The sequence below is a fragment of the Pseudomonas sp. MYb327 genome, from assembly GCF_040438925.1.
Taxonomy (GTDB): Bacteria; Pseudomonadota; Gammaproteobacteria; order Pseudomonadales; family Pseudomonadaceae; genus Aquipseudomonas.
Genome location: NZ_CP159258.1, coordinates 566,613 through 624,283 on the forward strand (window position 1 = coordinate 566,613; position 57,671 = coordinate 624,283).

General features: G+C 58.7%; 47 protein-coding genes (2 of these 47 cut by a window edge). 23 read left to right on the plus strand and 24 right to left on the minus strand.

Features of this window, described 5'->3' with window-relative positions; all coding sequences use genetic code 11:
* The 5 genes from ABVN21_RS02535 to ABVN21_RS02555 all read left to right on the plus strand — a co-directional run.
* On the plus strand, positions 1-986 hold the 3' portion of the coding sequence (locus tag ABVN21_RS02535; RefSeq protein WP_339554053.1) for an NAD(P)H-dependent glycerol-3-phosphate dehydrogenase. Its footprint begins 40 nt before the window's first position; 986 of the gene's 1,026 nt are visible here — the last part of the coding sequence; its start codon lies beyond the left edge, outside the window; its stop codon occupies positions 984-986.
* Positions 987-1,016: 30 nt separating this feature from the next.
* Positions 1,017-1,364, plus strand: a complete 348-nt coding sequence (locus tag ABVN21_RS02540) for a DUF4389 domain-containing protein (RefSeq protein ID WP_339554052.1) — start codon at positions 1,017-1,019, stop codon at positions 1,362-1,364.
* A complete protein-coding gene (gene sixA, locus ABVN21_RS02545) occupies positions 1,361-1,816 on the plus strand; it encodes a phosphohistidine phosphatase SixA (RefSeq protein ID WP_339554051.1) in 456 nt (151 codons plus the stop codon). The genes ABVN21_RS02540 and sixA overlap by 4 nt, the downstream gene beginning before the upstream one ends.
* Positions 1,817-1,924: 108 nt before the next feature.
* Positions 1,925-3,592 carry an AMP-binding protein gene (locus ABVN21_RS02550; RefSeq protein WP_339554050.1) on the plus strand — a complete coding sequence of 556 codons (1,668 nt, stop codon included), beginning with the start codon at positions 1,925-1,927 and terminating at the stop codon, positions 3,590-3,592.
* 32 nt (positions 3,593-3,624) lie between these two features.
* Positions 3,625-4,068: a hotdog fold thioesterase gene (locus tag ABVN21_RS02555; RefSeq protein WP_339554049.1), complete on the plus strand. Its 444-nt coding sequence runs from the start codon at positions 3,625-3,627 to the stop codon at positions 4,066-4,068.
* A 19-nt stretch (positions 4,069-4,087) separates the two neighbouring features.
* Here ABVN21_RS02555 and ABVN21_RS02560 read toward each other — a convergent pair whose 3' ends face one another.
* On the minus strand, positions 4,088-7,057 hold the full coding sequence (locus tag ABVN21_RS02560; RefSeq protein WP_339554061.1) for an RHS repeat-associated core domain-containing protein: 2,970 nt from the start codon (positions 7,055-7,057) through the stop codon (positions 4,088-4,090).
* A gap of 249 nt (positions 7,058-7,306) precedes the next feature.
* On the opposite strand from ABVN21_RS02560, the gene ABVN21_RS02565 reads away from it, so the two are divergent.
* The 4 genes from ABVN21_RS02565 to ABVN21_RS02580 all read left to right on the plus strand — a co-directional run bounded on the left by ABVN21_RS02565 (position 7,307) and on the right by ABVN21_RS02580 (position 11,090).
* Entirely contained in the window at positions 7,307-8,113 is an 807-nt protein-coding gene (locus ABVN21_RS02565; RefSeq protein ID WP_339554048.1) for an alpha/beta hydrolase, read from the plus strand.
* Positions 8,110-8,964, plus strand: a complete 855-nt coding sequence (locus ABVN21_RS02570; RefSeq protein ID WP_339554047.1) for an alpha/beta hydrolase — start codon at positions 8,110-8,112, stop codon at positions 8,962-8,964. The genes ABVN21_RS02565 and ABVN21_RS02570 overlap by 4 nt, the downstream gene beginning before the upstream one ends.
* Before the next feature lie 196 nt (positions 8,965-9,160).
* The gene (locus tag ABVN21_RS02575; RefSeq protein ID WP_339554046.1) at positions 9,161-9,967 is read left to right on the plus strand and encodes a DUF4892 domain-containing protein; all 807 of its coding nucleotides are present in this window, start codon (positions 9,161-9,163) and stop codon (positions 9,965-9,967) included.
* 70 nt (positions 9,968-10,037) lie between these two features.
* Positions 10,038-11,090: an AI-2E family transporter gene (locus ABVN21_RS02580; RefSeq protein WP_339554045.1), complete on the plus strand. Its 1,053-nt coding sequence runs from the start codon at positions 10,038-10,040 to the stop codon at positions 11,088-11,090.
* Positions 11,091-11,222: 132 nt separating this feature from the next.
* Here the strand turns inward: ABVN21_RS02580 and ABVN21_RS02585 are convergent, their stop codons facing one another.
* Entirely contained in the window at positions 11,223-12,539 is a 1,317-nt protein-coding gene (locus tag ABVN21_RS02585; RefSeq protein WP_339554044.1) for a putative porin, read from the minus strand.
* A gap of 283 nt (positions 12,540-12,822) precedes the next feature.
* Between ABVN21_RS02585 and ABVN21_RS02590 the strand changes: the two genes are divergently transcribed.
* Entirely contained in the window at positions 12,823-13,947 is a 1,125-nt protein-coding gene (locus ABVN21_RS02590; protein WP_339554043.1) for a GNAT family N-acetyltransferase, read from the plus strand.
* Between the two features lie 16 nt (positions 13,948-13,963).
* On the opposite strand, the gene aqpZ is transcribed toward ABVN21_RS02590, so the two are convergent.
* The 5 genes from aqpZ to ABVN21_RS02615 form a co-directional block, all read right to left on the minus strand.
* Positions 13,964-14,662, minus strand: a complete 699-nt coding sequence (aqpZ, locus tag ABVN21_RS02595) for an aquaporin Z (RefSeq protein WP_339554042.1) — start codon at positions 14,660-14,662, stop codon at positions 13,964-13,966.
* Positions 14,663-14,833: 171 nt separating this feature from the next.
* Entirely contained in the window at positions 14,834-16,666 is a 1,833-nt protein-coding gene (locus ABVN21_RS02600) for an ABC transporter ATP-binding protein (protein WP_339554041.1), read from the minus strand.
* 92 nt (positions 16,667-16,758) lie between these two features.
* Positions 16,759-17,316 (minus strand): peptidylprolyl isomerase, encoded by a 558-nt coding sequence (locus ABVN21_RS02605; protein WP_339554040.1) that lies wholly within the window; start codon positions 17,314-17,316, stop codon positions 16,759-16,761.
* A complete protein-coding gene (locus ABVN21_RS02610) occupies positions 17,310-18,125 on the minus strand; it encodes an alpha/beta hydrolase (protein ID WP_339554039.1) in 816 nt (271 codons plus the stop codon). Before ABVN21_RS02610 ends, ABVN21_RS02605 begins: the two co-directional genes overlap by 7 nt.
* Positions 18,126-18,139: 14 nt before the next feature.
* Positions 18,140-19,063: a LysR family transcriptional regulator gene (locus ABVN21_RS02615; protein WP_034146184.1), complete on the minus strand. Its 924-nt coding sequence runs from the start codon at positions 19,061-19,063 to the stop codon at positions 18,140-18,142.
* Between the two features lie 50 nt (positions 19,064-19,113).
* Here ABVN21_RS02615 and ABVN21_RS02620 point away from each other — a divergent pair, with 50 nt between their 5' ends.
* The 3 genes from ABVN21_RS02620 to ABVN21_RS02630 all read left to right on the plus strand — a co-directional run bounded on the left by ABVN21_RS02620 (position 19,114) and on the right by ABVN21_RS02630 (position 21,376).
* Positions 19,114-19,428, plus strand: a complete 315-nt coding sequence (locus ABVN21_RS02620; protein ID WP_339554038.1) for a 3-phosphoglycerate kinase — start codon at positions 19,114-19,116, stop codon at positions 19,426-19,428.
* A 150-nt stretch (positions 19,429-19,578) separates the two neighbouring features.
* On the plus strand, positions 19,579-20,178 hold the full coding sequence (locus tag ABVN21_RS02625; RefSeq protein ID WP_339554037.1) for an FMN-dependent NADH-azoreductase: 600 nt from the start codon (positions 19,579-19,581) through the stop codon (positions 20,176-20,178).
* Between the two features lie 340 nt (positions 20,179-20,518).
* Positions 20,519-21,376, plus strand: coding sequence for a carboxylate/amino acid/amine transporter (locus ABVN21_RS02630; protein ID WP_339554035.1), 858 nt, complete (start codon positions 20,519-20,521; stop codon positions 21,374-21,376).
* A gap of 53 nt (positions 21,377-21,429) precedes the next feature.
* Here the strand turns inward: ABVN21_RS02630 and ABVN21_RS02635 are convergent, their stop codons facing one another.
* Positions 21,430-22,728 carry a mechanosensitive ion channel family protein gene (locus ABVN21_RS02635; RefSeq protein WP_339554033.1) on the minus strand — a complete coding sequence of 433 codons (1,299 nt, stop codon included), beginning with the start codon at positions 22,726-22,728 and terminating at the stop codon, positions 21,430-21,432.
* A 192-nt stretch (positions 22,729-22,920) separates the two neighbouring features.
* Here ABVN21_RS02635 and ABVN21_RS02640 point away from each other — a divergent pair, with 192 nt between their 5' ends.
* Positions 22,921-24,261, plus strand: a complete 1,341-nt coding sequence (locus tag ABVN21_RS02640; RefSeq protein ID WP_034146190.1) for a DEAD/DEAH box helicase — start codon at positions 22,921-22,923, stop codon at positions 24,259-24,261.
* A gap of 67 nt (positions 24,262-24,328) precedes the next feature.
* Here ABVN21_RS02640 and ABVN21_RS02645 read toward each other — a convergent pair whose 3' ends face one another.
* Together ABVN21_RS02645 and ABVN21_RS02650 are read right to left on the minus strand one after the other, a co-directional pair.
* Entirely contained in the window at positions 24,329-24,604 is a 276-nt protein-coding gene (locus ABVN21_RS02645; RefSeq protein WP_339554032.1) for a hypothetical protein, read from the minus strand.
* 135 nt (positions 24,605-24,739) lie between these two features.
* Positions 24,740-25,474: a thioredoxin family protein gene (locus ABVN21_RS02650; protein ID WP_339554031.1), complete on the minus strand. Its 735-nt coding sequence runs from the start codon at positions 25,472-25,474 to the stop codon at positions 24,740-24,742.
* Positions 25,475-25,651: 177 nt separating this feature from the next.
* On the opposite strand from ABVN21_RS02650, the gene ABVN21_RS02655 reads away from it, so the two are divergent.
* On the plus strand, positions 25,652-26,041 hold the full coding sequence (locus tag ABVN21_RS02655) for a transcriptional regulator (protein ID WP_339554030.1): 390 nt from the start codon (positions 25,652-25,654) through the stop codon (positions 26,039-26,041).
* Between the two features lie 86 nt (positions 26,042-26,127).
* Here the strand turns inward: ABVN21_RS02655 and ABVN21_RS02660 are convergent, their stop codons facing one another.
* From ABVN21_RS02660 to ABVN21_RS02670, 3 genes are all read right to left on the minus strand, one after another.
* A complete protein-coding gene (locus ABVN21_RS02660; RefSeq protein ID WP_339554028.1) occupies positions 26,128-26,997 on the minus strand; it encodes a DUF6279 family lipoprotein in 870 nt (289 codons plus the stop codon).
* Positions 26,998-27,074: 77 nt separating this feature from the next.
* Positions 27,075-27,797, minus strand: a complete 723-nt coding sequence (locus tag ABVN21_RS02665; RefSeq protein ID WP_339554026.1) for a TorF family putative porin — start codon at positions 27,795-27,797, stop codon at positions 27,075-27,077.
* A gap of 205 nt (positions 27,798-28,002) precedes the next feature.
* The gene (locus ABVN21_RS02670) at positions 28,003-28,191 is read right to left on the minus strand and encodes a hypothetical protein (RefSeq protein WP_172668627.1); all 189 of its coding nucleotides are present in this window, start codon (positions 28,189-28,191) and stop codon (positions 28,003-28,005) included.
* 348 nt (positions 28,192-28,539) lie between these two features.
* Here ABVN21_RS02670 and ABVN21_RS02675 point away from each other — a divergent pair, with 348 nt between their 5' ends.
* The 3 genes from ABVN21_RS02675 to ABVN21_RS02685 all read left to right on the plus strand — a co-directional run bounded on the left by ABVN21_RS02675 (position 28,540) and on the right by ABVN21_RS02685 (position 30,822).
* Positions 28,540-29,376 (plus strand): S1-like domain-containing RNA-binding protein, encoded by an 837-nt coding sequence (locus ABVN21_RS02675; RefSeq protein WP_339554023.1) that lies wholly within the window; start codon positions 28,540-28,542, stop codon positions 29,374-29,376.
* A gap of 186 nt (positions 29,377-29,562) precedes the next feature.
* Complete coding sequence (locus tag ABVN21_RS02680; protein ID WP_339554022.1) at positions 29,563-30,495, plus strand: DMT family transporter; 933 nt, start codon at positions 29,563-29,565, stop codon at positions 30,493-30,495.
* Between the two features lie 198 nt (positions 30,496-30,693).
* Positions 30,694-30,822 (plus strand): PA1414 family protein, encoded by a 129-nt coding sequence (locus ABVN21_RS02685; protein ID WP_339554021.1) that lies wholly within the window; start codon positions 30,694-30,696, stop codon positions 30,820-30,822.
* Between the two features lie 213 nt (positions 30,823-31,035).
* Here ABVN21_RS02685 and ABVN21_RS02690 read toward each other — a convergent pair whose 3' ends face one another.
* The 6 genes from ABVN21_RS02690 to speB all read right to left on the minus strand — a co-directional run bounded on the left by ABVN21_RS02690 (position 31,036) and on the right by speB (position 36,660).
* Positions 31,036-31,287 (minus strand): acyl carrier protein, encoded by a 252-nt coding sequence (locus tag ABVN21_RS02690; protein WP_339554020.1) that lies wholly within the window; start codon positions 31,285-31,287, stop codon positions 31,036-31,038.
* 68 nt (positions 31,288-31,355) lie between these two features.
* Entirely contained in the window at positions 31,356-32,081 is a 726-nt protein-coding gene (locus tag ABVN21_RS02695) for an MBL fold metallo-hydrolase (protein WP_339554019.1), read from the minus strand.
* 86 nt (positions 32,082-32,167) lie between these two features.
* On the minus strand, positions 32,168-33,547 hold the full coding sequence (locus tag ABVN21_RS02700) for a sodium:solute symporter (RefSeq protein WP_339554018.1): 1,380 nt from the start codon (positions 33,545-33,547) through the stop codon (positions 32,168-32,170).
* Positions 33,548-33,711: 164 nt separating this feature from the next.
* The gene (locus tag ABVN21_RS02705) at positions 33,712-35,223 is read right to left on the minus strand and encodes a cytosine permease (protein ID WP_339554016.1); all 1,512 of its coding nucleotides are present in this window, start codon (positions 35,221-35,223) and stop codon (positions 33,712-33,714) included.
* A 54-nt stretch (positions 35,224-35,277) separates the two neighbouring features.
* A complete protein-coding gene (locus ABVN21_RS02710; RefSeq protein ID WP_339554014.1) occupies positions 35,278-35,700 on the minus strand; it encodes a nuclear transport factor 2 family protein in 423 nt (140 codons plus the stop codon).
* A 9-nt stretch (positions 35,701-35,709) separates the two neighbouring features.
* Positions 35,710-36,660 carry an agmatinase gene (speB, locus tag ABVN21_RS02715; RefSeq protein ID WP_339554013.1) on the minus strand — a complete coding sequence of 317 codons (951 nt, stop codon included), beginning with the start codon at positions 36,658-36,660 and terminating at the stop codon, positions 35,710-35,712.
* A gap of 347 nt (positions 36,661-37,007) precedes the next feature.
* Between speB and ABVN21_RS02720 the strand changes: the two genes are divergently transcribed.
* Positions 37,008-37,904: a LysR family transcriptional regulator gene (locus tag ABVN21_RS02720; protein ID WP_339554011.1), complete on the plus strand. Its 897-nt coding sequence runs from the start codon at positions 37,008-37,010 to the stop codon at positions 37,902-37,904.
* 11 nt (positions 37,905-37,915) lie between these two features.
* Entirely contained in the window at positions 37,916-38,509 is a 594-nt protein-coding gene (locus ABVN21_RS02725; RefSeq protein WP_339554010.1) for a DTW domain-containing protein, read from the plus strand.
* A gap of 50 nt (positions 38,510-38,559) precedes the next feature.
* Here the strand turns inward: ABVN21_RS02725 and ABVN21_RS02730 are convergent, their stop codons facing one another.
* The 4 genes from ABVN21_RS02730 to ABVN21_RS02745 all read right to left on the minus strand — a co-directional run bounded on the left by ABVN21_RS02730 (position 38,560) and on the right by ABVN21_RS02745 (position 43,997).
* Positions 38,560-39,915 carry an HlyD family type I secretion periplasmic adaptor subunit gene (locus ABVN21_RS02730; RefSeq protein ID WP_339554009.1) on the minus strand — a complete coding sequence of 452 codons (1,356 nt, stop codon included), beginning with the start codon at positions 39,913-39,915 and terminating at the stop codon, positions 38,560-38,562.
* A 9-nt stretch (positions 39,916-39,924) separates the two neighbouring features.
* Positions 39,925-42,084 carry a type I secretion system permease/ATPase gene (locus ABVN21_RS02735; protein WP_339554008.1) on the minus strand — a complete coding sequence of 720 codons (2,160 nt, stop codon included), beginning with the start codon at positions 42,082-42,084 and terminating at the stop codon, positions 39,925-39,927.
* A gap of 17 nt (positions 42,085-42,101) precedes the next feature.
* Complete coding sequence (locus ABVN21_RS02740) at positions 42,102-43,460, minus strand: TolC family outer membrane protein (protein ID WP_339554007.1); 1,359 nt, start codon at positions 43,458-43,460, stop codon at positions 42,102-42,104.
* Positions 43,461-43,583: 123 nt separating this feature from the next.
* On the minus strand, positions 43,584-43,997 hold the full coding sequence (locus ABVN21_RS02745) for a hypothetical protein (RefSeq protein WP_339554006.1): 414 nt from the start codon (positions 43,995-43,997) through the stop codon (positions 43,584-43,586).
* A gap of 59 nt (positions 43,998-44,056) precedes the next feature.
* Between ABVN21_RS02745 and ABVN21_RS02750 the strand changes: the two genes are divergently transcribed.
* The 3 genes from ABVN21_RS02750 to ABVN21_RS02760 all read left to right on the plus strand — a co-directional run bounded on the left by ABVN21_RS02750 (position 44,057) and on the right by ABVN21_RS02760 (position 56,676).
* Entirely contained in the window at positions 44,057-51,985 is a 7,929-nt protein-coding gene (locus ABVN21_RS02750; RefSeq protein ID WP_339554004.1) for a retention module-containing protein, read from the plus strand.
* Positions 51,986-52,306: 321 nt separating this feature from the next.
* On the plus strand, positions 52,307-54,244 hold the full coding sequence (locus ABVN21_RS02755) for a hypothetical protein (RefSeq protein WP_339554003.1): 1,938 nt from the start codon (positions 52,307-52,309) through the stop codon (positions 54,242-54,244).
* Between the two features lie 155 nt (positions 54,245-54,399).
* Complete coding sequence (locus ABVN21_RS02760; RefSeq protein WP_339554002.1) at positions 54,400-56,676, plus strand: autotransporter outer membrane beta-barrel domain-containing protein; 2,277 nt, start codon at positions 54,400-54,402, stop codon at positions 56,674-56,676.
* A gap of 90 nt (positions 56,677-56,766) precedes the next feature.
* On the opposite strand, the gene ABVN21_RS02765 is transcribed toward ABVN21_RS02760, so the two are convergent.
* Positions 56,767-57,671: the end of a hypothetical protein gene (locus ABVN21_RS02765; protein WP_339554001.1), read on the minus strand. The gene runs 1,081 nt beyond the window's last position; the window shows 905 of its 1,986 coding nt (coding positions 1,082-1,986); its start codon lies off the right edge, out of view; it ends in the stop codon at positions 56,767-56,769.

Sequence of the window (57,671 nt, forward strand, 5' to 3'; positions counted from 1 at the left end):
GTTTTGGTACCGCCGTGGCTAACCTGCTGGCCGAAAACGGGCATCAGGTCTTGCAGTGGATGCGTGACCCGGAACAGGCCGAGGCCATTCGGGTCAATCGCGAGAACCCGCGCTACCTCAAAGGCATCAAGATTTTGCCGGGCGTGGTGCCGGTTACCGATCTGCAAGCGACCCTGGAAGCCTGCGACCTGAGTTTCGTCGCGCTGCCTTCCAGCGCGTTGCGTTCGGTGTTGGCCCCGCATGCCGACCGGCTAAGCGGCAAAATGCTGGTCAGCCTGACCAAAGGCATTGAAGCCGACACCTTCAAACTGATGAGCCAGATCCTCGAAGAGATCGCCCCGCAAGCGCGCATCGGCGTGTTGTCCGGGCCCAACCTGGCTCGCGAGATCGCCGAACACGCGCTGACGGCGACGGTGGTCGCCAGTGAAGACGAAGCGCTCTGTGAACAGGTCCAGGCTGTGCTGCACGGCCGTACCTTCCGTGTGTACGCCAGCGCCGACCGTTTTGGCGTGGAGTTGGGCGGTGCGTTGAAAAACGTCTATGCAATCATCGCCGGCATGGCCGTGGCACTGGAGATGGGTGAGAACACCAAGAGCATGTTGATCACCCGGGCACTGGCGGAAATGACCCGGTTCGCGGTCAATCAGGGCGCCAACCCGATGACTTTTCTCGGCCTGGCGGGCGTCGGCGATTTGATCGTCACCTGCTCTTCGCCGAAAAGCCGCAACTATCAGGTCGGTTTCGCCCTCGGCCAGGGCTTGAGCCTGGACGAAGCGGTCAATCGCCTGGGCGAAGTCGCCGAAGGCGTGAACACCCTCAAGGTGCTCAAGGCCAAGTCTCAGGAAGTCGGCGTATACATGCCGCTGGTCGCCGGGCTGCACGCGATTTTGTTCGAAGGGCGCACGCTTGAGCAGGTGATCGGTCTGTTGATGCGTGGCGAGCCGAAAACCGACGTCGATTTCATTTCCACCAGCGGTTTCAACTGAGCCCTCTACTTATCTGGAACGGAGCGAAACATGAGCGATCAAAAGGTAGAAGCCAAGTACGAATCCATCCTGCTGCGCGTGCTGTGGATGATCGTGTTCGTGCTGGTCTGGCAAGTGGCGCAGTTCATCCTTGGCGCCGTGGTGCTGGTGCAGTTGATCTATCGTTTGATATATGGCGCCCCGAGCGCCAGCCTGATGAACTTCGGCGATAGCCTGAGCCAGTTCCTGGCGCAGATCGGTCGTTTCGGCAGTTTTCACAGTGACCAGAAGCCTTGGCCGTTCGCCGATTGGCCAACGCCGCGTACGCCGGAAGGTGAAGCGCCGCACACCGTGCCGCCAGCCCCGCATCCGGCCCGAGATGAGGAACCCAAGCTATGAAACTCTGGGTATTGCGTCATGGTGAGGCTGTGCCACACGGCTCCCGTCCCCACGATTCGGAGCGAGAGCTGACGGAGCACGGTCGAAAAGAAGTGCTGAGCAGCGCCGCAAAGTTGATCGGACAACCGCTGACGGCTATTTATGCCAGCCCGTACCTGCGAGCACAGCAAACGGCGCAGTTGGTGCGCGAAGCGTTGGGTTTCGAACCGGAAATCCGTACCGTCGAATGGCTGACGCCGGACACCGAACCGGACAAGGTGGCCGAGCAGATGGTCGCGGTGAGCGACGTGCTGCTGGTCAGTCACAACCCGCTGGTAGGGAATCTGTTGAGTTACCTGCAACACGGTGCCGGGCATCCGCCTGAGCGGGTCGACACTGCCGGGCTGGCGGAACTCAAAGCTGATGAACTGCTGGTCGGGTCAATGAAGCTCGAAAGCATCAAGCATCCATAACCTGAATACGGCCCCGATGGCGTTTGAAAAATTTTGTATGAAATAGCTAACCAAGCACTTGCTTGGTTAGCTACGCTTGCTCCAGAACAAAAACAAGGAGCGAGTCGCATGTCTGCTGCTTTTCGTTTGCCGCTGGACGTTTTCTACGAACGTGAAGCCCGTCACCCCCGCCAGCGCTTTCTGGTTCAGCCTATCGGTGGCGGGCAGGTCGAGACCCTGACCTGGGCCGACGTCGGCCATCAGGCCCGCTGCGCTGCGCACTGGCTGCGAGCGCGGGAATTGCCCCAAGGCAGCCACATCGCCCTCATCTCCAAAAACTGCGCCCACTGGATCATTGCCGACCTGGCGATCTGGATGGCCGGGCATGTCTCCGTGCCGCTCTATCCCAATCTCACCGCCGAGTCCGTGGCCCAAGTGCTGGAACATTCGGAAGCGGCACTGGCGTTCATCGGCAAACTCGACGATTGGCCTGGCATGTCCCGAGGGGTTAACGCGGATCTACCGACGATCAGCCTGCCACTGCATCCGCCAGGCACTTTCGATTTCAGCTGGGCCGATCTGCAAGCGAGTTCGCCGATCCAGGACGACCCGAAACCCGGCGCCGATCAACTGGCGACCATCATTTACACCTCCGGCACCACCGGCATGCCTAAAGGCGTGATGCACAGTTTCGGTAATCTGGGCTTTGCCACGACTCGCGGCACGCAATTGTTTGGCCTCAATGAGTCGGACCGACTGCTGTCGTACCTGCCGCTGTGTCACGTTGCCGAGCGGATGTTCGTCGAGATGGCGTCGATCTACACCGGGCAAACCGTATTCTTTGCCGATAGCCTCGATACTTTTTTGATCGACTTGAAACGCGCGCGACCGACCGCGTTGTTTGGCGTACCGCGGATCTGGACCAAATTCCAGATGGGCGTCTACAGCAAGATCCCGGCAAAACGCCTCGACTTCCTGCTCGGCCTGCCGATCATCGGCAAGCGGGTAGGGCACAAAGTCCTTGCCGGGCTGGGGCTCGACGCCTTGCGCGTGGCGCTGTCCGGCGCCGCACCGGTGCCGCAGGCACTACTGCTGTGGTATCGCAAGCTCGGGCTGGACGTGCTGGAGGTCTACGGCATGACCGAAAGCTGTGGCTACTCGCACATTTGCCTGCCAGGCCAGAACAAGCCGGGCTGGATCGGCAAGCCCTGCCCGGAAGTCGAGGTACGAATCGCCGAGTCGGGTGAGGTGCTGGTGCGCAGTGGCGCGACCATGCTCGGGTATTTCAAGGAACCGGAAAAAACCGCCGACACCATCACCGAAGACGGCTTTTTGCGCACCGGCGACAAAGGTGAAGAAGATGCCGAAGGTAATCTGCGCCTGACCGGCCGGCTGAAGGAAATCTTCAAAACCAGCAAGGGAAAATACGTTGCCCCGGCGCCCATCGAAAACCGCCTCGCCGTGCATTCGCGCATCGAACAAGTATGCGTGGTTGGCGATGGCTTGATTGCGCCGCTGGGCCTTTGCGTGCTTTCTGCGGTGGGGCAACAGGACGCGGGCGGTTCGGCACGGGCCGGCTTGCACTCCAGCCTGGAAAAACTGCTGGAAGAGGTCAACGGCGCCCTCGATAAGCACGAACGTTTGCACCGACTGGTGGTGGTCAAGGACAGCTGGGCGGTGGAAAACGGTTTTCTCACGCCAACCCTGAAGATCAAGCGCAACGTGATCGAAGCCGCCTACGGCGCCCGCTTCGAAGAATGGAGCGAGCGCAGCGAGGCGGTGCTGTGGCAGGATTAAGTCACGAACAAAACCAACAAGGAATTTTTGCGATGAGTCTTTGGCGCACCACTCCCAACATCGAACAGTTGAATGCCATCCAGAAAAACACCATCGGTGAAGTGCTGGATATCCGCTTCGAATCGTTTGATGAAGAGTCCCTGACCGCGAGCATGGTCATCGACCATCGCACCCATCAGCCGTACGGCTTGCTGCACGGCGGCGCCTCGGTGGTGCTGGCCGAATCCGTCGGTTCGATGGCCAGTTATCTGTGCATCGACGCCAGCAAATTTTATTGCGTGGGCCTGGAAATCAACGCCAACCATCTGCGTGGCTTGCGCAGCGGGCGGGTGACGGCGGTGGCCAGACCGATTCACATCGGGCGCACCACTCACGTCTGGGACATCCGCCTGACCAGCGATGAGGGCAAGGCCAGTTGCGTATCGCGGTTGACCATGGCGGTCGTGCCGTTGGGCGAACAACCACCTTCGCGCTGATGGTGTCCGATCGTGCGGTTTACATGGGTGTCATCTGAAAAGGCAGATCGGATTGTGAATATCTGTGTTGTCCGGGGAGGATTTCACTCGTTGTATAGAAAACTTCGCTGATCGTTGTGTCTACAGCCGTGCTGCTCGAAATCGGTACGCCTCCTCCCTCAACGCCCAGCCCGATGGCCTGGTTTTCCACGTCCCAGGTTGTTTCCCCGAACTCTGCGTACCACCCCGGGTTGAGGGCATTCAAGTAGGTCAAACGCATTTCGCCGATAGCGTTGCCAACAGCCCGGGTTACACCGGCTCTGGTTTCCGGAGACAAGGAGCTGTATCCCGGAATCTGTTCCACAGCCTGATTGGCCAGTTGGCCTAAAGACGCGAGGAAGTGCCGGCTGGTGAGGCCTATTGCACCCTTGACCGGATTGAATGCGGGATCTCCTGGTTTTGCCTGAACATTTGCGGCTCCCCGTGCCGCTCTGACAACCGATGACCCTGCGGCTCCAGCCATTGTGGCCATGGGAGCAATCAGCGTTGATTGAAGCCCGAGCCCGACATTGCTGCTGCCAAACAGTGTGGCCCCCGCGAATCCTGCTGCGCCCCCAGTCAGGCCGACAACGGCCGATCCAATTAATCCCGTATTGAGATCTGGGCCACCAGGCATCGTGTTGTTTGATCCAGCGTTTGACAGTTTTTGAAACGACAGTTCGCGAAGCACGTTTCCGAAAAAACTGCCGATTTGGGTGGCCGCAGCAGTATTACCCCTGGGATTGAAATGACCGATGAGCGAAGGCGCCGCCCCTAGCGCGGCACCCAGTGCCACGCCAGAAGCTTTCGCTAGCAGCGGCGTCCAGCTCTGTGGGTCACCGACCGTAACTCTGTTTTGTGCCCAATTCGCTGTGGCATAGCCGCTCATCGCGCCGGTAGCTCCACCCAATATCGCTCCTGTAACGGTGGTCACCGGACTAAAGGGGCTCCACACCGCTGCTACCGCGTATTGGGCGGCCGAAGCGATGAAGGCACTGGTGAACTCCCTGGCCGCTGTCGCTGTAACGGCCTGCACGGTGTCAGCGCCCACCAGCCCTTGCCTGTCGACAAACCTGAGTGGATTGCCGTGCACCATGGCAAACAGGTTCAATCCATCGGCGACTCCTGCAGGATCCGCACTCAGCCAGCGCTGATTCCAGGGCATGTAGTAGCGCAACCCGTAGTAGTACAAACCGGTGGCATCCCGTTCCTGTCCGGAGTAACGATGCGTTTTGTAGTTCGCTTCAACCTTGTTCCGCCCCGCCCACCAACAGGTTCCGCCATAGGGGTAATGGCTCTCCCGTGAAATGAGCAAGGCCGCTTCGTCCAATTCAAGGGTGCTGGAACCCAAATGATCGGTGAAGTTGTAGCGTTGTTGGTCGTGAGGGATATGGGACGGTTGCCCTGCTTGCCAGTGCAGTACCTGCACTGTGCCACGCCCTGCCTTGATCGTGATGACATGGAGAATTTCATTTTCCGATGTGCGAATTTCCACACCTGGCAAGTAGCGGGTTTCGTGAGTTCGGGTAAGCGTGCCGGTGTAAGACTGTCGGATTTTTCGTTGACGCTGGCCACTGCCGTCGTAGACGTAAAATTCGCAATCGTTCGGTTCGTCCTCGCGTACCACCTGATCGACCTGGCGCAGCTGATTGCGCCGATCCCACAACAGGTCTTGCCCTGCTTGAAGTTGCAAACGGTTGCCGTTCAAGTCAAAGCCAGCGGCAATTTCCTGCTCATCGGGCAACTCGCCATTGTTTTTTTCCCGCAGGCTGCGGTTGTTGACGCCGGCGATGGCTGTACGTTCGGTGCGGCTTGCACTGTCGGCATGGTGTTGCATCACTTTCAGGTTGCCGGCTTGATCGTAGTGGTAGATCCGGGAGTAGTTTTCAAGTTGCGCCGGATCTGGAACTGACTGGAAAGGAGGCAGTTGGGGCCCGCCCGGGACGTTGCGAATCTGGCGACCGCTGGCTGCTATCAGTCGATACAGACTGTCGTAACGGTAGTGATTGTTCGGTTCGATGCGCTGATTGCGGTGAAAGTGAATGGCTTCGGCAGCGTCGGCGACGCACGTGATATTGCCCACCGGATCGTAGTGGTAAGTCAAATCTTGCAACGCGGGTTGATCCGGTAAACAAGCATTCAAGTGTTCCAGGCGGCCATCTTCAGGCCGAAATGTCGCACATGAAACAACGCCGTTTCCCGCACGTTGTCGTTCAATCTGGCCAAAGGCGTTGTATTGAGTTTCACTGAGCAGGGTTTTTTCCAATGGCGATCCGGCAAGTTTCAGACGGACTTCGCGCAATTCTGCGGCCTGGGTCTGAATGAATATTTGCTGGTTGCCCAGTGCATCGGTCTGGCTGATGGGTTCGCCTGCTGCGTTGCATAGAAGGCGTGTAATGGCGGGCTGTTTTTCCAGTAGTGCATCGCGCTCGAACTCAGGTTCCGGCCAGTCCACCGCCCACTGTGGATCAGCGATGAACGTCCTGCTGTGTTGCAACGCCGTGCCATTGAGAGCGAATTGCGTGAAATGCACAGTGCCCGCGGTGTCGTCATGGCGAAGCAACTGACCGCACCTGTTATGTCTCGCATCGGCAGTGGCATCGGCGTAGGTAAAGCGTGCAGTGCAGTGTTCCGGTTCGCCGCGAGCGAGCTCGAACGTGGCCGTCGGCCGGCCTTGATTGTCATAGTCCACGCGGCTGTGGCTGAGCTTCTGATCCCAGCCTTCCAATCCCTGGCCCTGTGCGCCGATCAAGCCCAGGCGCCATCCGGCGTCACTGTTTTCCGACAGCAATATCGAGCCTGACAGGCTGTGCTTGTTCAGTTGATTGGCGGCTGGCGGGCTGAGCAGGAACAGGCGTGGATCGCGGCTAAGGACGGCACGTCCGGCGAGGTCGTACACGTGCTGGGAAACGTAAGGTTCAGGCGATGAAACGCTGTCGCGACGGTGATAGACGATATGACGCACACGCATCCCGCGAGGGTCGAACGCCGTGATGGCGGGGGTGTTGGCGTGGGTCATGACGAACGTACCCGTGACTTGGCGTAAGTGTTCTTATCCGCGTCGGCTCGTCTGGCGTCAACTGTCAGAAATAACAGGTATAGCCGAGTGCCGCATTATCACCACGGCAGCTCTGTCACCATTCCTGGCCGATACGGTCATTGCTGTAGGACGCGCTCTTGCGGACAATCAGTGCCTGTTCTCGCTCATGGATTTGCCGGTATGTCGCAACAGATATTTTTCGCTCACGCCAACGGGTTCCCTTCGGGCACCTACGGCAAATTGTTCGCGGCGCTGGCGCCCGAGTATCAGGTGACGCATCTGCAGCAGCACGCCCATGACCCGCGTTTCCCGGCGGACGATAATTGGTACAACCTGGTGGATGAACTGATCCATCACCTCCGGCAACAGCCGGAACCGGTGTGGGGCGTCGGCCATTCGTTCGGCGGCGTACTGCACCTGCACGCGGCATTGCGATGCCCCGAGCTGTATCGCGGGGTGGTAATGCTCGATTCTCCAGTGCTGACCCGGACCGATCAGTGGGTCATCCGTGCGGCCAAGCGTTTTGGTTTCATTGATCGCCTGACCCCGGCCGGCCGCACATTGGGGCGACGGGAAGAATTTGCCGACCTCGACAGCGCCCGCCGCTATTTCGCGGGCAAAACCCTGTTTCGCAGCTTCGATCCCGAATGTTTCGATGCCTACCTGCAACATGGTTTGCACAAGGTGGGTGACAAATTGCGCCTGCGTTTCGATCCGGCCACGGAAATCAGCATTTACCGTGGCGTACCGCACACCAGTCCGGGTCGTACGCGGCAACTGAAAGTGCCGCTGGCGGTGGTTCGTGGGCACAAAAGCAAGGTAGTGATGCGCCATCACGCCAGTTCGGTCGGGCGCATGCCGCAAGGCGAATCCCTGAGCATGCCGGGTGGTCATATGTTTCCCCTCGAACGTCCGCAGGACACTGCCGCGCTGCTGAAGAACCTGTTCAGCCGTTGGGAAAGTCGCGGCCAACAGGACTGCGCATGAGCAACGTCGTCGAAGAAGTCCGCCTGAGCCTCCCGCACATCGAACTGGCGGCGCACTTGTTCGGCCCGGAAGACGGTTTACCGGTAATTGCCTTACATGGCTGGCTGGACAACGCCAACAGCTTTGCCCGCCTGGCGCCGAAGCTCAAGGGTCTGCGCATCATCGCGCTGGACATGGCCGGGCACGGCCACTCCGGGCATCGCCCGACCGGTGCCGGTTACGCCATGTGGGACTACTCCCACGATGTGTTGCAAGTGGCCGAACAACTTGGACTGAAGAAGTTTGGGTTACTGGGACACTCCATGGGCGCGATCGCTTCGTTGATCATCGCCGGTTCGTTGCCGGAGCGTGTGACGCATCTGGCATTGATCGATGGTGTCATTCCTCCTACAGACAAAGGCGAAAATGCTGCCGAGCGCATGGGCATGGCCCTACAAGCGCAACTGGATCTGCGGGAAAAGCGCAAACCGGTCTACCAGACCCTCGACCGCGCCATCGAAGCGCGCATGAAAGGTCTGGTGGCGGTCAGTCGCGAGGCTGCCGAGTTACTGGCCCAGCGTGGCTTGATGCCGGTGCCGGGCGGCTACACCTGGCGCACCGACAGCCGACTCACGCTGCCGTCGCCGCTACGTCTGACCACCGAACAGGCCATGGCCTTCGTCCAGCGTGTCAGTTGCCCTGCAAAACTGGTGGTGGCTGCCGACGGCATGCTCGCCAGGCATCCCGAGTTGCTGGAGCGTCTACCCTTTAGCCGTGAACAGCTGCCAGGCGGCCATCATTTGCATCTGAATGATGAGGCCGGTGCCGATCTTGTCGCAGACTGTTTCAATCGGTTCTTCGCCGTTCCTTGACTTGCGCCGGGCAACTGTCGAGGCTGGGCGGGTTGAAATGGGAGACAACCATGATAGATCTCTACACCGCTGCAAGTTTCGACCGAAAGGAACACAGGTCCGCGGACTTCCTCAAAATCTACCCCGGGTTGCTATTTTTCAATCGCACCGATGTCCTCAAGGGTGCCCAGGCCATGCTGATCCGATGAGTGTATCGATGCGTTCCCTCACTCTGCTGGCGCTGTGCTCGTTCAGTCCTCTGTTGTTTGCCGCCGATGTTCCGGGCAGTCAGGACCTGTCGATCGTGCCGCGCATGGCCGATGCGCAGATCGTCGACTATCGCCCGGCGGTGGAGCTTGAGCGGATCTATCCGCTTGGCTCGATACGTAAGATCAGCGGCCAATTACGCTTCGACGGTCAGGTCAGCGCCCGTGGCAACGCCACCTCGGTGACCTACGAATTGCCCCCGGAGCATTCTGCGACCGATGCGTTCACCGCCGCCCGTGAAGCCTTGCAGAAGCAGGACGCGCAGTTGCTGTTCTGGTGCCAGGCCCGTGATTGCGGTGAAAGCAGCCTGTGGGCCAACGAGGTGTTCGGCAACGCCAAGCTGTATGGCTCCGATAATGAACAGGCGTACCTGCTGTTGCGCCTCGCCGCGCCTCGGGACCACACGCTGGTGGCGCTTTACAGCATCACCCGCGGTAATCGCAAAGCCTATCTGCATGTCGAACAGTTCGAAGCCAGCGCGCCGTTGGGCGATTTGCTGCCGACTTCCGCGACCTTGCTGCGCGAGCTCAAAAGCACCGGCGAACTCGATTTCCCCAAACTCACCGAAGCACCGGACGACACCTGGTTGCGCTTGATCTCCCGTGGCCTGAACCTGGACGCGACCTTGCGGGTCAGTATCTCCGGGGCGAATGCCGAAGCCTGGCGCCAGGCGTTGATCGGGCAGGGCGTGCGTGCCGCGCGCATGGAAGCCGGCAACGCCGAAGGCTCTGGCCTGCATTTCCAGCTGCTGCGATAAGCTGTATCAGGTGAACGCGTTCCGCGCGTTCGCCTACTCTTTTGCGAACTGACTATTTTTTGAGACTGGGATGATCAATAACGATCGGCTGTTGGTGCAGATCCTGCTCCTGGTGCTGTTTGGCGCGAGCGTCTGGGTGATGGCGCCGTTCTGGTCGGCACTGTTCTGGGGCGCGGTGCTGGCGTTTGCCAGTTGGCCGCTGATGCGTCTTTTGACCCGATGGCTCAATGGCCGCGAGTCGCTGGCGGCAGCGTTGTTGACCGTGGGCTGGATCTTGCTGGTGGCGGTGCCGTTGCTGTGGCTGGGGTTCAACCTGGCGGATCATGTGCGAGATGCCGTGGCGTTCATCAAGGATGTGCAGGTCGATGGACTGCCGGAAGCACCGATCTGGTTGGGCAATATCCCCTTCGTCGGCGAGCGTCTGGTGGGCATCTGGAACAGCATCGACCAGCAAGGCGCGGCGATGATGGTATCGCTCAAACCTTACCTGGGACAGGTTGGTAACTGGTTGCTGGCCCGCAGTGCGCAAATCGGCGGCGGCATTCTCGATCTGACTCTGAGCATTGTCTTCGTGTTCTTTTTCTACCGCGACGGGCCACGCCTGGCGGCATTTGTCCATGGTTTGCTGGAACGCCTGATCGGCAAGCGGGCCGGGTATTACATCGAACTGGTGGCGGGCACGGTGCAGCGGGTGGTGAACGGCGTGATCGGCACGGCGGCGGCCCAGGCAGTGCTGGCGCTAATCGGTTTTCTGATTGCCGGGGTTCCGGGAGCCTTGGTACTCGGCATCGTGACCTTCCTGCTCAGCCTGATTCCTATGGGGCCGCCGCTGGTATGGGTTCCTGCAACAGCCTGGCTGGCGTGGAAAGGTGATTACGGAATGGCCGTGTTCCTCGGGATCTGGGGCACCTTCATCATCAGTGGCGTGGACAACGTGCTCAAGCCATACCTGATCAGTCGCGGTGGGAACCTGCCATTGGTGATCGTGTTGCTGGGTGTGTTTGGCGGATTGATCGCGTTCGGCTTCATCGGCCTCTTCATCGGCCCGACGTTACTGGCGGTGGCGTACAGCTTGTTGACTGACTGGAGCAAGAGTCATGCGCGGGCAGATGATCGCCGCTGATTTCAGAAGAGATCACACGGGGGAGATAACACAGACTCGCGTTGATCCAGCGGACGGATGATGGGGACCGTCAGACCAACGCCAGACTGTAAAGGCGGCTCGGGCTTCCTTGCCCGAGTCGTGTAGCGGGAATCAGAACTTGGCTTCGGCATCCAGTTGCAGGGTGTTGATGTCCGAATCCTTGAGAGTGGCGTTGGTGTAGTCCGAGTTAGCCATGAAGTACGTCGCGCCGAGGTTGAAGTTTTTGTCCAGCTCGTAGCTCACTTTCAGCTTGCTGCCACGCGAACCGGTGAAACCGTTGGCGAAGTCGGAGTCGGTGAAGGCACCCACCACGGCGTTACGCTGAACATCGCGGTAGTTGTAGTCCACTGCGAAACCGTAGACTTTGGTCTTGATGCCGGCCAGCCAGGCAGTGTCCTGATCGGTGCTGGCATCTTTGTTGTTGACGTACTGGCCGTAAAACGAGAGCGGCAATGGCAGGCCGGCAATGTCGAGTTGACCGAAGCCTTCGTACAGCTTGAACTGTTCGTTCGGGCTGTTGCCGTTGATGGCCAACTGGCCAGGGATGACGCCGGCGACCGGGGTAATGTCGTCATCGTTGTCGTAGCCGTAAACGCTGCCACCCAAGGTCAATTTCAGGTTGTCGGTGATGGCAAAGCGCGCCCCCAACTGACCAGCGTACAGACGCAGGTCGTGCTTGAACTGCACACCGTCGCCGTCGACGTTGTCCTTGAGGGTGTAGTGACCGGCGCTACCGAACAGTTCGGTGCTGGCGCCCAGCGGGTATTTGTAAGACAACGACAGGCCTTCGGGGCTGATGTCGCTATCCCAGATGACGTCGCCCATGCTCACCCATTGCTGTGGCATCTTGCCGCCAACAATGTGCAAATTCTTGATGGCGTCGGGGTGGTAGTCGACGTAACCCTGGTCCAGCCAGATCTGCTTCTTGTCGAAGTAGTTGTCCAGACTCTGGTTGGTTGAACGCGGGTCATCGTTGTTGCCGGTGGCGATACGGATACCGGTGTCCACTTGCGGGTTGATCTCGCTGTAGGCACCCAGGCGGGCACGAATGCGCTGGCGATCCTGGTCTTTGTTGTTAGAAACGCCATCGTTGTGGACGTTTTCCTGACGGAAACGCACGTCACCCTTGAATTGGGTCTTGGCAGCCCACGCCAGTTTCTGGTCGAAGGTGCTTAGTTCATTGGTTTTCTTCGCAGTGGCTGCGATCTGCTCGTTGGTCTCTTGCTGAGCCTGACGGGCGATTTGCTGGTCTTTCTGATCCCTGGCCAGCTCGGCTTGCAGTTCGGCGTACTGCGCAGTGGTAATCGAGCCGTTAGCTTTAAGCATGTCGAGCAGTTTGGCGTCGACTGCGGCGCTGGCAGGAACACTCATGGCCAGCAGCAAGCCACCGCAAAGGGCTGCCGCAGTTTTCGTGGAAGCAAGACGCATATCAATCTCCGAAGATGAGAGTGGATGACTGAGCCATCCAGGACACAACCGACCGTTGATGGACGGAAAACAGTGGCCGGCCTTATAGCCCGGCGCTCTAAAAACAGGCGCCAGTATCGCGATGGTTTATGACAGGGCGGTGGCAATGTGATGGCATCTCGATGACGATACGAAATGGTCGCGAACTATTGATCTAGAGCGCTGTGATCGGATTTTTCATGTGCAATGCATGGCGATAGGTGATACTCGCGGGGCTTTCATGCACGAATGAGTGAGGATGGAGATGCCGCTGCAACGTCTGCAAAGTCTGTCGGAAATCGCCGCGCAAACGTGGGATGCGCTGGTACCTGAGACTCAGCCTTTTCTGAGTCACGCGTTTCTCGGTGCCCTGGAAGACAGCGGCAGCGTCGGCCCTCATTCCGGCTGGCAACCTGAGCATTTATTGCACGTCGAGGATGATCGACTAATCGCCGCGTTGCCCAGTTACCGCAAATGGCATTCCTACGGCGAATACGTGTTCGATCACGCCTGGGCCGATGCCTGCGAGCGAGCCGGTATCGATTACTACCCCAAGTTGTTGACCGCTGTGCCGTTCAGTCCGGTCAGCGGCCCGCGTTTGTTGGCGGCGAACATCGAGGATGGTTTCGAGTTGTTGAAGAGTCTGCCGGGCTACCTGGAGATCGAACAACTCTCCAGCGCCCACATCAATTTCACTGATCCGTTCACCGACGCGGCGTTGGCCGAACAGCCTGGCTGGTTGCAGCGCATTGGCTGTCAGTATCACTGGCAGAACCGTGGCTATCGCGACTTCCAGGACTTTCTCGATGCCTTGAGCTCGCGCAAACGCAAGCAGATGCGCAAGGAACGTGAGCAAGTAGCGGGGCAGGGGATCGATTTTGAATGGCTTGAAGGTCGAGAATTGACCGAGTCGCTGTGGGATTTCGTCTACGCCTGCTATGCCAATACCTACGCAGTGCGTCGGCAGCGGCCCTACCTGACGCGAGAATTTTTCAGCCTGCTAGCTGAGCGAATGCCGCAGTCCATTCGCGTGGTGCTGGCCAGGCAAGCCTCACGGCCGGTGGCTATGGCGTTCAGTCTGGTAGGAGGCGACAGTTTTTACGGGCGTTATTGGGGTTGTCTGGCGGAGTTCGATCGCCTGCACTTTGAGACTTGTTTCTATCAAGGCATGGACTACGCGATTGCCCAGGGCTTCCAGCGTTTCGATGCCGGCGCCCAAGGTGAGCACAAGTTGATTCGCGGGTTCGAGCCGGTCATCACGCACTCTTGGCATTACTTGCGTCATCCGGGTTTGAAAGCGGCCGTGAAGGATTTTTTGCAGCAAGAGCGCGTCGGAGTGTTGGCGTACGCGGACGAGGCGAGGACTGCCTTGCCTTACCGGCAAGGCTGATCCTCGCAATTCAGGGTCAAATCTCTTCCTTGCCCAGCCAGCGATACAGCACGCCGCCGACAACCGCACCGAGTAGCGGCGCGACCCAGAACATCCACAATTGCTGGATCGCCCATCCACCCACGATCAGCGCCGGGCCGGTGCTGCGTGCAGGGTTGACCGAGGTATTGGTGACCGGAATCGAGATCAGGTGGATCAGGGTCAATGCCAGGCCGATGGCGATTGGCGCAAGCCCCGCTGGCGCACGTTTGTCGGTGGCACCGAGGATGATCAGGATGAACATGGCGGTCATCACCAATTCACAGACGAAACCCGCCACCATCGAGTAGCCGCCAGGCGAGTGTTCGCCGTAGCCGTTTGACGCCAGTCCCGACGCCAGTTCGAAACCAGGCTTGCCGCTGGCGATGAAATACAGCAGAGCCGCTGCAATCACCCCGCCAATCACTTGGGCGATGATGTAGGCCGGCAGTTCGCTGGCCGGAAACCTCCCGCCGACCACCAGCCCCAACGACACCGCCGGATTGAGGTGGCAACCGGAAATGTGGCCGATGGCGAATGCCATGGTCAGCACGGTCAAGCCAAACGCCAGGGATACCCCGAGCAAACCGATACCGACATCCGGAAAAGCAGCGGCCAGCACCGCACTGCCGCAACCACCCAACACCAGCCAGAAGGTACCTACCAACTCAGTAGCCGAACGTTTGAACAGAGACATGAGGAGTGTCCTTTCGAGATTTGCTGCCTTGTGCATCCAGCAGATGGACTGCAGAACCACCTCCAGAACCTTGGGTGAGTACAGCACTGTTTTTGCAAAGTTCCAGTGGACATAAAAAAACCGCCTGCGCCCGTGATAGTGGGCGTGGCGGTTTTTTACCGGGTAGAACGCTTAATCGATTCCGACAAACCCACCCGTCTGGTGCGCCCACAACCGCGCGTACAAACCGCCGTGGGCCAGCAGTTCCGCGTGGCTGCCGGTCTCGGCGATCTTGCCGTTCTCCAGCACCACCAACCGGTCCATCCGGGCGATGGTCGAGAGCCGGTGTGCGATCGCTATAACAGTTTTGCCTTGCATCAGGGTTTCGAGGCTTTCCTGGATTGCCGCTTCGACTTCCGAATCCAGTGCCGAGGTGGCCTCGTCCATGATCAGGATCGGCGCGTCCTTGAGCAGTACTCGGGCGATGGCGATGCGTTGGCGCTGTCCACCGGACAATTTCACCCCGCGTTCGCCGACATGGGCGTCGAAACCGGTGCGGCCTTCGGCGTCTGACAGCGAGGGAATGAAGCCGTCGGCCCTGGCCTTGTGGACCGCCTCCCAGAGTTCGGTGTCAGTGGCATCGGGTTTGCCGTAAAGCAGATTGTCGCGGATCGAACGATGCAGCAGGGACGTGTCCTGAGTGATCATGCCGATGCGTTCGCGCAGGCTTTCCTGACTGACGTCGGCGATGTTCTGGCCATCGATCAGTATCTTCCCGCCTTCCACGTCGTAAAGGCGCAGCAGCAGATTGACCAGGGTTGACTTGCCGGCACCGGACGGACCGATCAGGCCAATCTTTTCACCGGGTTTGATGGTCAGGTTAAGGCCGCCGATAATCCCGCTCTGCTTGCCGTAGTGAAAGTCGATGTTCTCGAAACACACTTCGCCACGGGCCACGGCCAAGGGTTTGGCCTGGTCGCGGTCGGTCACGCTCACCGGCTGCGAGATGCTTTGCAAACCGTCCTGAACCATGCCGATGTTTTCGAAGATGCCGGTGACCACCCACATGATCCAGCCGGACATATTGACGATACGAATCACCAGCCCGGTGGCCAGGGCGATGGCGCCCACGCTGATCAGCGACTGCGTCCACAGCCACAGGGCCAGGCCCGTAGTACCGACAATCAGCAAGCCGTTCATGCTGGTGATGACCACGTCCATGCTGGTGACCACGCGGCCGGCCAGTTGGGCTTTTTCGGTTTGTTCCTTTATCGCTTCGCGGGCGTATTGCTGCTCGAAATTGGTGTGGGCGAACAGCTTCAGGGTGGTGATGTTGGTGTAACCGTCGACGATCCGTCCCATGAGTTTGGAGCGCGCATCGGAGGACACCACCGAGCGCTCCTTCACCCTGGGCACAAAGAAATACAAGGCACTGATGAACGCCACTATCCAGGTCAACAACGGGATCATCAGCCGCCAGTCAGCTTCGGCGAACAGTACCAGTGAGCTGATCGCGTAGATCAGCACGTGCCACAACGCGTCGACCGCTTGTACCGCCGAATCGCGCAACGAGTTGCCGGTTTGCATGATGCGTTGGGCGATGCGCCCGGCGAAATCGTTCTGGAAAAAATTCACGCTTTGCTTGAGGACGTAACTGTGGTTTTGCCAGCGGATCAGGCTGGTCATGCTCGGGCTCAAGGTCTGGTGCACCAGCAGGTCGTGCAGGCCGACAAACACGGGGCGCAGGACCAGCGCAACCACGACCATCCAGGTCAACTCGAGGGCGTGGTCCTTGAACAAGTCTACGTTCGGCGTGCCCTGGGCCAGGTCGATGATGCGACTCAGGTAGCTGAACAACGCCACTTCGATCAACGCGCCAAACAGGCCGACGATCAACAGGGCGGCGAAACTCGGCCAGACCTGCTTGAGGTAGTAGGTATAGAAGGGCAGGACCCGATCCGGCGGAGCGGCCGTCGGGGCATCGCGAAATATGTCGATCAGTTTTTCAAAACGGCGATAAAGCATCGGTTTTTCGCCCGCGTACGGGCTCTCCTTTTAACGGTTGAGCGTCGCCGGCTGTACCGGCAAACGCTCGGACGTCCTTGTCCAGCTTAGTCTCAGTCGATGCGCTTGGCCGACTTGATGAACACCGGATCGGCCGGCACGTCTTTCATCCCGCCACGCACGGTGGTTGGCGAATTGACGATAATGTCGACCACGTCCATGCCTTTGACCACTTTGCCGAATACGGCATAACCGTCGCCCTGGTCGAGGAAATCGTTGTCCTTGACGTTGATGAAGAACTGGCTGGTGGCCGAATCCGGCACGGAGGTGCGGGCCATGGACAAGGTGCCACGAACGTTGGCCAGTTTATTGGCGTGCTCGTTCTTGATCGGCGCCTTGGTTTCCTTTTGCTGCATTTGCTGGGTAAAGCCACCGCCCTGGACCATGAAGCCCGGGATCACGCGGTGGAAAATCGTGTTGTTGTAGAAACCACTGTCCACGTACTCAAGGAAATTCTTGGTACTGATCGGTGCCTTGACCGGGTCCAGTTCGATTTCGATCTGACCGTTGGTGGTGTCCAGCAGAACATGCGGCGCCTTGGCAGGCGTTGCCGCCATCAGGTTGGCGGCAAACAGAACGGAGCCAGCAGCGAGGGCGATTTTTTTCAGCATGGGTCAGTGATCCTGAGTGTGGTGGTGTCGACTGCGGTGAGAAATTCGAGCAGCGTCTGGTTGAAGTGTTCGGGCTGATCCAGCGGGGTGGCGTGACGCGAATCGGCGATCACTACCAGCCGCGCATCGGGCAGCAGTTTTACGTAGTTTTCCTTCAGCGCGACCGGCGTGTAGTCACGGTCGGCGCTGACGATGAGGGTTGGACAGGACACCTTCGACAGTCGTTCCTGAACACCCCAACCCACAATGGCATCGAAGCTGGCGAGATAAGCATGTTTGTCGTTTTTTGCCCAGCGTTCGGCCATCTTTTGTCGCAAATCAGCCTGCTCGGGCTTGGGAAACAACTTGCCGCCCAGGGCTTTGCCAATGGTATGCAGGCTGAGTATGCGCATCAGGCTCCAGCGTTTGAACCACTGCCAATAGTCGTCGCGGCTGCGCAGTTTGACCTCGGGCGCGCTGTTGACGATGCACAGGCTTTTGAGCAGTTGCGGCTGATCCACGGCCAGTTGGAAGCCGATCATGCCGCCCATGGAAAGCCCGACATAATGTGTCGGTCCGAGGTTCAAATGCTCGATTAACGCAACCAGGTCGGCGCTGAATCCCGCGATGCTGTAACGCTCGCGGGGTTTGTCGGAGCGCCCGTGACCGCGCACATCCGGGACGATCACCCGGTAGCGAGAGGCCAGCGCGGGGATCTGTTTTTCCCAGTCCAGGGTACTTGATCCCAGCCCATGGACCAGCAGCAACGGCGTGCCGTGGCCGTATTCCTCATAGTGCAGGTTGCAACCTTCGTGTTCGAAATAGGCCATGGGTACACTCCGTGTCAGGCTTGTTCAGGGGCGGCGAAAGGTGCGTCCAGCGGTGCGGTGTCGAAGGTGCGCAGGAGCTCGATCAGAATCTGCGTCGCCGGGCCGAGCGGCTTGTCCTTGTTCGAATACAGGTAAAAACTCGGGTTACGACTGCCGCCCTGGTCCAACGGTAGCAGCTTGAGCGTGCCTTCCTTGAGTTCTCGTTCGATCATGTGCCTTGGCAACCAGGCAAACCCCAGTCCGCTGCTGACGAAGGTCGCGGCGGTGGCCAGGCTACCGACGGTCCAGCGTTGTTCGGCGCCGAGCCAACCGACGTCCCGTGGTTGCTGGCGACCGGAGTCGCGGATCACCACTTGCATCTGGCTTTCCAGATCCTGGAAGTTAAGTTCGCGATTCAGTCGATGCAACGGATGGTCGGGGTGGGCGACCGCAACGAATTCGACGTCGCTCAATTCCGCGCCGAGGTAACCGGGAATGCTGAATCCGGTGATCGCCAGGTCGGCGACGCCTTCAAGCAACACCTCTTCGACCCCGGACAATACTTCTTCGCGCAACCGCACCCGACAGCCACGACTTTGCGGCATGAACGCGGTCAGGGCGCGGACGAGGCGGGCGCTCGGATAAGCGGCATCGACCACCAATCGCACTTCGGCCTCCCAGCCTTGCTCCATGTGGTGGGCCAGGTCTTCAAGCTGACTGGCCTGTTTCACCAGTTGCCGGGAGCGGCGCAACAGTACGCCACCGGCTTCGGTGAGCACGGCTTTTCGGCCATCAATGCGCAGCAACGGGACGCCCAGTTGGTCCTGCATGCGCGCCACGGTATAGCTGACGGACGATTGCGAGCGGTGCAGCGCTTCGGCGGCCTGGGCGAAACCACCGTGGTCGACCACGGCCTGCAACGTTCGCCATTGATCAAGGGTCACGCGGGGCGCTTTCATGTTGAGCTCCTCTTGTCCTAAGCTGGGCAGTTCTTTTTGGAGACTGCTGAATGAAAAAATTCTGTTTTGTGCTATTGGCGCTGCTGCCTCTGACGGCGATGGCGTACCCGATCGATGTAAAAAAAGACCTCAACGGCCTGAAGATCGATTACGAAACCTTCGACACCGATAGCGATATCGGCTCCATTCGAGTGGCCAACTACGGCGATGTCGATGCGAGCTGCAAAGCGATCTTCAGCAACGGCCCGGAAGCACCCCGCACGCGCAAGATCGATGTCCCGGCCGGCAAGCACAAAACCACTACCGCCAAATTCACCCGCAACATCATCAAACTGCGTATCGAGCTGATCTGCACCCCGAAATAAAATCAAACGGAGCAAAGCTGTTGGCCAAGCTCCGCTTATAAACGAATTTATTGATCGGTTATAGCAGTTATTTGCGCTTTTTCATCGATATAACTCTGTTTAACCTTCACTCCATCGACTTACAGCATTCTCAGATGGAGGCTACATCCCATGTCCCGCGTTCTGATCATCGAAAGCAGTGCCCGTCAGCAAGGCTCGGTTTCCCGTCAACTGACCCAGACCTTTATCAGCCAGTGGCAAGCCGCACATCCGAATGACCAGATCACCGTTCGTGACCTGGCCGTCAACCCGGTGCCGCATCTGGACATCAACCTGTTGGGCGGATGGATGAAACCTGCCGAACAGCGCAGCGACATCGAACAGGGTTCCCTGGAACGCTCTAACCTGCTGACCGACGAATTGCTCGCCGCTGACGTGCTGGTCATGGCCGCTCCGATGTACAACTTTGCCATCCCGAGCACCCTCAAAGCCTGGCTCGACCACGTGCTGCGTGCCGGCGTGACCTTCAAGTACACCGAAACCGGTCCGCAAGGTTTGCTCAGCGGCAAGCGTGCTTACGTGTTGACGGCTCGCGGCGGGATCTACGCGGGCAGCACCGCGGATCACCAGGAACCTTACCTGCGTCAGGTGATGGGCTTCATCGGCATCCACGACGTGACATTTATCCACGCCGAAGGCATGAACCTGGGCGGAGACTTCCAGGAGAAAGGCCTGAACCAGGCAAATGCCAAGCTCGCCCAAGTGGCCTGACACGTTAATCGCCAGATAATCGCTGGATGGTCTAGTGACCTGGCGCAACCCTTCAAGCCTGTACGCGCATCGACCTCCCTTTGCACTTGTTGCTCCTGAGTGCTGCCGCCCGATTGAACGCTTAGCGAGATCGGGCTTTTTTTTGCCCGTAATTTGTGTGTAAACGCCTAACTCTGTAGGAGCCGGCTTGCTGGCGATAGCGGTATATCAGCAGACATGAATGTTGAATGTGACAGCGCCATCACCAGCAAGCCGGCTCCTACAGGGATTGGCGTGTTTTCTGATATCGCGATTCAGGGCAAAACCGGCTATCTTCGCCGCCATTCAAAATGAGGCGAGCATGGGCTATCTACTTTTTGTCACGCTGATCCAGGCGTTTTCCTTCAGTCTGATCGGCGAATACCTAGCCGGTCATGTCGACAGTTATTTCGCTGTGCTGGTACGGGTGCTGCTGGCGGGGCTGGTGTTCATCCCGCTGACCCGCTGGCGTTCGGTGGAGCCGGCGTTCATGCGCGTCATGTTGCTGATCGGTGCGTTGCAGTTCGGCGTGACCTACGTCTGTCTGTATCTGAGTTTCCGCGTACTGACGGTGCCGGAAGTCCTGCTGTTCACCATCCTTACGCCGCTGCACGTGACCCTGATCGAAGACGCACTGAACCGTCGCTTCAACCCCTGGGCATTGATCGCGGCACTGGTGGCGGTAGCGGGCGCGGCGGTGATTCGCTTCGACCGGATCAACCCGGATTTCTTCATGGGCTTCCTGCTGCTGCAACTGGCCAACTTCACCTACGCCGCCGGGCAAGTGCTCTACAAACACCTGGTGGCTCGCCATCCGAGCGACCTGCCGCATTACCGGCGTTTCGGCTATTTCTACCTGGGCGCATTAGCGGTGGCGTTGCCTGCGTTCCTGTTGTTCGGCAAACAGGACTTTTTACCCGAAGCACCGCTGCAATGGGGCGTGCTGCTGTTCCTCGGCCTGGTCTCGACCGCGCTTGGTCTGTATTGGTGGAACAAGGGCGCATGCCTGGTTAACGGCGGGACGCTGGCGGTGATGAACAACCTGCATGTGCCGGTCGGATTGCTGATCAATCTGCTGATCTGGAATCAGCATGAAGAGCTGGGGCGGTTGTTGCTGGGAGGTTCGGTGATTTTGATGGCGGTGTGGATCAGTCGGTTGGGTATCCGGAAACACGCTTAACCACTGTAGGAGCTGCCGCCGGCTGAGGCAGCTCCTACAGAGGAATCGTGGTGTTACATGACGTGTTTTTCAGCTTCGGGAATGTGGCTCGCACCCAACACCGCCGGTAGAAGCCCGGCACGCAAATCCGTCCCGCTCGGTTGCTGATACAGGTTCAATCCAAACTCCGGCAACACCGCCAGTAGATAGTCGAAAATATCCCCCTGAATCCGCTCGTAATCGGCCCACGCGGTGGTGCGGGTGAAGCAGTAGATCTCCAGCGGAATGCCCTGAGACGTGGTTTGCATCTGCCGGACCATGCACGTCATGTTTGGCTGGATGTCCGGGTGACTTTTCAAATAACCCAATGCATAGGCGCGGAAAGTCCCGATATTGGTCATCCGTCGACGGTTGGCCGACATCGCCGCGACGTTGCCCTGGGCTTCGTTCCAAGCCTTTAGTTCAGCCTGTTTGCGGCTGATGTAGTCAGTCAACAGGTGAACCTGGGCCAGTTTCGACTCTTCGTCATCGCGCACGAAACGCACGCCGCTGGCGTCGATGAACAGGCTGCGCTTGATCCGCCGTCCACCGGACTGCTGCATGCCGCGCCAGTTCTTGAATGACTCGGACATCAGGCGCCAGGTCGGGATCGAAACAATCGTCTTGTCGAAGTTCTGCACCTTGACCGTGTGCAGCGTGATGTCCACCACATCGCCATCAGCGCCCACTTGCGGCATCTCGATCCAGTCGCCGACCCGCAGCATGTCGTTGCTGGTCAGTTGCACGCTGGCGACGAACGACAACAGGGTGTCTTTGTAGACCAACAGAATGACCGCCGACATCGCGCCCAGACCCGACAGCAGCAACAGCGGCGAGCGGTCGATCAGCGTGGCGACGATAATGATCGCGCCAAACACGTACAAGACCATTTTCGCCAGTTGCACATAGCCTTTGATGGAGCGGGTGCGGGCGTGTTCGGTACGGGCGTAGATGTCCAGCAGGGCGTTGAGCAACGCGGTGACAGACAGCAGCAGGAACAGAATGGTGAACGCCAGCGCCACGTTGCCGAGGAACACCATTGCAGTTTTACTCAGCTCCGGCACCAGGTGCAGGCCGAACTGAATCACCAGTGACGGAATTATCTGTGCCAGGCGCTGGAACACCTTGTTGTGACGCAAGTCATTGACCCAGTGCAGCGCCGGCTGACGGCCGAGTATTTTGCTGGCGTGCAGGATCAGGTAGCGCGCCACTCGTCCGAGGGCCAGCGCAATGACCAACAACATAATCAGTGCCAGGCTGGCATGCACGAGCGGATGCTGGTCAAGGGCACCCCAAAGGTCTTGGGTATTGAGCCAGAGCTGTTTGATATCCATAAGCAAAAACGATTCTTCTGTAAGGCGCGAGGGGCGATTAGAGCATTTAAGACGCTTTGTATTACCTTTGGAGATAAATCAGGCAACAAAAAAACCACTGTTTAAGGTCGATTGCATAAAGAAACTCGGCCTACGCGCTCGAAACCGGTAACCTATGCAGCTGTTTTTTTGCATTTCTTCGAGGTAGCACCCGTGTTTTCCGAATTCGCCTTGCACGAACGCCTGCTCAAAGCCGTGGCCGAGCTTAAATTTGTCGAGCCAACGCCTGTGCAAGCAGCGGCCATTCCGCTGGCGCTCCAAGGGCGTGACTTGCGGGTGACAGCGCAAACCGGCAGCGGCAAAACCGCTGCGTTCGTTTTGCCGATCCTCAACCGCCTGATCGGCCCGGCCAAGATTCGCGTCAGCATCAAGACCCTGATCCTGCTGCCGACCCGCGAGTTGGCCCAGCAAACCTTGAAAGAAGTTGAACGCTTCTCGCAGTTCACCTTCATCAAGTCTGGCCTGATCACAGGCGGCGAAGACTTCAAGGTCCAGGCTGCCATGCTGCGCAAGGTGCCGGACATCCTGATCGGCACGCCCGGCCGGATGATTGAGCAACTGAACGCAGGTAACCTCGATTTGAAAGAAGTCGAGGTGCTGGTGCTCGACGAAGCCGACCGCATGCTCGACATGGGCTTTGCCGACGACGTGCAGCGTCTGGTCGACGAGTGCACCAATCGCCAGCAGACCATGCTGTTCTCCGCCACTACCGGTGGTTCCGGCCTGCGCGAGATGATCGCCAAGGTCCTGAACAACCCTGAGCACTTGCAGCTCAATGCGGTCAGCCAACTGAACGAAACCACCCGTCAGCAAATCATCACCGCTGACCATAACCAGCATAAAGAGCAGATCGTTAACTGGCTGTTGGCGAACGAGACCTATCAGAAGGCCATCGTCTTCACCAACACCCGGGCCATGGCCGACCGTATCTACGGCCGCCTGGTGGCGCAGGAATACAAGGCGTTCGTGCTGCACGGCGAGAAAGACCAGAAAGATCGCAAACTGGCGATCGATCGTCTCAAGCAGGGCGGTGTGAAGATTCTGGTTGCCACCGACGTCGCCGCTCGCGGCCTGGACGTGGACGGGCTGGATCTGGTGATCAACTTCGACATGCCACGCAGCGGCGACGAATACGTGCATCGCATCGGTCGTACCGGTCGTGCCGGTAACGATGGCCTGGCGATCTCGCTGATCTGCCACGGCGACTGGAACCTGATGTCGAGCATCGAGCGCTACCTCAAGCAAAGCTTCGAGCGCCGCACCATCAAGGAAGTCAAAGGCACCTACGGCGGACCGAAAAAGGTCAAGGCCTCGGGTAAAGCCGTCGGCGTGAAGAAGAAAAAGACTGACGCCAAAGGTGACAAGAAAAAAGTCGCCGCCAAGACCCCGACCAAGCGCAAGAGTGCAAACCGGCCGAAGAGCGACTCCTTGGTCAGCAAGGACGGCATGGCGCCGCTGAAGCGTCGCAAGCCGGAAGCGCCGGCGGCTGAGTAAGCGCCTTAGCTAGCCATGAAAAACCCGGACAATGTCCGGGTTTTTTTACACCACAAGATCGCAGCCTTCAGCTCTCGGCTTTTTTCTCTGCCGTCCCCAACTCTTTCAGCCGCTGATCAATCAACTGGCACTTGTCCGGCAAATCCTTGGCCGCTGTCCCCAGATCCATCTTCTGCAACTCGTCGTTGATTTCCTTGGCCTTGGCCGGGTTCTGTTCAGTGAGCCGGGTGACTTCCTTCGCCAACTGCTCGCGCTTGAGGGTGGCCTCTTCCGGCGTGCAGGCCCAGACGGGCAAGGCGCAGGCGAGGGTGGCGGCGACGGTGAGTTTGAGCAGGATTTTCATAAGTCGGGCCTCTGTTCCGGTAAAGGCGGGTTAACCGGTTGAGGGTTTTCGGATAGAAAAAGTTCACTCACCAAACAGCACAAAACACTGCAGGAGCCGGCTTGCTGGCGATGGCCGCGACTCGTTCCAGAAGACTCACCCCCCATGACAGCAGCTTTTGGTGGATTTTTCTTCATACCGATCATGATGCCGAACCCAGTCCATGATTTCGTCTTCGTTGCGGCCCTTGGGCGTCAGGTCGAGGTAGTTATAGGTCCCCACCAACAGATCCAGCCCGCGGGCATACGTCGAATAGGTGTGGAAAATCTCGCCCGCCTCATTGCGATAAAACACGCTGAGGCCGGGGAGTTCTTCTTCCGATCCATCCGTTTTTTCATAGTTGTAGGTGGCCTTGCCTGCTGCAACGTCCTCGGCCCGGGCCGACACACCGAAGTCATAGTTGAATTCGCAGCCTTCAGACGACACCCAGTCGAATTCCCAGCCCATGCGTCGCTTGAACGCCTGGAATTCGGCAAACGGTGCGTGGGAAACCGCTACCACGGCTACGTCATGGTGCGCCAAATGCTGATTGGCTCCGTCGATATGGTCGGAGAGAAACGAGCAACCCGGACAGCCTTCGTCCCAGCCGTCGGCGAACATGAAGTGATAAATGACCAACTGACTGCGGCCGCCGAACAGGTCGGTGAGCTTCAATTCACCATTGGGGCCCTGAAAATGGTAGTCCTTGTCGATTTTCACCCAGGGTAGGGTGCGGCGTTCGGCACTGAGTTTGTCCCGTTCCTTGGTGAAGGCTTTTTCGTGAGCCAAGTGTTGCTTGCGGGCAGCGAGCCATTCTTCTCGCGACACGACGGGATGATTCTGGATGTTCATGAGATTTCTCCTGCGGGAGGCTGGGAGGTGGCTTACACAGCCTAGTCGTTTGACCTGCCCGCAATTCGACAGACCGCCGGTCGGTCGCGGTAAAAATCTCTGCTGAACGGCTATCGACTGCGTCGGTCACAACCTATGAAGGCCCTCTCACTCACGGGTACCGGAGGTTGAATCAGGATGACGACTTATAACTGGGATTTGATTGAACGCTTGCTGCACGAAGTACAGAACGGTGCGAGCAGCTTCACGCCACGGCCCTATGCCGAACAGTACGCTGCGGAGAAAGCATCGGAAGGTGAGCAGACGGAAAACCTGGACCACTTGAAAGCGGTGGCCGGCGAGTATGAAAAGTTATTGCTGCAGCGAGGATATATAGAGCCTCGGCCCGAGGAGCAGGGTGGGACCGGTTCGAATTACATTTTGACGATGCGGGGTTCGAGGTTGTTGAGCCTGATCGACAGCAGTATTCCGGGCAATGACCATCCACGGGAGGTGCTGGACGAGCAGGAAGATGCGCTGGATGAACTGACGTTTGATGAAGTGGCTTCGAAGGCGCAGATTGCTTGAATCAATAGATCGCAGCCTTCGGCAGCTCCTACAGGATGAACACCGTGCCAATGTAGGAACTGCCGAAGGCTATAATTTTTTGATCTTTACCCTTGTTTTACCGCTTTAAGGCATTTCAAATCACTGAAATCCTTCCTGACGCCCTCAATTTTCTTGAGTAGCCGCTCACGCTGATCCGGCGTACTTTCCGCCATCAAGTCCACAAACAACCCCCGTGCCTGGGCTTCGGTCTTGGCGAAAGCCTGGCGGTATTCCGCTGTCCATAAACTCTCTCGATTGACCAGAAGCGTCTCGATTCGCTGTGGGAATTGTGGCGACTGGCGCTGCGCGACCGCGGCACTGAACTGTTTCTGCCAGTGCACGCGGTTGGCGATCCATTGCGTGTTCTGGTCGCCCAAGGCAATCGACCATGCCATGACTCGCTGTTGCTGAGAGGCGCTGAGCGGGCCGAGCCATTCATTCAGGCGTTTCTCCATGCGCTCGGCGCGTTGCTTGATCTGCTGGTCCAGGGAGGGTTTCAGGTATTGTTCCTGGCGCTTGCGCTGGTCTTTGGCGAAAGCCTCGTTCATTTCAGCGACCTGTTTGTCATCCAGGCCTTGCAGCAGTTCCACCGCTGACGGCGTGATTTCCCGGGCGGTGTCGGCAATCGCCTTTTCGGCTTCTGCCGTGCGGGCTTGTAAGGCGGCGTCAGTCACCTGGTTATTCTCGACCATGTTCTGCAAGCGGTTTAGCCAGTCGAGATAGCCCGGCAGCTGTGTCGTGCAATGCCAACTCAGGTGTTCCTTCAGGCGTTCGTCGAGCCAGCTCTTCTGCTCGCCGTTCATGTCCAGGTAGTCGCTGAGCGTCCAGGGAATGATCACGTCGAGGTTGCGGTAGGCAAGCCCCATACGGCTGCATGCACTCAGGGCGAGAGAAATGGCGAGTACAAAGACGATGTGTGTTAACCAGCGAGACATGGGCGAATCCTTGCGAAAGCCTGGCTTCGGGAGCTGATGACTATCTGATCGCAGGATGGACCTGGCAGTTCAGCCGATCAATAGAACGAGCGTTCGGCCTTGAGGGTGACGAGCCCGTCGCACTGGCTGTTGTGCCCGGAATAGGCCGAGCAATAACTGCCGCTGAGGCTGGAATCGCTGTAGATCAGATCAAGATCGATGCCCATGAACGGACGGGACAATTTCACCGACCAATCGGTAAAACTGCCTACATAGCCGCCGTTCACCGCGACCGGTGCGTTCAACTGATGTGTGGTGTATTTCATGCTGATCCCGATGCCGAACGGTTGATTGCCGCCCAGGTCGGCGAACAGCGTGCTGTTCTGTTTGTCCGGATCGTTGCTGAAGGCTGCGCCGAAACGGCTGCCCAGCAAGGTCAGGCCTCCGAATAACTCCTGGCTGTCGAGGGTTTCTACTTCGGGATAGCTGTAATGAATCATGCCCACTTCGTAGCCGAGGGTTTGGTCGAAGGGTTGTTTAAAACCCACGTAGGAATCGATCTCGAGATTCTTCCCCGGCGTAATGCCCATGCTCGGCGACCATTGGCCAAAGTAGAAGCCGCTGTCGTGAGTCAGGTCCAGGCCACCATGAAACGAGCCGACGGCGGAAGGCTTGACCAGGCCTTGGGCCATGCTGCGACTGGGGCTGGTGCCGAGCTTGAGATCGAAATCGCCCAGCTCACGCTGGAAAGCTTGAGCCTGCGCCAGCGAACCCACCAGCAGGCCGCTGAAAATGAGAAAAAAAACGGAAGGTTTGAGCATGCGTCACTCCTTGACAGCGAGGGCAGGCTGAATGACCTGGAATGCTTGATCTAGACGCGTGCAAGGATACCGGCGAATGATCGGCAGCGAGGTCCGTTCGTCGATTTGTAGAAGATTGATTGATTTGCGAAGAGGGGGTTTGCAGGTTCCAGTCCAAGCGCTTCGATGCTCAAAGCGCTTGTGGACCAGATGACGCGAAGGGGTCTTACTTTTTGCCGAGCGTGATCTGCTTGGACGGACCGAACGTCTGGCCGCTGACGCCTTTGGCAATTTGCTGGATTTCACCGCCGGATTTGAGGAACGCAGCGATCTGGCTGTTGATCGATTCGCTGGTTTCGACGGCTGGAGCTGGCTTTGCTTTGCTGTTGGATGCTTTTACGCGCATGGCGGCCATTAACCTGTAGAAAATTAACTTGGCCAGGCATCGTACAGGATCTACCTGATATTTGCTTGGTAAATATCCCTTGAGTGGCGGGTGTCAGGCACGCGGTAAGTCACAAGTTATTATTTGAAATTTGTCGCTAAGTATCTGTTTTAACTAAGGACATGGCGGTTAAATTAGCCCGTTGCGTGCACCCGGCGACGTAGAAAATTGCCCGGTCGGTCAGACGAGCGGGCCAATTGAGCGGCAAACCCCAGGAAATTAAAGGGTTCAGAGGATTTTCTTGCGCCATCGGGCCAAGCGCCGAACGCGGCGGGCAAAACCGGGTAGAATGCCGCCCACGCAATGAGGGTATTGGACATGGCTTTAGTCGGGCGTTACAACAGTTTGCAAGTGGTTAAACACACTAACTTCGGTTTATATCTGGACGGTGGCGCGGATGGCGAAATACTTCTGCCTAATCGTTATATTCCAAAAGATATACCAAGCGAAGATGAAGACTGGCTCAATGTTTTTGTATATCTGGACAGCGATGACAAACTTATCGCGACGACGGAAAAGCCGAAAGTTCAAGTAGGTGAATTCGCCAGTTTGAAAGTTGTTGAAGTCAACAGTATCGGCGTATTCCTCGATTGGGGATTGCCCAAGGATTTGTTGCTGCCGTATTCCGAAGAAAAACGTCAGATGACGGCCGGCGAATACGTCGTGGTGCATGTCTATCTCGACAAGCACACCCGCCGCATCACCGCGACAGCGCGCCTGGATCGCTATCTGGACAAAACCCCGGCCAGCTACACCCCTGGCCAGGAAGTTGACTTGCTGGTCGCCGAAGCCACCGAGATGGGTTTCAAGGCGATTATCAACAACAAGCATTGGGGTTTGATTCACAAGAACGAAATTTTCAAGTTCATGCGCGCCGGTAAAGAGGAGAAGGGCTTCATCAAGGAAGTTCGCGCCGACGGCAAAATCAGCTTGAGCTTGCAACCGGTAGGCGTAGAAGCGGCCAGCAGCCTGAACTCGAAGATCCTCGCCAAGTTGCGCGAAAACAATGGCAGCCTGCCGGTCAGCGACAAGAGCGATCCAACGCTGATCAGCAGCATGTTCGGCGTAAGCAAAGGTAACTTCAAGAAGGCTATCGGTGCGCTGTACAAGAATGGCCAGATTGTCATTCATGCCGACCGCATTGAACTGAGCTGACCGCACCCTCTACAAAATGACGTGCGCAGAGAAGTAAACGTCTCTGACAGACGGCAATTTCTGTCCATCTGGTTAATAATCGACAGCATGATTTTTCGCCCCGGCGCCATTTGATCTGCAAACAGGCCGGGGCTTTGCTTTTTACTGTCGAGACACTGCCATGTTCTATGTTGTCGAGGTATCACGGTGAGCGCCACCCGGCGTAGCGCCGACGGATTCGCCCTGCAAGTGATGCTGGGTTTATGCCTCGTCTGGGGCGTTCAGCAAGTGATGATCAAATGGGCTGCGCCCGACATTGCGCCGGTCATGCAGGCCGCCGGACGGTCAGGCATGTCCGCGTTGCTTGTAGGATTGTTGATCTGCTGGAAGGGTGGTTGGGATCAGGTCGGCAGCACCTGGCGCGGCGGTTTGTTGGCCGGCGCCTTGTTTGGACTGGAATTCTTCTTCATATCCGAAGGCCTGCAACTGACCACCGCGGCGCATATGTCAGTGTTCCTCTATACCGCGCCTATTTTCACCGCCCTGGGCGTGCATTGGATGTTGCCAAGCGAGCGTTTGCGCCCACTGCAATGGCTGGGGATTTTTCTTGCCTTCGTCGGGATTGCTATCGCGTTCGCCGGTGGAATGTCCTGGGACAACCTCGATCACCGCATGTTGATTGGAGATGCGCTGGGCGTACTCGCCGGTGCCTGCTGGGGCGCGACCACGGTGGTGGTGCGGGCTTCGCGCCTGTCGGAAGCGCCGGTGACCCTGACCTTGTTCTATCAATTGATCGTCGGCTTCGTCGGCCTGCTGCTGATCGCGTTGCTCAGTGGTCAGATCACCCACGTCAGCCTGACCACCGTGGCAGTCGCCAGTGTGTTGTTTCAAGGTGTGGTGGTGTCGTTCTTCAGCTACCTAATCTGGTTCTGGCTGTTACGTCGTTATCTGGCGGCGAACCTGGCGGTATTTTCGTTTATGACGCCGTTATTTGGTGTGACCTTCGGCGTGGTCCTGCTGGACGAGGAATTGAGCCTCAACTTTGTTATCGGCGCCGTGCTAGTGCTGCTGGGCATCACATTTGTCAGTGCCGAGCAGTGGTTGCGCCGGAGGTTGCGCAGGGCGCTTGGTCAGCGATGATCAGGTACGACCGAAGGGGTTATCCGTCGGCGCAGACGTTGGCTTGAGCGACTGCATGATTTGACGCCGGTCAATTGTGATCGATTCAGTAACAGATCATTGCCACTTTGGGCGAGCATTGCTCATGACTTCAGACTATTATCAGTGCGAAGGGGCTACAGAATTCCGGCCGCTCGGCACTACCCTGAAGGGGGCACCATGAAAGAGAAAATTCAAAACTGGCTGCATGACCTCGGTATCGCACTCGGTTTGATCGAACCGCCTCTGCAACCTGTGCCAATCCGTACTGACGACGAACAACGCCGACGCCAGCAGCGTCGCCGGTAGCGGCTGATGTAGGGAGTTGGCAAGCGAGCTTGCTCTGGCGAGTGAGCTTGCTCCCGCTGGGCTGCGCAGCAGCCCCAAATCACCATTGAAGTGTGTCAGACCTAACTCGATCGCAGTTTTAGCGACTGCCTCGTAGTGGAGCGGGAGCAATCTCCCTCGCCACAGGTGCTCATTGCTACCGAGCTGTTAACGAAGCGCATTTGACAACCTGTCTCAATGCCGCCCGATCTCCAGCAAAAACCGGCTCAAGTCATGTGCCGTCCTGGCCGTCTTGAGCATCCGGTCTTCCTCGGCGGTGAACGCCGTCACGCCGAATTCGTCTTCCAGGTGGAAGATCAGATCCTCAATATCCGCTTTATCCAATCCTAACTGCGCCAGGCTGGCGTTGTCGTCGAAGTCATCCTGACCCTCCAGCAGGCGGCTGATGTAGTGATGCACGGCGGCACGAACGGCAGCTTTTTTCATGATCGTTCTTCGAGGGCGTTACTGTTTTTGTCCCTGCTGTGTTTTCCTGAAGTAGAGTACAGCAGGCTTCAGCCGTGGGAACGCTGCCACTCATCAATCATGTCGCGCAGATGCTCCCCTGAAAAACTGCCGAAATGCCCGCCATGCACCGTTCGAATCGGCAAGCTGCGCAAGCGTTGCAGGCTGCGCGCGTAGTCGTCGAGGTTGGAGTGGTAGGCGTCTTCGATCAACGGCCCGTCGTAGATAATGTCGCCGCTGAACAGCGTCTCGGTCGCCGCCTCGAACAGGCTGATACCGCCCGGCGAATGTCCAGGTGTGTGCAGCACTTGCAGCACCCGATTGCCCAGATCCAGCACGTCGCCTTCTTCGATAAAACCTGTGGCAGGTGCGGCCTTGACCCGGTATTCGGCATAGCACAGCGGACAATCGGGGTGCGCTTCGAACATATCGTCACCGACAAACGCCCGACTCAAATCATTCTCGCCGTCCGGAGCGGCAAGTATCTGCGCCTCGGCCGGGTGCACCAGGCGCTCGGGAAATTCATGATGCCCGGCGATATGGTCGAAATGGCAATGACTGGCTATTGCCACTAGCGGCCGCTCGGTGATCCATGGCAGTTGCTCGCGCAGGCTGACCAGCCCCGAACCGCTGTCCACCAGCAGATCTTTGTCGCGACCCTGAATGTGCCAGAGATTACAGCGATAAAAGGGTCGGATGTACGGCTCGTGAATCAGGCGGATGCCATCACTGAATCGCTTGACCTCGAACCACTGATCGCGGCTGACGATCTTCATAAGCAGTTTTCTCCAGACGAAAAAAAACGAGTGTGGCAACCGACGCCACACTCGTCGAAGAAAGCATCAAGTCGTTATGTTTCAGCTTAGGCGGCGCTGGCCAGAGTCGCCGGGCGACGGGACATCAGGCTCACCAGCACGAAGCTCACCAGGCCAACACCGAGGCTGTAGTAGATCGGGGTGTTGGCATCCAGACCGTCCTTGACCATGAACAGCAGGGCAGTGGCGAAACCAAGGCCCATGCTGGCGATGGCGCCCGCGGTGGTGGCGCGCTTCCAGAAGATTGCGCCGATCAGCGGGATCAACATGCCGCCTACCAGCAGGTTGTAAGCCAGGGTCAGGGCGCTGATCACGTCGTTCACCACCAGGGCGATACCCAGCACCACGATACCGGTCAGCATGGTCACCAGACGGTTGAGGCCCAAGCTCGACTGTTTACCGCCGCGCAGTTTCGGCAACAAGTCTTCGGTCAGAGTGGTCGCAGCGGCGAGCAGGCCGGCGCTGGCGGTGGACATCATGGCGGCCAGTGCAGCAGCGATTACCAGACCACGAATACCGTCCGGCAGGGACAATTTGACGATGGCGGCGAAGGCGTTGTTGACGTTGTCCAGGTCCGGGATCAGTACGTGTGCAGCCATGCCGATCAGGGCGCAGGCCAGACCGTAGATGATGCAGTAGATGCCTGCGGCGGTGCCGGCGACCTGAGCCACTTTGGCGGTCTTGACGGTGAACACCCGTTGCCAGATGTCCTGACCGATCAGGATGCCGAAAAAGTAGATCATGAAGTAGGTGATGATGGTGTCCCAGCCGATGGTGGTGAAGCTGAAGCTTGCCGCCGGCAGTTTCAACACCAGTTCATCCCAGCCGCCAACGCGGTACAGGCAGATTGGCAAGAGGATGAACATCAGGCCCACGGTCTTGATCACGAACTGGACGATGTCGGTCAGGGTCAGCGACCACATGCCACCGATCGCCGAGTAAACCACCACGACGCCACCGCCGAGCAGTACCGAAATCCAGAATGGCAGGCCGAACAGCACTTGCAGGACAGTGCCGATGGCCAGGATCGAGGTCACGCCGATCATCAGCGCGTACGCCAGCATGATGATCGCGCTCGCCGAGCGGGCCATCGGGTTGTAGCGTTTTTCCAGCACCTGGGTAACGGTGTAGATCTTCAGTTTGAGCAGCGGTTTGGCGAGGAACAGGTTCAGCGCCACGATCCCGCAACCCAGTGCGGCGCACAGCCAGAAACCGGAAATGCCATGTACATAACCCAGACGCACGGTGCCCACGGTGGACGCGCCGCCGAGGACGGTGGCAGCCATGGTGCCCATGTACAGGCTCGGGCCGAGGTTACGACCGGCGACCAAAAAGTCTTCGTTGGTCTTGGCCTTGCGCATGCCGTAATAGCCGAGTATCAGCATCGCGGCGGCGTAGATGAGTACGACGAATAAATCCAAAGCCATGATGGCGTGTCTCCGATTGTCTTTTTTATGGTGAAACTAAAGCGTTTCTGTGGTGCTGCTTTTTGTGGGAGCGAGCCTGCTCGCGAATGCGGTCAGACAGTCACATCAATGTTGGATGTGCCGCCGTCTTCGCGAGCAGGCTCGCTCCCACAGGTGGAACTGTGTCAGGCAGGCTGACGTAGCTCGGGTTTTACCGCGACGCTTGTGCTCTTGCTGCGTGAATCATTCGGGCCGAACACCGCGCTCGATTCCGGGAACAGGCTCAGCAACGCGAGGTACACCAGCGAGGCCAGGCCCAGGGTCACCGGCAGGCTGACGTCTATGCCGCCGGCCAGTTCGCCCAAAGGTCCGACAAACTGCCCCGGCAGGTTCACGAAGCACAGGCCGACGGCCGCGCTCGGGATCCAGGCACCCAGGCCACGCCAGTTCCAGCCGTGGGTGAACCAGTAGCGGCCACCTTTCTCGCCGCGGGTGAACACCTGCAGGTCATCCGGGCAGTAGAAGCCGCGACGCACCAGCAGGCCGATGATCATGATCACCATCCACGGGGTGGTGCAGGTGATGATCAGCACGGCGAAGGTCGAAACGCTCTGCACCAGGTTCGCCGCGAAGCGCCCGATGAAGATGAAGGCAATCGACATCACACCGATCAGCAACGTGGCCTTGACCCGCGACAGCACGCGAGGGAACACGCTGGACATGTCCAGACCAGTGCCGTACAGCGACGTGGTGCCGGTGGACATGCCGCCGATCACTGCAATCAGGCACACCGGCAGGAAGAACCAGTTCGGCGAAACGGCCAGCAGGCCACCGACATAGTTGTTGGCCGCGATGTAGTCTGGAGCCTTGATCGCGACGATGGTGGCGGTGGTCAGGCCGAACAGGAACGGGATGAAGGTTGCGATCTGCGAGATCACCACGGCGGCCATGATCCGGCGCTTGGAGGTATCACGCGGAATGTAGCGCGACCAGTCGCCGAGGAACGCGCCGAAAGAAATGGGGTTGCTCATGGCCACCAGCGCAGCACCAATGAACGCAGCCCAGAAACCCGGTTGTCCCATGTTCACGGTGCCGGCGTAGTTCACATCAAACGGACCGGCGAAGGCGAAGATGCCTAGCAGGAACAGCAGGCTGGCGCTCCACACCGCGATCTTGTTGACCCACAGCAAGAAGCGGAAGCCGTAGATGCACACGGTGAGTACCAGAATCGCGAACAAACCGTAGGCCAGGCCCAGGGTCAGGTCGGTTTCCGGCAGGCCGATCAGGCGTTTGGCACCACCGATCAGGGCATCACCCGAACTCCACACCGAGAGCGAGAAGAAGGCGATGGCGGTCAGCAGCGACAAGAACGAACCGACGATCCGCCCGTGCACGCCGAAGTGCGCACCGGAAGATACGGCGTTGTTGGTGCCATTGATCGGGCCGAACAAGCCCATTGGCGCGAGGATCAACGAGCCCAGCAGCACGCCCAGCACAATCGCCAGCACGCCCGCCTGAAAAGACAGGCCGAACAGCACCGGGAAACTGCCGAGCACGGCGGTGGCAAAGGTGTTGGAACCACCGAAGATCATCCGGAACAAGTCCGTCGGGCCTGCAGTTCGTTCGTTGTCCGGGATCTGTTCGACCCCGTGGGTTTCAATTTGCGTAAGGCTTTGGTCGTTGTTGTTGTTATTCATGATCTGCTCCGATCATAAAGGCGCGCTCATCGTGTGTGAGCGTCACCTGTTTGGCTAAGGGGGTGGCAGCCCTTCCGGCATTGCGGACAAATGTTCGTGACAGGCCAGCCATAGGCCTTGTTGTTCTTGGCCAGACGCTTGTTTCTTGAAAACAATCGTCTCGCGCTCCTGGCTGAAGTGTTGCTCCCCTTGCATGCGCAGCTCGGTGGCCACGTCATGAATGAAAATCGCCACGTCACCCTGCAGGCTGACGAAAGCGTTGCTCGAGGTGCACGAGAGCACCTCGAAGCCATCCTCGGCACGCCAGCTATCCCACAACGCCTGATAGGCATGGCGCGACAGCAGCGGCTGTTCGAGGGTGTAGAAGACGAAGCTGGCATCGGCGCTGAAAGCCCCGAAGTAGGCTTCGCGATCGTTACGGGCGAAGGCAGACACCAGATCGGCGGCGGCTTTCAATACCTGATCACGTTCGTTCATGACCGATCCTCAGCGGTGGACCACGCCGGGCAGTACGCAGAGCATTTCGTACAGCAGGTTGGCGGCCAGCAGCGAGGTGTTGCCGGTGGTGTCATAAGCGGGCGAGACTTCTACCAGATCGCAACCGATCAGGTCGAGGCCTTGGCAGCCACGAACGATCTCAATTGCCTGAATGGTCGTCAGACCACCGATTTCCGGAGTGCCGGTACCCGGTGCCCAGGCCGGATCGATGCCGTCGATGTCGAAGCTCAGATACACCGGACCGCCGCCGACTTTTTCGCGAACTTCGGCCATCAACGGTGCCAGGGATTTGTGCCAGCACTCTTCGGCCTGAACGACGCGGAACCCCTGATTACGGCTCCAGTTGAAGTCGTCAGCGGTGTAGCCCTGGGCGCGCAGACCAATTTGCACCACACGGTCCGGGTCCAGCAGGCCTTCTTCAACGGCCCGGCGGAAGGTGGTGCCGTGGGCGATTTTCTCGCCGAACATGTGATCGTTCACATCGGCGTGGGCGTCGATGTGCACCAGGCCGACCTTGCCGTGCTTTTTATGGATGGCACGCAGGATTGGCAGGGTGATGGTGTGGTCGCCGCCCAGGGTCAGCGGGATCACATCGTGTTCGAGGATGTTGTCGTAGGATTCTTCGATGATCCGCACGGCATCCAGCAGATTGAAGGTGTTGATCGCCACGTCGCCGATGTCGGCAACCGACAGCGAGTCGAACGGTGCCGCGCCGGTGGCCATGTTGTACGGACGGATCATCACCGATTCGGCGCGGATGTCACGTGGCCCGAAACGGGTGCCGGGGCGCAGTGAAGTACCGATGTCCAAAGGCACGCCGACGAAAGCAGCGTCGAGGCCGGCAGCGGTAGGTACGTGGGGGAGTCGCAGCATGGTGGCGATGCCGCCGAAGCGCGGCATTTCGTTGCCGCCCAGTGGTTGGTGAAGAATCTTGTCCACGGGTAGGGCCTCATCGTCGTTTGTTTTATTTATGTCGGTTGCACCGTTCACGGGAGGTACGGGCACCGGTTTGGGCGGATTCTGCGAAATGTAGTGGCCGGGAAGAATCGCTACGGGCAAATACTTAGTTCAGATTTTTCTAAACTAATGGTGAGGGCCGGGATAGACTTCTCGGCTTGAGCGATGCGTTGCACGGACGGGCAGATCGCCAGCAAGCCGGCTCCTACAGGTCGGTGTCGCCCAGAGGCACGGGTTATTTCTGTTGGAGCCGGAGCTTGCTGGCGATCGGTTGCGCAGCAACCGCCCATCCGACAACGCGTCCTCACTGAACAAGTTACGGAGCCCCCATGGCCAACGCTTTACCCGACCTGAAACTATTGCGCATCTTTGTCAGCGTGGTGCGTCATCAGGGTTTCGCCAACGCCCAGCAAGAGCTGAACCTCTCGACGTCGGCCATCAGCACCTACATGAGCCAGCTCGAAGCGGCCCTCGGCCTGGTGTTGTGTCATCGCGGCCGTGGCGGTTTCAGCCTGACCAGCAAGGGCGAGTTGTTCCATCAGGAAACCCTGCGTTTGCTGGGGGAGCTGGAGGGTTTCGAACAATACGCCGCCGCGCTCAAGGGCGAACTGCGCGGCACGCTGAATCTTGGGGTGATCGATTCCACCGTCAGCGACAACGCCCTGCCGTTCGCCGAAGCCATCGGCGCCTACAGCCAGGAACACCCGGCGGTGCATTTGCATTTATCGGTCATGAGTCCGTACGAACTGCAGCTGGGTGTGCAGGACAATCGTCTTGACCTGGCCATCGGCGCGTTCTCCACGCGCATGAGTGGCCTGGTCTACATGCCGCTTTACCGCGAACAACATTGGTTGTATTGCAGCGCGCGTCACCCGTTGTTCAACGAGCGGCGGATTCCCGAGCAGGTCATCACCCAGCAACGGATGGTGGGTCGCGGCTACTGGAGCCAGGCCGAACTGGCGCGCCACGGCTTCAAGCACAGCGCCGCGACGGTGGAGAGTATGGAGGCGCAACTGATTCTGGTGCTGTCCGGCGCCTACATCGGCTACCTGCCGGAACATTACGCCCAGGCCTGGGCTGACAAGGGCGACTTGCGTGTGCTGCTGCCGGCGACCTTCGGCTATCAAGCGCCGTTCTCGATGATCGTGCGTCGTGGCCGCAGCCGCGAACCGTTGATCCAGACCTTCCGCGATCTACTCAAAGCGCAGCTGAATCAGTCGGCTTAAGGAACCAAGCAATGTCCAGAGTCCAGTGTTCCCGCTGCCTGCGCCCACAAACCCATTGCCTGTGCCCGTTGATCCCAAGCCTCGACAGCCGCACCCGTGTGCTGTTGTTGCAGCACCCGAGTGAAGTGAATCATGCGCTGAACACCGCGCGCCTGGCCGCGTTGGGGTTGACCAATGCCGAACTGATCGTCGGCGAGGTGTTCGAGGATTTGCCGGCACTGTTGAATCGGCCGGGGTATCGCGCGCGGTTGTTGTTTCCCGGTGACGACGCGCAACCGGTGCAAGCCTATACCGACTGCGATGAACCGCTGTTGCTGGTCGTACCGGATGGCACCTGGCGCAAGGCGCGCAAGATGTTGCATCTCAATCCGCTGCTGGCGGCGTTGCCGAGGGTGACGCTGGCCGAGGGCGGCGTATCCCGTTATCGACTCCGCAAGGCGCCGGGTCCGGGGGCGTTGTCGACGGTGGAGGCGATTGTGCAGGCCTTGGAAACACTCGAATCACCGACCACGTTTGCGCCTTTGCTCAAGCCGTTCGAAGCGTTGATCGACGGGCAGATTGCGGCGATGGGGGAGGAGACTTACCTGAAAAATCACGGCGGATGACTACTTGTAGCGAGGGAGCTTGCTCCCTCGCCACGGGGATGGAGTCGGGCCTATCTTTCGCGCATCGCCTCGGTCCGCGCTTTCAACACCGGTTTGAGCAAGTAATCCAGCACACTCTTCTCACCCGTGATGATATCCACCGTCGCTACCATCCCCGGGATGATCAGCAGCGGTTTCACGTCGCCGCCCAAGTGGTTTTTGTCAGTGCGCACCTGGATCAAGTAGAAGCTGTTGCCCTTGTCATCGGTAATGGTGTCCGCGCCGATCAATTCCAGTTTCGCGCTCAGGCCGCCATAGATCGTGTAGTCGTAGGCACTGAACTTGACCATGGCTTTCTGGCCTGGATGGAGGAACGCCACGTCCTGTGGCCGGACCTTGGCCTCGATCAGCAGGTTGTCTTCCAGCGGCACGATTTCCACCATATCGCTGCCTGGCTGGACCACGCCGCCAATGGTATTGACCTTCAGCACCTTGATGATCCCGTGAACGGGCGAGACCACGGTGGTACGCGTTACGCGGTCGTCGATGGCGATGCTCGATGCGGTGATTTTCGACAGGTCGGTGCGTTTCTCATTCAGCTCCTTGGCCGCTTCCGAGCGGAAGGTTTGTTCCGACTCGTCGATCTTGCTCCTGATCTCGGCAATCGCCGATTCCGCCCGGGGAATGGCCAGGGTGGTGGCGTTCAACGAGCCGCGAATTTCAACCGCGCTGCGCTTGAGGCGCAAGATTTCAACCGGCGACACCGCGCCGGTCTTGACCAGAGGTTCGGACATACCCATTTCCTGGTTGACCAGCGCCAGGCTTGAACTGTATTGCCCCTGTTTCGAGCGAAACTCCGCCAGTTCCTGGGTTTTTTGCCGAAGTTGTTCGCTTAGCGTGCGTTGCTCGCTGGCCAATCGACGTTGCCGTTGGTCGTACAGCGAGCGTTCGTCCTCGGCCACTTGCGGCGCTTTGGCGATGACCTCGTCCGACAGCTTGAACGGCCGGCCCTCGGCCTCGGCGGACAAGCGCTCGACCTGCGCGGTCAGCGCGTATCGATCAGCCTCGCTCTCGCCCTTGTTCGACAGGTAGCGCGTGTCATCCAGGCGCAACAAGGTGTCGCCCTTGTTCACCATTTGTCCTTCGCGCACGAAGATTTCGGTGACGATGCCGCCTTCAAGGTTCTGGATCACCTGAACCTTGCTCGACGGGATCGCCTTGCCTTCGCCCATTGTGACTTCCTGGAGCACGGCGAATTTGGCCCACACCAGCGCGCTGATCAGCAGCGCCGCCGCCAGCCACACGGTAATGCGAGACAAGCGCGGCGAATCCTGCAATGACGCACCGGCGGTTTCGGGCATGAATTCAACTTCGGCGCTTTTGCCGAAGCTGTTGAAGTAGCCGCGTGAGTTTTGGTCCGCAGACATGGGCTACTCCTAGACAGCCGCAGAGCCGACACGGCCCTTGCGCAATGCATCGATGACTGCTTCTTTCGGTCCGTCGGCGACGATCCTCCCGTTGTCCAGCACCACCAGCCGATCCACCAGGCTCAACATCGAAGTACGGTGGGTGACCAGCAATACGGTTTTGCCCTGGACCAAACTGTGGAGTTTCTGTCGCAGGACGTCTTCGCTGCTGTTGTCCATGGCGCTGGTCGGTTCGTCGAGCAGCATGATTGGCGGGTCGAGCAACAAGGCACGGGCCAGCAATACAGCCTGGCGTTGACCACCGGACAGCAACTGTCCGCGCTCGCCCACGGGCCGGTCGAAGCCTTGCGGGTGTTGCCGGGCCAGTTCCGTGACGCCAGTGAGCTCTGCCACTTCGAGCATGCGGGCGTCGCTGATGTAGCGCGCGCCGAGGGTCAGGTTGTCGCGCAGGCTGCCGGCCAGTAGCGGCAGGTCATGGGCGACGTAGCCGACTTGATGGCGCAGGTCGGCGACGTCCAGTTGCCGCAGGTCCAGGCCATCGAGCAGCAACTGGCCTTCCTCCGGTTCATAGAAGCCCATAACCAGTCGACCAAGGGTGCTTTTGCCGGAGCCGCTGCGACCGATGATGCCGATCCGCTCGCCGGGTTTTACGGTGAAACTGACATTGGCCAGTGCCGGGGTGCTCTGGCCGTTGTAGTGGAAGGTCACACCGACGACGTCCAGTGCACCTTGCAGTTGCGTGCGTTCCAGCGGCCGTTGTCTGGCATCGCGCTCCTGCGGCAGCGACATCAGCGCGTCAGTGCTTTTCATGGTCAGTTGCGCTTGCTGGTAGCGGGTGATCAAGCCGGCAATCTGACCCAATGGGGCCAATACTCGGCTACCGAGCATGTAGGTCGCCACCAGTGCGCCGACGCTGAGATTGCCGGCGATGATGCTGTAAACCCCGGCGACGATGGTCGCCATGCCGGAAAACTGCTGGATGAACAAAGTGCCGTTGGTGGCCAACGCCGAGAGGTTGCGCGCATGGCTGTCGAGGCGAGTGAGGGCGCCGTGGGTGCTTTCCCATTTGTGCTGGCGTTCACTTTCGGCGCTGCAGGCCTTGAGCGTTTCCAGGCCGCCGAGGGTTTCGATCAGCAGCGCCTGGCGTTCGGCGCCAAGGCTGAGGCTCTTCTGCACGGTGTCGCGCAGGCGCGCCTGAATGATCATGGCGAAGATGATCGTGATGGGAAAGGCCAGCACCGGAATCACCACCAGCCAGCCACCGAGCAGACCGATGACGACCAACATCAGCAACGCGAAGGGCAGGTCGATCAGGCTGGTGAGGGTCACGGCGGTGAGGAATTCCCGCAGGCCCTGGAAGTCGTGAATGCTCTGGGCAAATCCGCCGATGGTGGCCGGGCGTGCTTTCATCGCCATGCCGGTGATGCGCTCAAACAACGTGGCCGACAGGATCACGTCGGTTTTCTTCCCGGCCGTGTCCAGCAAATGCGCACGCACCACTCGCAGTACCAGTTCGAAACCGGTGCCGATGAGCAAACCGATGGACAGCACCCACAGGGTCGACGTGGCCTGGTTCGGCACTACGCGGTCGTAGGTCTGCATCACGAACAGCGGCACCATCAAGCCCAGCAAGTTGATCAGGAAACTCGCCAGAATCGCATCGCTGTACAGCCACTTCGATAACTTCAGGGTGTCGCGAAACCATGCCTGGACTCGCGGCACCAGCGGTGAACGCAGGTCCTCGAGTTCATGGCGCGGCCGGGCAAACAATGCCTGGCCGGTGTAGTGCTCGGCCAGTTCTTCAGGGCTGATCCATTGTTCGCCGCCATCGGCTTCGCTGGGCAGGATCAGCACCCGGCCGTCATCACCGTAGCGGCGCAGAACGGCGGTGCGGCCGTTGTCGAGCAGCAGCAACACGGGCAGGTTGAGCGTAGAAATATCTTTGAGATCGCGGCGCAGCAAGCGCGCTTGCAAACCCGCCCGGGCCGCTGCGCGGGGCAGCAGGTCCAGGCTCAGGCGTTGGTTCGCCATCGGTAGCCCGGCACTCAGGCTGGCGCGACTGACCGTCGCGCCGTGGAGTTTGCAGAGAATCAACAGACCATCCAGTAACGGGTCATCGAAGCTCAGGCGTGGATCGACACCGCTGTTGGCGGTTTCCATGCTTGTCACATTGAACGCTCCAGGCACTACTTCAGTTCAGGCAAACGGGCTTCGTTTATTACTTCGGTCTGGGCGACGGCATCGGCGGGAAGCACTACGCGTTGTTTGCTCAGCAACTGGCCCATGTTCGCCAACACACGGTACATCGAATACTCCTCGGTGTATCGAACTTCGGTGTAGCGGCGGTTGGCGTTGTAGAGCTCGTTTTCACTGTCCAGCAGGTCGAGCAGGGTGCGTTGGCCGAGGCCGAACTGGTCCTGATAGGCGATGCGCACGCGTTTGCTGGTGTCCGCGTATTCACGGGCGGTCGGAGTTTGTTTCTTGGCGTTGATCATGGCGTTCCAGGCCAGGTGGATGTTTTCGTTGAGTTGGCGCAGGGCGTTGTTGCGGATGTCCATCGCCTGATTGATCTTGTGCGCATCGGACTGCAGACGAGCCTTGTCGCTGCCGCCGCGGAACAGGTTGTAATTCATCACCACACCGACCCGCCACTCGTTGTCATGGCCTTCTTCGCCGCCGATGTTGTTGTTCGCACCCACCGCGGCTTCGGCGTCGAAGCGAGGGTAGAACGGTGACTTCGCGACTTCGTACTGGCTCTCGGCCGATTGCACGTCAGCCTGGGCGGATTTCAGGTAGGGGTTGTTGTCGACCATGCTTTGCTGAGCTTCCGTCAGCGACGCCGGCAGTTCGCCACGGATCGACGGCGGGGCTTCGAGTTCGTCCGGCAGGCGCCCGACAACGGCGGCGAAGTTCGACTCGGCGTCCGCCAGATCGACTTCAGCGGTGTCGAGGTTGTTTTCCGCCAGTGCCCGACGAGCGGTCGACTGGTCGGCATCGGCGTTGCTGCCGATACCCCGCTCGGTACGCAGGCCTATCTGATCGTTGACCCGCAAGTGCGCTTGCAGGTTGTTTTTGGCCAGCGTCACCAGTTCGCGGCGCTTGAGCACTTCGAGGTAAACCTCGGTGGTGCGCAGGGCCAGGTCCTGAGCGGTGCCCTGAGCGTAATAGGCGCGGGAGTTGACCACGCCTTTGGTGCGCTCGACTTCGTTGGACGTGTTGAACCCGTCGAACAGCATCTGCCGCAAGCGCAACTCCGATTGCGTGTAATTGAGGATTTCCGTGTGGTGATTGCCGAACGCGCGGGTGTTGGTGTTATCGCTATACCCGCGCCCGTACGCGGCATTCAGATCCACCGATGGATAAAAACCGCCCTTGGCGACCTTCACGTCTTCATCCGCCGACAGACGGCTGTCCACTCGCGATGCCAGCTCCGGGTGCGTCGCGATGGTGCTCTGGATCGCATCTGTCAACGACATGGCTTGTGCCTGAGAAGAGCAGGCCATGGCCAATAGTATTGCGCTGCAGAGCGGGGTTAAAAGGCGCATGGGTGCATCTCCCTGATTTCCTAATGGTACTTATTTGTCGCCAATTATTTGACGGCTTTTATAGGTATACCGTTTCATCGTTTTAACAACAGAGCTAAGAACATTCTACAGAAAACCTAAGAACTATTTCTCATAAAGCTTATGCCAAAAAAAACTTATGCGGTATTCTAAATCCGGCACATTGTTCTCCTCGGAAGCCCTTGTTTTATGAGCTTTAGGGCGCTCAACGGGGCAGAAGAAAAGTTCCATCCAACTCATCGAAAATAGGCGGAGAAGTGCTGGAGGGGAGGGAAGCGAAGCGGTCTGTGGTGACGGTTTTTTGTCGCCCGGATGGTTCAGAACCGTTACGCATCGCTCGCAGGGCTCGTAATTTCGGTCATTTGACCCGTTGCCATTGATTGCAAAGGGTTTTAGTTTCTCGCCGTAAATGAAGCCCGCGAGCAATACGCTAGGCGAGATCGTCGCCAGGGAAGCGGTTAATGCAAATAACCCCGCTGACCGGCACAGACGATCCGCCAGGCAACCCGCTTGAGCCATGAGCATGATCTCCGCAACAAAACAGGTGCCGACAGCGGTTGGCAGCGGAGGAAATACACATGGCTACGCTCATCGGTATCGTCAGTAAGGTCATCGGTCAGGTATTCGCGGTAGGGAGCGATGGCACCCGACGCGCGCTGGTCGAGGGGGACCGGTTGTTTGCCGGTGATCAACTGAATACCGGAGCCGAAGGCGCGGTGGCGGTGCACCTGCAGAATGGCCAGGAACTGACCCTCGGCCGTGGCAGCAGCTTGCAAATGACTCCGCAGTTGCTGGCGAATCAATCGCCCCATGTAGACACCTCGGAAACAGTCGCGCCAAGCCAGGAGCAACTGACTGACGTCGAACAGCTGCAAAAAGCCATTGCGGCCGGCGATGACCCGACGCAGACCGCTGAAGCCACGGCGGCCGGTCCGGGTTCGACCGGGCCCGCTGACGGGACGGCGGGAGGCGGCCACAGTTTCGTCATGCTCGAGGAAGTGGGCGGGCGGGTCGATCCGAACATTGGTTTTCCAAGCGCCGGTTTCAGCATCATTCCCGAGTTTCCCGAAGCGCGACGCGACGGCGATGACAACGGCGACGGCACGCCGGCGGCAGTGGTAACGCCCCCGATTATCACTCCCCCTGACGTTACGCCTCCCGTCAATAATCCTGTCACTCTCAACGGCCTGTCGATCGAGGGCGGCGAACTGACGGTCAAGGAAGCCAACCTCTCTGACGGTTCGGCGAGCAATTCCGGTGCTCTGACCCAGAACGGCACATTCACCGTCAACGCGCCTGACGGCCTGACCAGTCTGAGCATTGGCGGAATCAACGTGATCAACGGTGGTGTGGCCGCCGGTTTCCCTCAGTCGATCACCACTGCGCTGGGCAGCACGCTGACCATCACCGGGTACAACCCGGCCACGGGCGTGGTGAGTTACAGCTACACGCTCAATGGCAGTGAAACGCATACGACTGGTGACGGCACCAGTCTCAGCGAACATTTCCCCGTGGTGGTCGGCGACAGCAACGGCGACACGGCCACTGGCTCCCTGGACGTCAACATCACCGACGATGTGCCTCAAGCGATCGACGACAACAATGCTTCGACGGCTTCGGAAAACCTGCTGACGCTGAACGGCAACGTGTTGACCAATGACGTGCAAGGCGCAGATCGTGTGGCGATCGGCCCTGACAGCGGCCCGATCACCCCCGGCACCTTCACCGGCACCTACGGTACTTTGGTGCTGAACGCCAACGGCACTTACACCTACACCCTTAACACCAGCGACGCCGACTTCAAAGCCCTGCACGGCGGTGGCGACGGTACCGAGACCTTCACCTACACCCTGACCGATGCCGACGGCGACAGCAGCACCGCGAACCTGGTTTTGCAGATCCACAACAACGACGACCCGGTCTCGATTGATGGCCTGAACATCGAAGGGGGTGAACTCACGATTTATGAGAAAAACCTCGGCGATGGCAGCAGCCCGGACGCTCCGCCCCTTACCCAAAACGGCACCTTCACCGTCACGGCCCTCGACGGAGTGCAGACCCTGACCGTGGGCGGCATCGCCGTGGTCACTGGCGGTGTCAGCGCAGGCTTCCCGCAGTCGGTTACCACTCCGTTGGGTAGCACGTTGACCATCACCGGCTACGACGCGACCACTGGCGTGGTCAGCTACAGCTACACCCTGGCGAATCCCGAGGCTCACCCGAGCGCCGACGGTGCCAACACGCTCCCTGAACATTTCGCCGTCACTGTGGTTGACGATAACGGCACCACCGCCAATGGCAGCCTGGACGTCAACATCGTCGACGACGTGCCGAAAGCAGTTGATGACAACAATGCCTCGACCGCTTCGGAAACCTTGCCGACGCTGAACGGCAACGTGTTGAGCAACGACGTGCAAGGCGCGGACCGTGTGGCGACCGGCCCTAATAGCGGCCCGATCACCCCCGGCACCTTCACCGGCACTTACGGCACTCTGGTGCTGAACGCCAACGGCACTTACACCTACACCCTGAACACCAGCGACGCCGACTTCAAAGCCCTGCACGGCAATGGCAACGGCACCGAGACCTTCACCTACGCCCTGACCGATGCCGACGGCGATACCAGCACCGCGAACCTGGTGCTGAACATCCACAACAACGATGACGGCGTAACGCTCAACGGCCTCAATGTGCCTGGCGGCGAGCTGACGGTTTACGAAAAAAACCTCACCTACGGCACCGAGCCCGATGCCCCGGCCCTGACCCAGAGCGGGACCTTCACGGTGACTGCGCTGGATGGCCTGCAAACCCTGACGGTGGGCGGTATTGCGGTGGTCAGCGGCGGCGTGGCGGCAGGCTTCCCGCAACACACCACCACCGGCACCGGCGCGACCTTCACCATCACCGGTTTTGATCCGGCCACTGGCGAGGTGAGCTACAGCTACACCCTCAATTTTACCGACCGCAACCACCCCAACGCCGACGGCGCCAACAGCGTCAGCGAGAACTTCACCGTCGTCGCCACCGACGCCGATGGCAGCACGGCGACCGGGCAGATCAACGTCAACATCGTCGACGACCTGCCGACCGCCAACCCTGACGCGGTCTCGGTCGCGGAGGGCGGTGTGGTCACCGGCAACGTGCTGTGGAACGACGTCGGCGGCGCCGATGGCCCGGCCGCCGGTGGTGGCGTGGTCGGCGTGCGCGTCGGTTCCGACACGTCGACCCCGGTCATCGGCGGCCTCAACAGCCAAATCAACGGCACCTACGGCTACCTGACGCTGGACGCCCAGGGCAACGCCGAATACCACAGCTACCCGAACGCGGTAAGCGGTCCCGGTGCGACCGACGTGTTCACCTACACCTTGCGCGATGCCGACGGTGACGAAAGCACCAGCACGATCACCATCGACGTGAACAACAGCTGCATCCGCGCGGTCAGCGACACCGACGTGACCGTCTATGAAAAAGCCCTCGACCTGAACCAAAGCGGCCAGGACCTGGCTGCCGGTACCGTCACCGGCAGCGACCCAAGCCACACTGGCGAAACCGCCAGCGGCACCTTGGTCGGTTCGGTCTTCGGTGCCAACGGCGCCGTCACCTACACCTTGGTTGGCAGCGCCACCGGTAATTTCGGCCAGCTCCAGCTCAACCCGAACGGCACCTACACCTACACCCTGACTTCGCCGGCCAGCACTACGCCGCACGCGGACGACGGCGCCAACACCCTGAGCGAAACCTTCACCTACCAGGCCACCGACTCCCTGGGCAACAGCGTGACCAGCACCATCGTGGTCAACATCGTCGATGACGTGCCGAAAGCCACGCACGACAGCAACGACTTGGCCGCGGCGGAAACCCAACTGAGCCTGACCGGCAACGTCCTGAGCAACGACGTGCAAGGCGCCGATGTCGTGGCAACCGGCCCGAACAGTGGCCCGATCACTCCCGGCACGTTTGTCGGCACCTATGGCAACCTGGTGCTGAACGCCAACGGCACTTACACCTACACCCTCAACACCAGCGACGCCGACTTCAAAGCCCTGCACGGCAATGGCAACGGCACCGAGACCTTCACCTACACCCTGACCGATGCCGACGGCGATACCAGCACCGCGAACCTGGTGCTGAACATCCACAACAACGATGACGGCGTAACGCTCAACGGCCTCGACGTGCCTGGCGGCGAGCTGACGGTCTACGAGAAAAACCTCACCTACGGCACCGAGCCCGATGCCCCGGCCCTGACCCAGAGCGGGACCTTCACCGTCACCGCACTGGATGGCCTGCAAACCCTGACGGTGGGCGGTATTGCGGTGGTCAGCGGCGGCGTGGCGGCAGGCTTCCCGCAACACACCACCACCGGCACCGGCGCGACCTTCACCATCACCGGTTTTGATTCGACCACCGGCGAGGTGAGCTACAGCTACACCCTCAATTACACCGACCGTGATCATCCCAACGCCGACGGCGCCAACAGCGTCAGCGAGAACTTCACCGTCGTCGCCACCGACGCCGATGGCAGCACGGCGACCGGGCAGATCAACGTCAACATCGTCGACGACCTGCCGACCGCCAACCCTGACGCGGTCTCGGTTGCGGAGGGCGGTGTGGTCACCGGCAACGTGCTGTGGAACGACGTCGGCGGCGCCGATGGCCCGGCCGCCGGTGGTGGCGTGGTCGGCGTGCGCGTCGGTTCCGACACGTCGACCCCGGTCATTGGCGGCCTCAACAGCCAAATCAACGGCACCTACGGCTACCTGACGCTGGACGCTCAAGGCAACGCCGAGTACCACAGTTATCCGAACGGCGTGAGCGGCCCCGGTGCGACCGACGTGTTCACCTACACCTTGCGCGATGCCGACGGTGACGAAAGCACCAGCACGATCACCATCGACGTGAACAACAGCTGCATCCGCGCGGTCAGCGACACCGACGTGACCGTCTACGAAAAAGCCCTCGACACGGTTAAGGATGGCCAGGATCTTTCGGCTGGCTACGCCCTCGGTAGCGAGCCAGGCCATACCGGCGAAACTGCCAGCGGCACGCTGGTGGGTTCGGTCTTCGGTGCCAGCGGTAATGTCACCTACACCCTGGTCGGCGGCACATACGGGAACTACGGGCAGATCCTGCTCAACCCCAACGGCACCTACAACTACACCCTGACCAACCCGGTCAACACCACGCCGCACGCGAATGATGGTGCCAATACCCTGAGCGAGTCTTTCACCTACCAGGCCACCGACGCGCTGGGCAACAGCGTCACCAGTACCATCGTGATCAACATTGTCGACGACGTGCCTACAGCACACGCCGATGCGATTCCGGTCTCGGAGGGTGGCGTGGTCACCGGCAACGTGTTGTGGAACGACGTCGGTGGCGCCGATGGCCCGACGGCGGGCGGTGGCGTAGTCGGCGTCCGCGCCGGTTCCGACACCTCGACCCCGGCACTCGGCGGTCTCAACAGCCCGATCAATGGCACCTACGGCTACCTGACGCTGGACTCTCATGGCAACGCCGAGTACCACAGCTATCCGAACGGCGTGAGCGGCCCGGGTGCGAGCGACGTGTTCACCTACACCTTGCGCGACGCCGACGGTGATGAAAGCACCACCACCATCACCATCGACGTGAACAACAACTGCATCAGCGCGTTCAGCGACACTGACGTTACTGTCTACGAAAAAGCCCTCGACCTGAGCAAGGATGGCCAGGACCTGGGCGCCGGCAGCGTCATCGGCAGTGAGCCGGGCCACACCGGCGAAACCGCCAGCGGCACGCTGGTCGGTTCAGTCTTCGGTGCCAGCGGCGCCGTTACCTACACCCTGGTCGGCAGTGCCACCGGCAATTTCGGCCAGATCCTGCTCAACCCCAACGGCACTTACACCTACACCCTGACCTCGGCACCGAAGACCTCGCCGGGTGCCAATGACGGTGCCAATACCCTGAGCGAAAGTTTCACCTACAAAGCCACCGATGCACTGGGCAACAGCACCACCAGCACCATCGTGGTCAATATTGTCGATGACATTCCCAAAGCCGTGGCTTCGGAGCGTTCAGTGTCAGCCGCGGAAATAGATTCCAACCTGCTGCTGGTGATCGACGTGTCCGGCAGTATGGCCGACGCCTCAGGCGTCGCGGGTTACTCGCGACTGGCACTGGCCAAGCAGGCGATCAGTGCCTTGCTCGACAAGTACGACGACCTCGGCGATGTCAAAGTGCAGATCGTTACCTTCAGCAGCGGCGCCACCGACAAGACGCCGATCTGGGTCGATGTCGCGACGGCCAAGTCGATCATCTCCGGCCTGACGGCGGGCGGTAACACCGATTACGACGCCGCCGTGGCGATGGCGAAAACCGCGTTCGGCACCAGTGGCAAACTCACCGGGGCGCAAAACGTCGGGTATTTCTTCTCGGATGGCAAACCCAACGAAGGGGATATCGGTACTCAGGATGAAGCGTCCTGGAAAGCCTTCCTCGAAAACAATGCGATCAAGAATTACGCGATTGGCCTGGGCAGCGGTGTCAGCAACAGCAACCTCGATCCCGTGGCGTATGACGGCAGCACCAAGACCAATACCAACGCGGTGGTGGTGACCGATCTCAATCAACTGAACTCGGTGTTGTCCGGCACCGTGGTTGGCGCACCGGTGACTGGTTCGCTGCTGGGCGAGGGCGGTACGTTCGGTGCTGATGGCGGTTTCATTAAATCCATCACCATCGACGGCACCACCTACACCTATGACCCTAAAGGCCTCAGTAATCAGGGTTCTCTGATTTCCAGCGGCGGCATTAATAAAGGCACTTTCAACACGATTAACAACTCGCTGAGCGTCGCCACTAATGGCAAGGGCACCCTGGTGGTGAACCTCGATACCGGCGAATACAGCTACGTTTCGCAGAAAGCCACGTCGGTGTTGATCACCGAAAACATCGGCTTCACGGTCAGCGACAAGGATGGCGATCTCGCCAGTTCGAACCTGGTGGTCAAGGTCGTTCCGAACGCGGCTCCGGTGGCATTCGATGATCACATCATCACCAACGTGCTCTCGAACAATTTGACGGTGCCGGGCGAATTGTTGCTGGCCAACGACACTGATTCCAATAGCGATTCGCTCAGCCCATCGTCGACCAGCTTCAACACCGGCTGGATTTCCAAGGCTGCGGACTTCACCGGCACTGGTTCCCTCGTCGTCACCGGCACCAATTCCGGCACGGCGGCCAACCAGAACCTAGGCAACGTACGCACCGCCTTCGCGGCCAATGCCGCGACCATGACCGCCGTGCTGGTGGTCAGTGGTTACCTGGGGGCGGCTAGCAACGCCCAATCCAACGTCAACGATGAGGACCGCTTCACCGTAAACCTGAAGCAAGGTGAAACCCTCAACCTGAATCACAACCTCGATGCCGGGCATGTGGCCATGGAGTATTCGCTCAACGGCGGGTCATGGATCAACCTCGCGGACGGGCAAACCCTCACAGCATCCGCGGATGGGACTTACCAGATCCACATCACCAACATCGCCAACACCAGTGGCAGCACCCCCAATGCGGCGGAAAACTACCAACTGACCATGACCCTCAACTACGCCGGTGGTCACGACATCGCCCCGGACTACCACGGCAGCTACTCTGCCAGTGACAGCCATGGCGGCAGCGACAGTGCCAACGTGTCCATCAGCTATCAGGACAGCCATACCCTCACCGGGACGGCGGGCAATGACACGCTGATCGCGGGCGATGGCGACAATATCCTCAACGCCGGTGACGGTAACGACATCCTCACTGCGGGCAACGGCAACAACGAATTGCATGGCGGCGCTGGCGACGACTTGCTGTACAGCGGCGCGGGCAACGACCTGCTCGACGGTGGCACGGGCACCGATACCGCCAGCTACGCCCATGCCACGGCCGGGGTCAAAGTCGACCTGAGCCTGCTCACCGCGCAGAACACCCTTGGCGCCGGGACTGACACCCTGACCGGGATCGAAAACCTCACAGGCTCCAACTTCAACGACACCCTCACCGGAGACAACAACAGCAACGTCATCACCGGTGGCCTGGGCAACGACATACTCAACGGCGGAGGCGGCGATGACTTCCTGATCGGCGGCCTGGGCAACAACACACTTACCGGCGGCAGCGGAGCCGACACCTTCGAGTGGCTCAAGGGCAATAGCGGACACGATGTCATCACCGACTTCGCGCCCGGCACCGACAAGCTCGACCTGTCGCAACTGCTGCAAGGGGAAAATGGCACGACGGCATCGCTGGATGACTACCTGCACTTCACCGTCAGTGGCAGCGGCGCGTCAGTGATGACCAGCATCGACGTCAGCGCCATGGCCGGCGCGGCACCGAACCAGACGATCGATCTGGCGGGCGTTAACCTGGCCAGTCATTACGGGGTGACGCCAGGGGCAGGCGGGGTGATTGGTGGTGCGGATACCGCGACCATCATCAACGGCATGCTCAATGATCACTCGTTGAAGGTGGACACCGTGTAACTGAAAACTTAACGAAAAAACCCGCCATTCCTGTGTAAGGGATGGCGGGTTTTTTTATTTTCAGTCTCGAACTTCCGACAGATGGTGTCGATACCTGTTATTTCTGACAGTAGCCAAGCGCGTGCTTTTGCCTTTGAATCAAACCATTACGTCATTGGACCATTAAGTAGTCTTATTTGTAATAAAAGAAACAGGGTCGGGCGCGGGGGGCAGTTTACAGGCGATTGAATATTCTCTGTTCGGTAGCTCGATAATTATGTTTGGTTAGGCATCCTCTGTCTTTTGGTAGTCAACGTCCTCTTTAATTGAAGGAACGATAAAATGTCTAAGTATACTAAGCTTGAATCTGCTGAAGAAAAGGCTGTGGCCTATCGAAAATTGAGATGGTCTGCTGAAACGATGGCAGCCGTTGCGCCAGAATTGGATAGAACGAAAAACCCGCTTTTACCTGATGAGAGTGATGATGAGATAAATCAACTTCATAAGCAGTATCAAGGGACAGCGATAAGGATTTTAGTTCATCAGTTTGATGCGTCTCAAGATCCGCTCCCCACGGGAGGCTTTGTCCAGCTACGATGGAATGGATCATTGGTAGGGGCTGCTTTCCGATACCAAACCCCAATACCACCTCGATCTTTTCCGTTGGAATTGGATTTGCCACCGGAATGTACAATAACTAAAGGCACCTATGAACTCAGCTACCGCATCAATCATGGCGGTAACACAGGGGCGCCAGTTGAAACATTGATTATCAATATAGACACGGATTTTCCGCAAGCGCTGAAGCCAACAGTACCTGTTACTGAAATCACCAAGGATTATCTGGATGCAAATGGCTTTGTCCCGGTAACCTGCCCTCTCAGCGGTGATAGTAGAATCGGTGACGTTATCAGGGCCTGGTATGGCAAGTCGGAATCTGATCCCGATAAAGTCTTGATTGGCACCCAATCACTCACAAACCCTGTTGCCGCTCCGGTGTTCGAATTGACGGAAGCTTTGTTGGGCACTGAAGAGGGTATGCACGAGATCTGGGTTGATCATTGTGATCGCAAAGGTAATCAGAGCCCATCCTCGGATAAATTGCAGATCAATGTGGTGTTGACCCTTGCTCCGACTCTCACTGCTCCTGACGTCCCGCTGTTCGAGGACGATGGCGTTATCAATCTGATAGATGCACAAACACCGTCTGGCGTGGGGGTTGGCATCATTGACGAATATAGAAACTTTGTCGCGGGCCGGGACTATCTGAAAATTGTCTGGGATGGCGTGGAGCAGGTGGAAAAGCTGATTGACCGCTTTCCGTTTTTCATCGATGTGCCTTTCAGGGACGTCTACAACGGCGTCGCTTATCAGGAAGATGTTCCCGTTAGCCTGCAAGTGCGACGCGGTGATCGCTTGCATCCCGATTCACCGCTAACCAAGTTAGTGAAAAAGGACCTGAGAAAGCCCGGACCTATCGATCCGGAGAAGCCAGGCCCGCCGGATGATTTCCTGCCATTGGTTATCGCTCATGGGGCGGAGAGTTTTGAGAATAACCGGATTTATGGAGTTGACGAGGGACAGCCTGTCTCAGTAACAACACCGTTGTATGAGGGTGCGCAGAAGGATGAACGCCTTCAACTTGTCTGGAATGGTATTGAAGTATCCGAGCCTGATGGTGGTGTTTACTATGTGCAGGGTGATGAGGGGGAGGGTTTCAAAGTTACTTTTTCTGTGGCGTGGTCGTTTGTTGAATCGCAAGGGAATAACAAATCGACACCATTGTATTATCGGGCTCACGATGCAGTCAGCGACAACTATGCAGTGTCAGGAACGCAAAGTGTTTATGTATATATACACGATACATTGATTTCTGATCCGGTTATTCAACACCTGGATCCCGACTTTGATAATTTGAATTGTAATTCTTTGCGGCCGGGCTTGGACGGAAAGATGGCGGTAGTAGTCTTTATTCCACCTAATCCGGGATTCAAGGATAAGGCAATCCATCTTGATTACCAGGCTTACTCAGACCCTGATGGGGTTGTAGAACTCCAGATCAGAGGCAGTGTTGACTATACGATCAGTGAGCAGGAAAGTATCGATGGTTGTTATATCTATTTCCCTTACAGAGTGTTCGATGAAACCGGTAGCAGATTCGGGGCAATCAGATACAGCGTGGTACTGGATGGACATTTATCAATTTCAGAGCGGCACTTCGTTCGGGTGCTAATGAGGGAGGGTGATGGTTCTAGTTGCAACTTTACACCCTCACCGTAATCCATCAGGGGCGCTTCGAGCGCCCTTTTTTTCGTGGGTATCTTCAGATTATTCCTACATTTTTCTTTAGGCGTAGGAGATACCGTGCACGCCCCTCGCCAGCCACCCAATTCTGCTGTGTGAAAAGGGCGAACTGACAAACAGGACATAGGACTATGACTATCGAGACGAAGCCGTTGTATGTGTTGGCGCAGACGATTTCCGGAAAAATGCTGACAATTTTGCCAGCGTTTTTTTTGATGACCCCATCAGCGGTGGCAGCGTTGATCGTCGATAACAGAACTGAAAACGTCAGCTCGACAACACCGTCGACTGACTATCTGGTTCGCAACAACGGCACGTTGAACATAGTCCAGGGCACCACCCAAAGTATCTTTGTCGAAAGTGGCTCGACGCTGAATATCAGCGGCGCGACCATCACCGCCAGCAGTGGCGTCGAAGGTTTATCGATTACCGGTACCAGCGTGGCGAATATCAATCAGGCTACGGTAACCAGTGAGACCATGGCTCTGACGGTAAACCGTGCGCCCGGAGCCCCACAAGGTTCGACTGCAACGGCGACTGACAGTCAGTTCAATGGGGGTGACACGGGCGCCCACATCACGGGCCTTAGCACCCTGAACCTGATCAATACGGGGCTGACCGGCACCGCTTCGGGAAGCTCGGGTTTGAACATTCAGGGGGGCACTGTGCAAGCGTCGGCGGGTTCCCGTATCAGCGGTGATGCTGCAGGCGTATTGATGGGACGCGACCCTGCAGGCGTGGGCACCAGTGCACTGAAGCTCGATGGCTCGAGCGCTACAGGTCGTAATGGCCCGGCCATACAGGTGCAGGGTGGCATCGACGCCAGCATTGAAGTCTTGAACGGCTCAACCCTGAGCAGCGCCAATGGCAATCTGCTTGAAGTGCTGGGCGCTTCGACGGCAGCCATGACGGTGGGCAGCAGCGCTTTGCAGGGCAACGTGCGGGTGAGCGACAACAGCACGGCCAATCTCACGTTCAACCAAGGTCGCATGACCGGCGATGTGCTGGTCGAGGACGACGCCACTGCCAATGTCATCCTGCAAAACGGTTCGCAGCTCATTGGGCGCTTGAACCAGGTTGATAGCGTGACGATTGATGCCTCCACCTGGACCATGACCGGCAGCGACACCATTGGCGAACTGAGCATGGCGGGCGGCACGGTTGATTTTGGTGTAGCCACCGGCGCATTTCGTGAACTGAACGTCGATACGCTTGATGGCAATGGCACCTTTGCCATGAATGCCGATTTCGCTACGGGTGCCGCCGACCGACTGAATGTCACCGGCGTGGCCAACGGTGATTTCGGGCTGGAGGTCAAAGCCACCGGGACCGATGTCATTTCAGACAAACAATTGGTCCTGGTTCATACGGCTGCCGGTCCTGCGCAATTTTCCCTGGTCGGTGGTCGAGTGGACTTGGGGACCTGGTCTTACGATCTGGCCAACTCCACCGATTCAGCGGGCGGTACCAGCTGGTTCCTGAATCCCACCACCAAAACCGTCAGCCCTGGAGCTCAGTCGGTGTTGGCCTTGTTCCAGACAGCGACCACCATCTCCTACGGCGAGATGAAGTCGCTGGAAGGGCGCATGGGGGAGTTGAAATCGGACGGCAATCTGCATGGAGTATGGGTACGGCCGTTTGGTAACAAGTACAACGTCGATGAAGAGTCGGGCGTTGCTTATCGTCAGCGACAACAGGGCATTTCTCTGGGTGCCGATACCTTGCTGGGCGAAAGCCAATGGAGAGTCGGTGTGCTGGCAGGTTACAGCCAGTCCGACCTGGAGCTTGATGGCGGTACGTCGGGCAATGTCGACAGCTACTACTTCGGTCCATACGTTAGCTGGCTGAATGCTGACACCGGTTACTACTTCGATGGCGCGCTCAAGCTCAACCACTTTCGCAATGATTCCGACGTCAAACTGAGCGATGGCACGCAGACCAAGGGCGATTACAACAACTCCGGCGTGAGCGCGCTGGTGGAAGTGGGCCGCAACATCAAGCTGGCTGATGACTGGTTCGTCAAACCTTCCGCGCAGCTGTCGGCGGCGGTGATCGAGGGTGCGGATTACCGTCTCGATAATGGCATGCAAGCCGACGGTGATCGTACGCGTTCCTTGCGCGGCAAACTGGGCGTCGCCACCGGTCGTAGCTTTAACATCGATCGCGATACCGTCTTGCAACCTTATGCACGTGTTGCGTTGGTTCATGAGTTTGCCAGTCATGATGATGCGCAGGTCAATGGCAACAAGCTCAATAACAGCCTGAAAGGTAGCGGCTTCGAAGTGGGTGCAGGCGTTGCGGTTTCCCTCGCGAAAAACCTGCGTCTGGATGCCGGCGTCGACTATGGCAAAAGTGAAAAATTCGAACAGCCATGGGCGGTAACGTTGGGAGTGAGTTACGGGTTCTAGAGGTTACGCGTCGATAAATACGAATCGCACTCTAAAAAAAACGCCCCGACAGGTTCGGGGCGTTCGTTTTTTTTCGGTTATGAATCTGCGTTATTTCGCGACCGTTGCAGCCATATCTACCGTGGCGACACGGGGCAAACGAGTGCTTACGGTAGCTCTAGTTGTGTCCGGCGCTATGGTGTAAGAGATTTTCCCGTTGAGTTTGTCGGCCACGGCATCGCTATCGCCGCCCGCAAGGGCAGCGCCCCAAGTGACTACGCGTCCATCGGCGGTCAGTGCTGCGAAGGCGTGAGTGTTGCCACAGATGGCGCGTACATCGCTCAGTTGCGGCTGAATGGATTCGGGAATTTCCCCACCATACGTGGCATTTCCCCACGCCATCACGGTGCCGTCGGCGCACAGAGCTGCAAAGGCATGCACAGCAGGTACCACTTGCACGATGTCCGTGCGCTCGGCAATTGGCGCGGGCAGGGTTCCTCCTGTTCCGGCAATTCCCCAAGCTCTCACACTTCCATCGGCGCGTTGCGCCACGAACGCACTCACGTTGCCGGTTACCGCCACGACGTCCGTCAGGTTTTTAATCGTATCCGGAGCAGAACCACCATGATTGGCATTTCCCCAAGCCACCACCGAGCCATCGGCCCGCCGTGCCGCAAAGGCATAACGAGTACTGCTGACTTCTACGATGTCGTCCATATCCTTGATGGGTTGAGGAATGCTCCCTCCATTGTTATTCCCCCACGCTACAACGCTCCCATTCGCCCGGCGCGCAGCAAAGGCCGCGTCATTGCCTGTCAACTCAACAATGTCAGTCAGAGCCGCAATGTCTTCGGGAACCGTGGACCCTGTAGAGTTATTACCCCAGGCCACTACGGACCCATCAGTCAGCAGCGCTGCAAAGCCATACAAGCTACCCACTACCGTTTTGATGTTGGTGAGATTCTTTATCTCGTCGGGGACGCTGGCCCCAAAGTGTGAACTTCCCCATGCACCGA

Coding starts and splice junctions, on each gene's coding strand:
- ABVN21_RS02540 (WP_339554052.1), top strand. CDS start 1,017: ATGAGCGATCAAAAGGTAGAAGCCAAGTACGAATCCATCCTGCTGCGC.
- sixA (WP_339554051.1), top strand. CDS start 1,361: ATGAAACTCTGGGTATTGCGTCATGGTGAGGCTGTGCCACACGGCTCC.
- ABVN21_RS02550 (WP_339554050.1), top strand. CDS start 1,925: ATGTCTGCTGCTTTTCGTTTGCCGCTGGACGTTTTCTACGAACGTGAA.
- ABVN21_RS02555 (WP_339554049.1), top strand. CDS start 3,625: ATGAGTCTTTGGCGCACCACTCCCAACATCGAACAGTTGAATGCCATC.
- ABVN21_RS02560 (WP_339554061.1), bottom strand. CDS start 7,057: ATGCGTGTGCGTCATATCGTCTATCACCGTCGCGACAGCGTTTCATCG.
- ABVN21_RS02565 (WP_339554048.1), top strand. CDS start 7,307: ATGTCGCAACAGATATTTTTCGCTCACGCCAACGGGTTCCCTTCGGGC.
- ABVN21_RS02570 (WP_339554047.1), top strand. CDS start 8,110: ATGAGCAACGTCGTCGAAGAAGTCCGCCTGAGCCTCCCGCACATCGAA.
- ABVN21_RS02575 (WP_339554046.1), top strand. CDS start 9,161: ATGCGTTCCCTCACTCTGCTGGCGCTGTGCTCGTTCAGTCCTCTGTTG.
- ABVN21_RS02580 (WP_339554045.1), top strand. CDS start 10,038: ATGATCAATAACGATCGGCTGTTGGTGCAGATCCTGCTCCTGGTGCTG.
- ABVN21_RS02585 (WP_339554044.1), bottom strand. CDS start 12,539: ATGCGTCTTGCTTCCACGAAAACTGCGGCAGCCCTTTGCGGTGGCTTG.
- ABVN21_RS02590 (WP_339554043.1), top strand. CDS start 12,823: ATGCCGCTGCAACGTCTGCAAAGTCTGTCGGAAATCGCCGCGCAAACG.
- aqpZ (WP_339554042.1), bottom strand. CDS start 14,662: ATGTCTCTGTTCAAACGTTCGGCTACTGAGTTGGTAGGTACCTTCTGG.
- ABVN21_RS02600 (WP_339554041.1), bottom strand. CDS start 16,666: ATGCTTTATCGCCGTTTTGAAAAACTGATCGACATATTTCGCGATGCC.
- ABVN21_RS02605 (WP_339554040.1), bottom strand. CDS start 17,316: ATGCTGAAAAAAATCGCCCTCGCTGCTGGCTCCGTTCTGTTTGCCGCC.
- ABVN21_RS02610 (WP_339554039.1), bottom strand. CDS start 18,125: ATGGCCTATTTCGAACACGAAGGTTGCAACCTGCACTATGAGGAATAC.
- ABVN21_RS02615 (WP_034146184.1), bottom strand. CDS start 19,063: ATGAAAGCGCCCCGCGTGACCCTTGATCAATGGCGAACGTTGCAGGCC.
- ABVN21_RS02620 (WP_339554038.1), top strand. CDS start 19,114: ATGAAAAAATTCTGTTTTGTGCTATTGGCGCTGCTGCCTCTGACGGCG.
- ABVN21_RS02625 (WP_339554037.1), top strand. CDS start 19,579: ATGTCCCGCGTTCTGATCATCGAAAGCAGTGCCCGTCAGCAAGGCTCG.
- ABVN21_RS02630 (WP_339554035.1), top strand. CDS start 20,519: ATGGGCTATCTACTTTTTGTCACGCTGATCCAGGCGTTTTCCTTCAGT.
- ABVN21_RS02635 (WP_339554033.1), bottom strand. CDS start 22,728: ATGGATATCAAACAGCTCTGGCTCAATACCCAAGACCTTTGGGGTGCC.
- ABVN21_RS02645 (WP_339554032.1), bottom strand. CDS start 24,604: ATGAAAATCCTGCTCAAACTCACCGTCGCCGCCACCCTCGCCTGCGCC.
- ABVN21_RS02650 (WP_339554031.1), bottom strand. CDS start 25,474: ATGAACATCCAGAATCATCCCGTCGTGTCGCGAGAAGAATGGCTCGCT.
- ABVN21_RS02655 (WP_339554030.1), top strand. CDS start 25,652: ATGACGACTTATAACTGGGATTTGATTGAACGCTTGCTGCACGAAGTA.
- ABVN21_RS02660 (WP_339554028.1), bottom strand. CDS start 26,997: ATGTCTCGCTGGTTAACACACATCGTCTTTGTACTCGCCATTTCTCTC.
- ABVN21_RS02665 (WP_339554026.1), bottom strand. CDS start 27,797: ATGCTCAAACCTTCCGTTTTTTTTCTCATTTTCAGCGGCCTGCTGGTG.
- ABVN21_RS02670 (WP_172668627.1), bottom strand. CDS start 28,191: ATGGCCGCCATGCGCGTAAAAGCATCCAACAGCAAAGCAAAGCCAGCT.
- ABVN21_RS02675 (WP_339554023.1), top strand. CDS start 28,540: ATGGCTTTAGTCGGGCGTTACAACAGTTTGCAAGTGGTTAAACACACT.
- ABVN21_RS02685 (WP_339554021.1), top strand. CDS start 30,694: ATGAAAGAGAAAATTCAAAACTGGCTGCATGACCTCGGTATCGCACTC.
- ABVN21_RS02690 (WP_339554020.1), bottom strand. CDS start 31,287: ATGAAAAAAGCTGCCGTTCGTGCCGCCGTGCATCACTACATCAGCCGC.
- ABVN21_RS02695 (WP_339554019.1), bottom strand. CDS start 32,081: ATGAAGATCGTCAGCCGCGATCAGTGGTTCGAGGTCAAGCGATTCAGT.
- ABVN21_RS02700 (WP_339554018.1), bottom strand. CDS start 33,547: ATGGCTTTGGATTTATTCGTCGTACTCATCTACGCCGCCGCGATGCTG.
- ABVN21_RS02705 (WP_339554016.1), bottom strand. CDS start 35,223: ATGAATAACAACAACAACGACCAAAGCCTTACGCAAATTGAAACCCAC.
- ABVN21_RS02710 (WP_339554014.1), bottom strand. CDS start 35,700: ATGAACGAACGTGATCAGGTATTGAAAGCCGCCGCCGATCTGGTGTCT.
- ABVN21_RS02720 (WP_339554011.1), top strand. CDS start 37,008: ATGGCCAACGCTTTACCCGACCTGAAACTATTGCGCATCTTTGTCAGC.
- ABVN21_RS02725 (WP_339554010.1), top strand. CDS start 37,916: ATGTCCAGAGTCCAGTGTTCCCGCTGCCTGCGCCCACAAACCCATTGC.
- ABVN21_RS02730 (WP_339554009.1), bottom strand. CDS start 39,915: ATGTCTGCGGACCAAAACTCACGCGGCTACTTCAACAGCTTCGGCAAA.
- ABVN21_RS02740 (WP_339554007.1), bottom strand. CDS start 43,460: ATGCGCCTTTTAACCCCGCTCTGCAGCGCAATACTATTGGCCATGGCC.
- ABVN21_RS02745 (WP_339554006.1), bottom strand. CDS start 43,997: ATGGCTCAAGCGGGTTGCCTGGCGGATCGTCTGTGCCGGTCAGCGGGG.
- ABVN21_RS02750 (WP_339554004.1), top strand. CDS start 44,057: ATGGCTACGCTCATCGGTATCGTCAGTAAGGTCATCGGTCAGGTATTC.
- ABVN21_RS02755 (WP_339554003.1), top strand. CDS start 52,307: ATGTCTAAGTATACTAAGCTTGAATCTGCTGAAGAAAAGGCTGTGGCC.
- ABVN21_RS02760 (WP_339554002.1), top strand. CDS start 54,400: ATGACTATCGAGACGAAGCCGTTGTATGTGTTGGCGCAGACGATTTCC.